Source organism: Streptomyces luteolifulvus (assembly GCF_008806595.1).
In the GTDB taxonomy this organism is placed as follows: Bacteria; Actinomycetota; Actinomycetes; order Streptomycetales; family Streptomycetaceae; genus Streptomyces; species Streptomyces luteolifulvus.
This window is the reverse complement of the sequence record NZ_VZRB01000001.1, coordinates 1-56,912: the sequence shown is the minus strand read 5'-3', so window position 1 is coordinate 56,912 and position 56,912 is coordinate 1. Positions and strand designations below refer to the sequence as shown.

At 71.8% G+C, this 56,912-nt stretch carries 51 protein-coding genes, 2 rRNA genes and 1 pseudogene (1 of these 54 running past the window's edge); 17 read left to right on the top strand and 37 right to left on the bottom strand.

What is annotated here, in order from left to right:
• Both F7R91_RS00270 and F7R91_RS00265 read left to right on the top strand, forming a co-directional pair.
• On the top strand, positions 1-511 hold the final stretch of the coding sequence (locus tag F7R91_RS00270) for a hypothetical protein (RefSeq protein ID WP_150943163.1). It extends 680 nt beyond the left edge of the window; 511 of the gene's 1,191 nt are visible here — the last part of the coding sequence; its start codon lies off the left edge, out of view; its stop codon occupies positions 509-511.
• 238 nt (positions 512-749) lie between these two features.
• Complete coding sequence (locus F7R91_RS00265) at positions 750-1,763, top strand: phosphatase PAP2 family protein (protein WP_150943161.1); 1,014 nt, start codon at positions 750-752, stop codon at positions 1,761-1,763.
• Between the two features lie 131 nt (positions 1,764-1,894).
• Here F7R91_RS00265 and F7R91_RS00260 read toward each other — a convergent pair whose 3' ends face one another.
• Positions 1,895-2,110 carry an I78 family peptidase inhibitor gene (locus F7R91_RS00260; protein ID WP_150943159.1) on the bottom strand — a complete coding sequence of 72 codons (216 nt, stop codon included), beginning with the start codon at positions 2,108-2,110 and terminating at the stop codon, positions 1,895-1,897.
• Positions 2,111-2,536: 426 nt separating this feature from the next.
• Between F7R91_RS00260 and ctaD the strand changes: the two are divergent.
• Positions 2,537-4,108: pseudogene (gene ctaD, locus F7R91_RS00255) on the top strand (aa3-type cytochrome oxidase subunit I); the annotation flags it as partial.
• Here ctaD and F7R91_RS00250 read toward each other — a convergent pair.
• Positions 4,107-5,147, bottom strand: a complete 1,041-nt coding sequence (locus F7R91_RS00250; protein ID WP_150943157.1) for a helix-turn-helix transcriptional regulator — start codon at positions 5,145-5,147, stop codon at positions 4,107-4,109. The pseudogene ctaD and the gene F7R91_RS00250 sit on opposite strands and share 2 nt — an antisense overlap.
• Before the next feature lie 63 nt (positions 5,148-5,210).
• On the opposite strand from F7R91_RS00250, the gene F7R91_RS00245 reads away from it, so the two are divergent.
• Positions 5,211-6,374 carry an epoxide hydrolase family protein gene (locus F7R91_RS00245; protein WP_150943155.1) on the top strand — a complete coding sequence of 388 codons (1,164 nt, stop codon included), beginning with the start codon at positions 5,211-5,213 and terminating at the stop codon, positions 6,372-6,374.
• A gap of 14 nt (positions 6,375-6,388) precedes the next feature.
• Here the strand turns inward: F7R91_RS00245 and F7R91_RS00240 are convergent, their stop codons facing one another.
• Complete coding sequence (locus F7R91_RS00240) at positions 6,389-7,681, bottom strand: ABC transporter substrate-binding protein (RefSeq protein ID WP_150943153.1); 1,293 nt, start codon at positions 7,679-7,681, stop codon at positions 6,389-6,391.
• Positions 7,656-8,225 (bottom strand): hypothetical protein, encoded by a 570-nt coding sequence (locus tag F7R91_RS00235; RefSeq protein WP_150943905.1) that lies wholly within the window; start codon positions 8,223-8,225, stop codon positions 7,656-7,658. The genes F7R91_RS00240 and F7R91_RS00235 overlap by 26 nt, the downstream gene beginning before the upstream one ends.
• 131 nt (positions 8,226-8,356) lie before the next feature.
• Between F7R91_RS00235 and F7R91_RS00230 the strand changes: the two genes are divergently transcribed.
• From F7R91_RS00230 to F7R91_RS00220, 3 genes are read left to right on the top strand one after another with little or no spacing between them, the layout of a single operon-like run.
• On the top strand, positions 8,357-8,836 hold the full coding sequence (locus F7R91_RS00230) for a hypothetical protein (protein ID WP_150943151.1): 480 nt from the start codon (positions 8,357-8,359) through the stop codon (positions 8,834-8,836).
• Positions 8,836-11,496 carry an ABC transporter permease subunit gene (locus tag F7R91_RS00225; protein WP_150943149.1) on the top strand — a complete coding sequence of 887 codons (2,661 nt, stop codon included), beginning with the start codon at positions 8,836-8,838 and terminating at the stop codon, positions 11,494-11,496. Before F7R91_RS00230 ends, F7R91_RS00225 begins: the two co-directional genes overlap by 1 nt.
• Entirely contained in the window at positions 11,493-12,140 is a 648-nt protein-coding gene (locus tag F7R91_RS00220; RefSeq protein ID WP_150943147.1) for an ATP-binding cassette domain-containing protein, read from the top strand. The genes F7R91_RS00225 and F7R91_RS00220 overlap by 4 nt, the downstream gene beginning before the upstream one ends.
• 84 nt (positions 12,141-12,224) lie before the next feature.
• Here F7R91_RS00220 and F7R91_RS00215 read toward each other — a convergent pair whose 3' ends face one another.
• The gene (locus F7R91_RS00215; protein WP_150943145.1) at positions 12,225-12,893 is read right to left on the bottom strand and encodes a LysM peptidoglycan-binding domain-containing protein; all 669 of its coding nucleotides are present in this window, start codon (positions 12,891-12,893) and stop codon (positions 12,225-12,227) included.
• 540 nt (positions 12,894-13,433) lie between these two features.
• Here F7R91_RS00215 and F7R91_RS00210 point away from each other — a divergent pair.
• Positions 13,434-14,216 carry a hypothetical protein gene (locus tag F7R91_RS00210; RefSeq protein ID WP_150943143.1) on the top strand — a complete coding sequence of 261 codons (783 nt, stop codon included), beginning with the start codon at positions 13,434-13,436 and terminating at the stop codon, positions 14,214-14,216.
• A gap of 75 nt (positions 14,217-14,291) precedes the next feature.
• Complete coding sequence (locus F7R91_RS00205; protein WP_150943141.1) at positions 14,292-14,675, top strand: hypothetical protein; 384 nt, start codon at positions 14,292-14,294, stop codon at positions 14,673-14,675.
• 60 nt (positions 14,676-14,735) lie between these two features.
• On the opposite strand, the gene der is transcribed toward F7R91_RS00205, so the two are convergent.
• The 5 genes from der to aroH all read right to left on the bottom strand — a co-directional run bounded on the left by der (position 14,736) and on the right by aroH (position 19,187).
• Positions 14,736-16,217 (bottom strand): ribosome biogenesis GTPase Der, encoded by a 1,482-nt coding sequence (gene der / locus F7R91_RS00200; RefSeq protein ID WP_150943139.1) that lies wholly within the window; start codon positions 16,215-16,217, stop codon positions 14,736-14,738.
• 78 nt (positions 16,218-16,295) lie between these two features.
• A complete protein-coding gene (locus tag F7R91_RS00195) occupies positions 16,296-16,943 on the bottom strand; it encodes a lysophospholipid acyltransferase family protein (protein WP_150943137.1) in 648 nt (215 codons plus the stop codon).
• Positions 16,940-17,620 (bottom strand): (d)CMP kinase, encoded by a 681-nt coding sequence (gene cmk, locus F7R91_RS00190; protein WP_225320480.1) that lies wholly within the window; start codon positions 17,618-17,620, stop codon positions 16,940-16,942. Before cmk ends, F7R91_RS00195 begins: the two co-directional genes overlap by 4 nt.
• Positions 17,621-17,736: 116 nt before the next feature.
• The gene (locus F7R91_RS00185; protein WP_150943135.1) at positions 17,737-18,822 is read right to left on the bottom strand and encodes a prephenate dehydrogenase; all 1,086 of its coding nucleotides are present in this window, start codon (positions 18,820-18,822) and stop codon (positions 17,737-17,739) included.
• Positions 18,819-19,187 (bottom strand): chorismate mutase, encoded by a 369-nt coding sequence (aroH, locus tag F7R91_RS00180; RefSeq protein ID WP_150943133.1) that lies wholly within the window; start codon positions 19,185-19,187, stop codon positions 18,819-18,821. The genes F7R91_RS00185 and aroH overlap by 4 nt, the downstream gene beginning before the upstream one ends.
• A 245-nt stretch (positions 19,188-19,432) precedes the next feature.
• Here aroH and F7R91_RS00175 point away from each other — a divergent pair, with 245 nt between their 5' ends.
• From F7R91_RS00175 to F7R91_RS00165, 3 genes are read left to right on the top strand one after another with little or no spacing between them, the layout of a single operon-like run.
• A complete protein-coding gene (locus tag F7R91_RS00175; protein WP_150943130.1) occupies positions 19,433-20,095 on the top strand; it encodes a hypothetical protein in 663 nt (220 codons plus the stop codon).
• A gap of 19 nt (positions 20,096-20,114) precedes the next feature.
• Positions 20,115-20,699, top strand: coding sequence for a DUF6529 family protein (locus F7R91_RS00170; protein ID WP_150943127.1), 585 nt, complete (start codon positions 20,115-20,117; stop codon positions 20,697-20,699).
• Positions 20,696-21,112, top strand: a complete 417-nt coding sequence (locus F7R91_RS00165) for a Rieske (2Fe-2S) protein (RefSeq protein WP_150943125.1) — start codon at positions 20,696-20,698, stop codon at positions 21,110-21,112. Before F7R91_RS00170 ends, F7R91_RS00165 begins: the two co-directional genes overlap by 4 nt.
• 21 nt (positions 21,113-21,133) lie before the next feature.
• On the opposite strand, the gene F7R91_RS00160 is transcribed toward F7R91_RS00165, so the two are convergent.
• From F7R91_RS00160 to F7R91_RS00095, 14 genes are all read right to left on the bottom strand, one after another.
• A complete protein-coding gene (locus tag F7R91_RS00160; RefSeq protein WP_150943123.1) occupies positions 21,134-22,156 on the bottom strand; it encodes an ADP-ribosylglycohydrolase family protein in 1,023 nt (340 codons plus the stop codon).
• Positions 22,153-22,872 carry an NUDIX hydrolase gene (locus F7R91_RS00155; RefSeq protein WP_150943121.1) on the bottom strand — a complete coding sequence of 240 codons (720 nt, stop codon included), beginning with the start codon at positions 22,870-22,872 and terminating at the stop codon, positions 22,153-22,155. The genes F7R91_RS00160 and F7R91_RS00155 overlap by 4 nt, the downstream gene beginning before the upstream one ends.
• 77 nt (positions 22,873-22,949) lie before the next feature.
• Positions 22,950-24,389, bottom strand: a complete 1,440-nt coding sequence (locus F7R91_RS00150) for an MFS transporter (RefSeq protein WP_225320479.1) — start codon at positions 24,387-24,389, stop codon at positions 22,950-22,952.
• Positions 24,390-24,461: 72 nt separating this feature from the next.
• Positions 24,462-25,016 (bottom strand): TIGR03086 family metal-binding protein, encoded by a 555-nt coding sequence (locus tag F7R91_RS00145; RefSeq protein WP_150943119.1) that lies wholly within the window; start codon positions 25,014-25,016, stop codon positions 24,462-24,464.
• A complete protein-coding gene (locus F7R91_RS00140; RefSeq protein ID WP_150943117.1) occupies positions 25,013-25,975 on the bottom strand; it encodes a sigma-70 family RNA polymerase sigma factor in 963 nt (320 codons plus the stop codon). The genes F7R91_RS00145 and F7R91_RS00140 overlap by 4 nt, the downstream gene beginning before the upstream one ends.
• Positions 25,976-26,101: 126 nt before the next feature.
• Positions 26,102-27,166 carry a pseudouridine synthase gene (locus tag F7R91_RS00135; protein WP_150943115.1) on the bottom strand — a complete coding sequence of 355 codons (1,065 nt, stop codon included), beginning with the start codon at positions 27,164-27,166 and terminating at the stop codon, positions 26,102-26,104.
• A complete protein-coding gene (gene scpB / locus F7R91_RS00130; RefSeq protein WP_150943113.1) occupies positions 27,166-27,828 on the bottom strand; it encodes an SMC-Scp complex subunit ScpB in 663 nt (220 codons plus the stop codon). The genes F7R91_RS00135 and scpB overlap by 1 nt, the downstream gene beginning before the upstream one ends.
• The gene (locus tag F7R91_RS00125; RefSeq protein WP_150943111.1) at positions 27,825-29,048 is read right to left on the bottom strand and encodes a segregation and condensation protein A; all 1,224 of its coding nucleotides are present in this window, start codon (positions 29,046-29,048) and stop codon (positions 27,825-27,827) included. Before F7R91_RS00125 ends, scpB begins: the two co-directional genes overlap by 4 nt.
• Before the next feature lie 18 nt (positions 29,049-29,066).
• Complete coding sequence (locus F7R91_RS00120; protein WP_150943109.1) at positions 29,067-29,645, bottom strand: hypothetical protein; 579 nt, start codon at positions 29,643-29,645, stop codon at positions 29,067-29,069.
• Complete coding sequence (locus F7R91_RS00115) at positions 29,630-30,757, bottom strand: ParA family protein (RefSeq protein WP_150943107.1); 1,128 nt, start codon at positions 30,755-30,757, stop codon at positions 29,630-29,632. The genes F7R91_RS00120 and F7R91_RS00115 overlap by 16 nt, the downstream gene beginning before the upstream one ends.
• A gap of 401 nt (positions 30,758-31,158) precedes the next feature.
• Positions 31,159-32,274, bottom strand: a complete 1,116-nt coding sequence (gene ald, locus F7R91_RS00110; RefSeq protein ID WP_150943899.1) for an alanine dehydrogenase — start codon at positions 32,272-32,274, stop codon at positions 31,159-31,161.
• Positions 32,275-32,418: 144 nt separating this feature from the next.
• The gene (locus F7R91_RS00105) at positions 32,419-34,497 is read right to left on the bottom strand and encodes a tetratricopeptide repeat protein (protein ID WP_150943105.1); all 2,079 of its coding nucleotides are present in this window, start codon (positions 34,495-34,497) and stop codon (positions 32,419-32,421) included.
• 182 nt (positions 34,498-34,679) lie between these two features.
• Positions 34,680-35,306, bottom strand: coding sequence for an NUDIX domain-containing protein (locus F7R91_RS00100; protein WP_150943103.1), 627 nt, complete (start codon positions 35,304-35,306; stop codon positions 34,680-34,682).
• A gap of 106 nt (positions 35,307-35,412) precedes the next feature.
• A complete protein-coding gene (locus F7R91_RS00095) occupies positions 35,413-37,077 on the bottom strand; it encodes a CTP synthase (protein WP_150943102.1) in 1,665 nt (554 codons plus the stop codon).
• A 504-nt stretch (positions 37,078-37,581) separates the two neighbouring features.
• On the opposite strand from F7R91_RS00095, the gene F7R91_RS00090 reads away from it, so the two are divergent.
• The 3 genes from F7R91_RS00090 (at position 37,582) to F7R91_RS00080 (ending at position 42,674) form a co-directional block, all read left to right on the top strand.
• On the top strand, positions 37,582-39,384 hold the full coding sequence (locus F7R91_RS00090; RefSeq protein WP_150943897.1) for a glycoside hydrolase family 15 protein: 1,803 nt from the start codon (positions 37,582-37,584) through the stop codon (positions 39,382-39,384).
• Positions 39,385-39,453: 69 nt separating this feature from the next.
• Positions 39,454-40,836 (top strand): FAD-binding oxidoreductase, encoded by a 1,383-nt coding sequence (locus F7R91_RS00085; RefSeq protein ID WP_150943100.1) that lies wholly within the window; start codon positions 39,454-39,456, stop codon positions 40,834-40,836.
• 110 nt (positions 40,837-40,946) lie between these two features.
• Positions 40,947-42,674: a PucR family transcriptional regulator gene (locus tag F7R91_RS00080; protein WP_150943098.1), complete on the top strand. Its 1,728-nt coding sequence runs from the start codon at positions 40,947-40,949 to the stop codon at positions 42,672-42,674.
• Positions 42,675-42,708: 34 nt separating this feature from the next.
• Here the strand turns inward: F7R91_RS00080 and F7R91_RS00075 are convergent, their stop codons facing one another.
• The 6 genes from F7R91_RS00075 to F7R91_RS00050 form a co-directional block, all read right to left on the bottom strand.
• Positions 42,709-43,845: a glycosyltransferase family 4 protein gene (locus F7R91_RS00075; RefSeq protein ID WP_150943096.1), complete on the bottom strand. Its 1,137-nt coding sequence runs from the start codon at positions 43,843-43,845 to the stop codon at positions 42,709-42,711.
• Between the two features lie 252 nt (positions 43,846-44,097).
• Positions 44,098-44,862 (bottom strand): hypothetical protein, encoded by a 765-nt coding sequence (locus F7R91_RS00070; protein ID WP_150943095.1) that lies wholly within the window; start codon positions 44,860-44,862, stop codon positions 44,098-44,100.
• 20 nt (positions 44,863-44,882) lie between these two features.
• Complete coding sequence (recN, locus tag F7R91_RS00065) at positions 44,883-46,625, bottom strand: DNA repair protein RecN (protein WP_191971290.1); 1,743 nt, start codon at positions 46,623-46,625, stop codon at positions 44,883-44,885.
• 137 nt (positions 46,626-46,762) lie between these two features.
• Complete coding sequence (locus F7R91_RS00060; protein ID WP_150943093.1) at positions 46,763-47,668, bottom strand: NAD kinase; 906 nt, start codon at positions 47,666-47,668, stop codon at positions 46,763-46,765.
• Entirely contained in the window at positions 47,665-48,480 is an 816-nt protein-coding gene (locus F7R91_RS00055; RefSeq protein WP_150943090.1) for a TlyA family RNA methyltransferase, read from the bottom strand. The genes F7R91_RS00060 and F7R91_RS00055 overlap by 4 nt, the downstream gene beginning before the upstream one ends.
• A 55-nt stretch (positions 48,481-48,535) precedes the next feature.
• The gene (locus tag F7R91_RS00050; RefSeq protein WP_150943088.1) at positions 48,536-48,838 is read right to left on the bottom strand and encodes a hypothetical protein; all 303 of its coding nucleotides are present in this window, start codon (positions 48,836-48,838) and stop codon (positions 48,536-48,538) included.
• Positions 48,839-48,880: 42 nt separating this feature from the next.
• On the opposite strand from F7R91_RS00050, the gene F7R91_RS00045 reads away from it, so the two are divergent.
• Positions 48,881-49,228 carry a sterol-binding protein gene (locus F7R91_RS00045; protein ID WP_150943086.1) on the top strand — a complete coding sequence of 116 codons (348 nt, stop codon included), beginning with the start codon at positions 48,881-48,883 and terminating at the stop codon, positions 49,226-49,228.
• On the opposite strand, the gene F7R91_RS00040 is transcribed toward F7R91_RS00045, so the two are convergent.
• Genes F7R91_RS00040 through F7R91_RS00025 form a run of 4 tightly spaced genes read right to left on the bottom strand, consistent with a single transcriptional unit; the run spans position 49,212 to position 53,267 of the window.
• Positions 49,212-50,084: an ABC transporter ATP-binding protein gene (locus F7R91_RS00040; protein WP_150943084.1), complete on the bottom strand. Its 873-nt coding sequence runs from the start codon at positions 50,082-50,084 to the stop codon at positions 49,212-49,214. The two genes, F7R91_RS00045 and F7R91_RS00040, sit on opposite strands and share 17 nt — an antisense overlap.
• Positions 50,081-51,145, bottom strand: a complete 1,065-nt coding sequence (locus tag F7R91_RS00035) for a FecCD family ABC transporter permease (RefSeq protein WP_150943082.1) — start codon at positions 51,143-51,145, stop codon at positions 50,081-50,083. Before F7R91_RS00035 ends, F7R91_RS00040 begins: the two co-directional genes overlap by 4 nt.
• Positions 51,142-52,185, bottom strand: a complete 1,044-nt coding sequence (locus F7R91_RS00030; RefSeq protein WP_150943080.1) for a FecCD family ABC transporter permease — start codon at positions 52,183-52,185, stop codon at positions 51,142-51,144. Before F7R91_RS00030 ends, F7R91_RS00035 begins: the two co-directional genes overlap by 4 nt.
• 44 nt (positions 52,186-52,229) lie before the next feature.
• Positions 52,230-53,267 carry an HAD hydrolase-like protein gene (locus F7R91_RS00025; protein ID WP_150943078.1) on the bottom strand — a complete coding sequence of 346 codons (1,038 nt, stop codon included), beginning with the start codon at positions 53,265-53,267 and terminating at the stop codon, positions 52,230-52,232.
• Between the two features lie 74 nt (positions 53,268-53,341).
• Here F7R91_RS00025 and F7R91_RS00020 point away from each other — a divergent pair, with 74 nt between their 5' ends.
• A complete protein-coding gene (locus tag F7R91_RS00020) occupies positions 53,342-54,634 on the top strand; it encodes a DUF1015 domain-containing protein (RefSeq protein WP_150943076.1) in 1,293 nt (430 codons plus the stop codon).
• 81 nt (positions 54,635-54,715) lie between these two features.
• Here F7R91_RS00020 and F7R91_RS42440 read toward each other — a convergent pair whose 3' ends face one another.
• The 3 genes from F7R91_RS42440 to F7R91_RS00005 form a co-directional block, all read right to left on the bottom strand.
• The gene (locus F7R91_RS42440) at positions 54,716-55,519 is read right to left on the bottom strand and encodes a tetratricopeptide repeat protein (RefSeq protein ID WP_225320495.1); all 804 of its coding nucleotides are present in this window, start codon (positions 55,517-55,519) and stop codon (positions 54,716-54,718) included.
• A gap of 1,088 nt (positions 55,520-56,607) precedes the next feature.
• Positions 56,608-56,724, bottom strand: a 5S ribosomal RNA gene (gene rrf, locus F7R91_RS00010).
• Positions 56,725-56,828: 104 nt separating this feature from the next.
• A 23S ribosomal RNA gene (locus tag F7R91_RS00005) occupies positions 56,829-56,912 on the bottom strand; the annotation flags it as partial.

Below are 56,912 nucleotides of genomic sequence, written 5' to 3'. Positions count from 1 at the left end.
CGCCCCTAGGGACGGCGCGCGGCGCGCGTTCGGCCTGCTCCTCGCACCCCTTGGCGCCGCCGGGTATGTGCTGTGGGTCGGCCACCGCACCGGCAAGGGCCCGCTCGGCTATCTCGACGTCCAGGCGGGCTGGCGCAACGGCTTCGACGGCGGTTACGCGTTCGCCCGCTTCGTCGCCGACAAGTTCACGTCGTTCCCGTCGGCCCTGGCGGGCGTGGGACTGATCGCCGGGGTCGCACTGGTGATCCGGCTGTACGTCGTCTGCGTCAGGCAGCGCCAGCCGCTTCCGCTCCTGGTGTACGCGGGTGTCGTGACCGCGCTCGCGCTGTGCGCGTCGAGCTACTTCGGCTCGAAACCCCGCCTGCTGATGCCCGCCTTCCCGCTGCTGCTGCCCCTCGCGCTGGGCCTCGCCCGGCTGCGTACGCCCAGGTCGGCGCTGGTGGTGGCCGTCGTCGCCGTCGTCTCGGCGGGGTACGGGGCGTTCTGGCTGAACGGCTCCGGTCCCCCATGATCGACTCGGGACCGTGCGTGAGCGTCCGGAGAATTCCACCCCATGATTTGGTGAACGAATTAATAAGCGCCATAAAACCCAGACCCAGGATGATCAAAGGAATTGCAGGGCTCGCGGACCGGGGATTGTGGAATCAGCGTAAATAGGCCTCTCACTGAGAGGAATCCCACATCACATCGTCATCACAAAGCCGCGCAATCGCCGGGAAACTGAGCTCACTCGCTGTAACGTCGATTGGGTGCGTACCGATTGCAACCTCACCCGTCTGGACCGGGTGTTCGCCAGGCTGGACCGTGAGCCGGAACGACCGGTCCACATCGATGTGCCGAAGATGAGCCGGCACAGGGTCGTGCTGTTGTCCGCGACCCTGGCCTTCTATCTGGCCGTCGTGTGGGCCGTGGTGATCACCTCATGGCTGGTCCGCCTCGACTGGCAGGTCATGTTCTTCCGGCCGTACCAGCAGTGGTCGGAGATCCACTGGTTCGTCGACTACTACGTCGTCCTCGGCCAGCGCGGCCCGACCGCGGTGATGATCGCGGCCTGGCTGGGCTGGCGTTCCTGGCGGCAGCACACCCTGCGCCCGCTGCTGGCCCTCGCCACCTCGCTGCTGCTGCTGAACATCACCGTCGGCGCCGCCAAGCTCGGCATGGGCCGTCTCGGACCGCACTACGCCACCACCATCGGCTCCAACGAGATGGGTCTGGGCGGCGATATATTTCCCAGCGGCCACACCGCCAACGCGGTGGTGACCTGGGGAATTCTGGCCTATCTGGCCTCCACGCCGAGAGCCCGCCGCTGGCTGTCCGCGGTGTCCGCGGTGACCTCGCTCGGCGTGGGGATGGCCACCGTCTACCTCGGCACGCACTGGTTGAGCGACGTGATCCTCGGCTGGGTCGCCGGGCTGCTGATCCTGCTGGCGCTCCCGTGGTTCGAGCCACTGATCACGCGCGCCGAGATCGGCATCTTCGACCTGCGCGACCGCTGGCGTGCCCGGCGCGGCAGCAAGGCACCGGCACCGGCCTTCCCCGTCGATGCGCCCGTGCTCGTCACGCCGCTCGCCTCGCCCCAGGACGACTCCGCGGCGCCCGAGCCGGTCGCCATGGCCCGCTCATCGCGGGCCCCCGTCTACCTGGCCCCGGGACCGCACACGGCCCGCTCGGAGCGCACACCGGTCACCCCGGCCGGCAGCCGCCGACCGCCGCACCCGGAACGCGTCACGCGCGGCGCGGCCCGCCCCCTGACGGGCGGCTGACCTCCCCCACCGCTGACCGCATGGGAGATTCCCCAGCCCGGACAGCGCGCGGCCGGTACGCACCGCCCGCCCCGCCAACACGACGGCCCCGGTTCCTCGTCGAGGAGCCGGGGCCGTCGTCCGTACCGCCGTCAGCCCTTCCAGGCCCGTGCCACGCGGCCGTCCTTCACCTCGAAGTTCAGCCGCCCCACCCGGTACTCCATGGTGATGATCGCGCCCGGCGGCAGTGAGCGCACCGTCGACCACCCGCGCTCGCGGGCGAGCCGCTCGGCATGCTCGGCGTCGAGCCCGAGATAGGCGTCCGGGCTGTCGTCGGGTTCGGCCTGCGGTTTCGGAATCGGTGCCATACGGCCACGCTAGGGCCTGCCCGGCGGACGGGGAACCCCGGCCCGACACCTCGTCACGCATCCCTCTCCTGTCACGCTTCTGTCACAGGATCACGACACGCGATCCGCTTGAACCGCGTCACACGTTCGGGCGGTTCCATAGCCCTTCCGCAGGTATTCGAACGCAATTCCCGCGTGTCGCGACGGCTTCCCGAATAACCCGGCGGAAAGTTCCGGGAGAAACCGGCCCGCCCCCTTTCCCGACCGATTCCCGCACCACCCGTTGAAACCGACACCACAGCGGAAACACACGGTTCCAGCACAAAAACCCCGTACGCCCCCTGTCGGAGCGCACGGCGGCGTGAGCATCATGGCCTGAGCCCGCGGGCAGGCGCGGCGCGGGCTCGAGCGGACCCGGGAGCGACCGAGCGAAGGGGCGAGCGAGCAATGGGGACCCAGACCGTGCGGGCAACGGCGCGACCCTTGCGCACCGAGGGGCGCGGCCGGCTGATCGTGGACTGGCTGACCACCACCGACCACAAGAAGATCGGTCACCTCTATCTGATCACATCGTTCGTGTTCTTCCTGGTCGGCGGCATGATGGCCCTGCTGATGCGCGCCGAGCTCGCCCGCCCCGGGCTGCAGATCATGGACAACCAGCAGTTCAACCAGTTGTTCACGATGCACGGCACGATCATGCTGCTGCTCTTCGCGACCCCGAGCTTCGCCGGCTTCGCCAACGAGCTGATGCCCCTCCAGATCGGTGCGCCCGACGTCGCCTTCCCGCGGCTGAACATGCTCTCGTACTGGCTGTTCCTCTTCGGCGGTCTGATCGTGCTCGGCTCGCTGCTGGTGCCCACCGGACCCGCCGCCTTCGGCTGGTTCGCCTATGCGCCGCTCAACAGCGCGGAACGGTCGCCCGGAATCGGCCCCGACCTGTGGATCATGGGGCTCGCGCTGGCCGGTTTCGGCACGATCCTCGGCGCGGTCAACTTCGTCACCACGATCATCGGGATGCGGGCGCCGGGCATGACGATGTTCCGGATGCCGATCTTCGTATGGAACACGCTGTTCACGTCGATCCTGATCCTGATGGCGTTCCCGGTGCTGGCGGCGGCCCTGCTGGTCCTGGAGGCCGACCGGCGGTTCGGCGCGCAGGTCTTCGACGCGTCCAACGGCGGGGCACTGCTGTGGCAGCACCTGTTCTGGTTCTTCGGGCATCCCGAGGTGTACATCATCGCCCTGCCGTTCTTCGGGATCATCACGGAGATCCTCCCGGTCTTCAGCCGCAAGCCGATCTTCGGCTATCTCACCTTGATCGGCGCGACGATGGCGATCACCGGGCTGTCGATGGTCGTGTGGGCGCACCACATGTTCGCCACCGGCGCGGTCCTGCTGCCGTTCTTCTCCTTCATGAGCTTCCTGATCGCGGTGCCGACCGGGGTGAAGTTCTTCAACTGGTCCGGGACCATGCTCAAGGGCTCGCTGTCCTTCGAGACACCGATGCTGTGGGCGGTGGGCTTCCTCGTGACGTTCCTGTTCGGCGGACTGACCGGGGTGATCCTGGCGTCGCCGCCGATGGACTTCCAGGTCACCGACTCGTACTTCGTGGTCGCCCACTTCCACTACGTGGTGTTCGGCACCGTCGTCTTCGCGATCTTCGCCGGCTTCTACTTCTGGTGGCCGAAGTTCACCGGGAAGATGCTCGACGAGCGGCTCGGCAAGATCCAGTTCTGGACGCTGTTCATCGGTTTCCACACCACGTTCCTGGTGCAGCACTGGCTGGGCGCGGAGGGCATGCCGCGTCGCTACGCCGACTATCTCGCCGCGGACGGGTTCACCGCGCTCAACACCGTCTCGACGATCGGTGCGTTCCTGCTGGGCCTGTCCACGCTGCCGTTCCTCTACAACGTCTGGAAGACCACGAAGTACGGCGAGAAGGTCCAGGTCGACGACCCCTGGGGCTTCGGCCGCTCCCTGGAGTGGGCGACCTCCTGCCCGCCGCCCCGGCACAACTTCACCACGCTGCCCCGGATCCGCTCGGAGTCCCCGGCGTTCGACCTGCACCATCCGGAGCACGCGGCGCTGATTCCCCAGCCCGAGCCACAGAGCGAGCAAGCCGGTCGCGAGCCGTCCTGATCGCGTCGGTGAGCTCGGCCGGCTCCAAGACCTCGAACTCGAAGCCCATCAGCATCACATGGATCACCATCACGTCGAGGCTCGCGGCCCCCGTGCGCAGGATGCAGGTCTCCGGCCCGTCGGCCTCCAGCGTCCCGGCGGACGGTGAGATCCGCTCGGCGGCCTCCTCCAGGGGCACCAGCATCCGGATCACGGCGTGCGCGGCGTACGCGCGCGTGGAGACCCCTTGGGACACGTATGCGGCGAGATCCTCGGCGGGCGGGGTGCGCGGGACGAACCGCGGGCCGTGCGGCGGCCTGGGCCGGATACGGTCCACACGGAACGTACGCCAGTCGTCGCGGTCGAGGTCCCAGGCGACCATGTACCAGCGGCGCTCGGTGCACACCAGGCGGTGCGGTTCGACGGTGCGGCGGGTGGGGGCGCCGTCGTGGTCGCTGTACTCGAAGCGCAGCCGTTCGGCATCCCGGCAGAGGTTGGCGAGCTCGGTCAGCACGGCCGGGTCGACCGCGGAGGGCTGGGGCCCGCGCAGCATCGGCACGGTGAAGGCGTTGAGGGCGCCCACCCGGCGGCGCAGCCGGTTCGGCAGCACCTGCTCCAGCTTGGCGAGGGCCCGTACCGAGGTCTCGCCGATGCCCTCGATGCCCTGCCCGGCGGCCGTGCGCAGCCCCACGGCCACGGCCACCGCTTCGTCGTCGTCCAGCAGCAGCGGGGGCAACTGCGCGCCCGCGCCCAGCTGGTAGCCGCCGCCGGTGCCGGGACTGGCGTTGACGGGATAGCCCAGTTCCCGCAGCCGGTCGACGTCCCGCCGCACGGTGCGCGGGGTGACGCCGAGGCGTTCGGCCAGATCGGCACCGGACCATTCACGGTGGGCCTGGAGCAACGAGAGCAGACGCAGAAGCCGTGCCGAGGTCTCCAACATGGGTCCGAGTCTGCCAGCGATTGCGGACACGGTCTGTCCGCAAGGGTCCCTAGCTTGGGCGTCATGACAGACAACACCGTGCACCCTCACCGGATCGACATCCCTCAGGCGCAGCTCGACGACCTGCACACCCGCCTGGACCTGACCCGCTGGCCGGACGAACTCCCGGACGCGGGCTGGGAGTACGGCGCCTCGCTGCCGTACGTCCGCGACCTCGCCGCGTACTGGCGCGGCGCCTACGACTGGCGCAAGCACGAGGCAGCGCTCAACGATCTCCCGCAGTACGTCACGGAGATCGACGGCGCCCGGGTGCACTTCCTGCACGTCCGTTCTCCCGAGCCGGACGCGCTGCCGCTGATCCTGACGCACGGCTGGCCGGGCTCGATCGTCGAGTTCCTCGGCCTGGTCGGCCCGCTGAGCGATCCGCGGGCCCACGGCGGCGACCCGGCCGACGCCTTCCACCTCGTCGTCCCGTCCCTTCCCGGCTTCGGCCTCTCCGGCCCCACCGGGGACAAGGGCTGGAACGTCAGCCGTATCGCACGCGCCTGGGCCGAGCTGATGCGCCGGCTCGGCTACGAGCGGTACGGCGCCCAGGGCGGCGACTTGGGCGCGCTGATCTCTCCCGCGCTCGGCCGTGTCGCCCCCGAATCGGTGCTCGGCATCCATGTGAACGCCGCCTCGGTCGGCTTCATCCCGCTCGGCCCGGTGGCCGAGGACGTCCGGGCCGAGCTCACCGACAGGGAGCGGCGGAGCCTCGCGATGATCGCCGAGTTCACCACGGACGGCTTCGGCTACAACGTCCTGCAGTCCACCCGCCCGCAGACCCTGTCCTACGCGCTCACCGATTCACCCGTCGGCCAGCTCGCCTGGATCATGGAGAAGTTCAAGGAGTGGACGCACGCCTCGGCCGACTTGCCCGAGGAGGCGATCGACCGCGACACGCTGCTCACCAACGTCATGCTGTACTGGCTGACCGGCACGGCCGGTTCGGCGGCTCGCATGTACTACGAGAACGGCCATGTGGGTGACTGGTTCCCCACCACGAACTCGGGTGTGCCGACGGCCGTGGCGAACTTCGCCGAGGACGTGGCGATCCGCCGCTTCGCCGAACAGGCCAACGCCGTCGCACGCTGGACGGAGTTCGACCGCGGCGGCCATTTCGCGGCCCTGGAGGCCCCGGACCTCCTGACCGGTGACGTCAGGGAGTTCTTCCGCTCACTGCGGTGACCCAGGGATGCCGGTCACGGCTGATACGGCAGCTGCGGCACGTCAAAACAGGTGCTGTTCATGTCCCCCTGGGAGACCCAGCCGCTGCCGTCCTTCCAGCGCGCCACCGACAGACAGGTCCTGCGGGTCTTCGGCGGCTCGGCCAGCCGCTCGAAGACGACGGGCAGCAGCAGCCCGCTCGCGGTGAAGTCCTCGCTGCGGTTCATATAGGCGTCGACGCACGCGCGCGTGATGCCCGTTGCCGCGCAGGACTTCGCCGCGTCCGTGAACCACTTCGCGGCCGCCCAGCCCTCCAGCTGCCACTGGGAGTGCGTCTTGAGGCCCTCGGTCGCGTCCCGGAACTCCCGTACGGCCTCCTGGTCCGTGTCCTCGTAGTTGCGGCTGGATCCGGTCGCCCAGAGCGCGTTGCGGCAGCGCGGGGAGTCCTTGTAGTCCTCGGCAACGGTGGACGTCCAGTTCTGTACGTTGGTCACCTTGGCGGTGACCTTGGCGCCGACCTCGTCCATCGCCTTGCACAGCTGGGCGTTGCCGTGGGCGTCGAGGGCGTCGAAGACGAGGTCGGCGCCCTGCTGCTTGAGGTCGGCCGCGACGGCACGGAAGTTGGGCAGCGCGAAGTCGACCTGCTCGGTGACGACCTGGTAGCCCTCGGCCTTCAGGCCCCGCTCGACGAGCCGGGCGTAGGCGGCGGAGGCGGACTGGTTGTACGAGATCACGGCGGCGGTACGGGCGCCGTGCTCGCGCTTGAAGTAGCGGTAGACCTCCGTGCCGCCGTACAGCGTGCCGCCCCAGCCCGGGGTGCCGTTGCGGGGCGCGAGGCTGCCGTAGATGCCGTACAGGTGCGGCCAGGTGTCGTAGGCGGCGCCGATGGGCTGTCCGCCGATGTCGGGCACGCGCGCGTGGGAGACGCGGGAGGCGCCCGCGTAGTCCAGGGCCGTGGTGGCGACCAGGGCGACGACCTGGTCCTCGTCGATCAGCCGGTGCACGCACGTGTTGTTGCCGATGCCGCTGCCGCCGTCGTCGCACAGGCGCACCTCGACCTTGTGGCCGTCGATGCCCCCGTGCGCGTTGAGGCGGTCGAACCAGGCCTGGGCGCCGTCGCGCGGACCGGTGAAGGTGTTGCCGCCGACGGGGCTGGTGGCGCTGGTGATGATGCCGACGCGCAGGGGCGCGGCGCTGCTCGGCGCGGGGGTGGCCGTGCGGCCCTCGTGCTCGAAGTCGCTTTCGGGCAGACGGCTGCCGCATGCCGTGCCCAGCAGGAGCAGCAGCGCCGCGGCCGCGGTCTCAGCAGCCCGGTGCCGGCGACCCATTGCCGCTCAGCTGGACCAGCGAACACAGTGTGTTGACGGAGACCTTCCAGGTCCCCTGTTGTTCGACGGCGGTGCCGGAGGCGTTCGGCAGGGCCGTGGCGCCCTTCAGGGTCAGTGTGTACGTCACGGTCGCCCGGGTCGGACCGGTGAACTCGACCTTGGTGACCTTCGCCTGGACCTGGCCGCCGCGTTGGTCACCGCTGAAGGCCTGAAGGACCGGGCCCATCTGCTCGCCGTTCTCCAGGACGGCCAGCTTCTCCTGCGTCGAGCTGGCCGGGTCGAAGAACTTCTGCCAGTTCTGCCTGATCTCCTGCTGGGCCGCCGCCGGGTCGGCCGGCGCGGTGGCCGGCGCGCTGGTCGTCGTCTCCGGGGTCGGAGCGGGGGGCGTGCTCTCGCTGCCGCCGCCGTTGTCGTCGCTGCACGCCGCAAGGGCCGGGGCCAGGAAGAGGGCCAGGGCGGCCAGCACGGCCGTACCCCGTCCCGCCGCCCCGGGGCCGCGCCCCCGTCGTGCCTTCCCCCGCCTGAGGTCGCTCCCGAGAACCATCTGGCTCACCACCGGGTGTCGGTCCGGGCCAAGTGCGCCCGGTGCTTTCAGGGTCAGCTTCCAGAAGGCATAGTGCAAGTCCATCGGCGGACTTGGAAGCCAGTCGGACACATGACGTGTGGGAGCCACAGATGCGGACAGCCCGACTGCGGACCGTGCACCCCGTCCTCTGGGCCGGCTGGGCCGCCCTCGCCGCGGGCGCCGTGCTGTGCGTGATCGGCTGGTACGGCATCTCCGGCGAGCGCTATGCCGAACGGCAGCTGCCCTACCTCGCGTCCTGCACGGTCCCCGGCGCCGCGCTGATCGTCGCGGGGGCGGTGCTGCTCGCCCACGGCCGGGGCGCGATCGCCGCCGCGCGCGTGGAGGAGCTGTATGGGCTCCTGGTGGCCGCGGAGCCCGCCGACGCCGAGGCGGGGCCCGGGCAGGCCGCGGCCGCGCCGCTGGCGGTCAGCGGTGACCTTCTGATGGTGCCGGGCGGCACTCTGTTCCACCGCGCGGACTGCCCGCTGGTCGCCGGCAAGGCGGAGGCGGTGCCGGTGGACACGAAGCTGGTGGCGAGCGGAGAGCTGGGCCCCTGCCCGATCTGCGAGCCCGCCGAAGAAACCGACTGATGTCCTCGCTGACGTACGACCTCACCCTGGCCGGCCTCTCGGTCGGCAGCGCCGCCGCGCTCACCGGGATCGGCCTGATCGTGACGTACCGCGCGACGGGCGTGCTCAACTTCGCGCACGGGGCGGTCGCGATGGTGTGCGCGTATGCGCTGCGGCAATGCGTGGTCGAGTGGGGCTGGCCGCTGTGGGCGGGGGCGGCGGTGACGCTGCTGGTCCTCGCACCGGGTCTCGGCATGCTGCTGGAACGGTTCGTCTTCCGACCGCTCGCGGTCCTGGGCGGCGATCCCGCGCGGACGCTGGTCGCCTCGATCGGCGTGTTCGTGCTGCTGGTCGGCGGGGCCGCGCTGGTGTGGGGGCAGGGCGCGCGGGACGACGCGCCGGACCTGGTGCCGGAGGACCCGTGGCGGCAGCTGGCGGTGGTGCTGGTGCTGGCCGCGGGCGTCGCGGCCGTCATCCGCTGGACGCGTTTCGGACGGGAGCTGCGGGCCGTGGTGGACGACCGTCGGCTCGCCGTGCTCGGCGGCATCGACGCGGACCGGGTGGCCGCGGCGGGCTGGGCGTTCGGCTCGTTCACGGCGGGGCTGACGGGCGTGCTGCTGGCGCCGTACGTGCGGCTGGACCCCCACGGCCTGCCGCTGCTCGTCATGGAGGTGGTGGCGGTCGCGGTGGCCGCGCGGATGCGCAGCCTGACCGTGGCCGTGGTGGTGGCGCTGGGCATCGGCGTCGCGCAGAGCCAGCTGACGCGGCTGCATCCGTCGGGCTGGGGCGAGCCGCTGCTGCAGGCGGTCGGCGCGAACCTCTTCGTGGTCGCCCTGCTGGTCGCGGCCCTCGTCCTGCCGGGCATCGGCACGCGTGACGCGCTGGCCCGCACGTCCACCGCGCGCGTGGCCACCCCGCCGGGCGCCTGGATCGTGGCCATGGTGCTGTTCCTGCTGCCGCTCGGCTTCGCCGGCTCGGACCTGCAGACCTCGGTCCAGGTGCCCGCGCTGGCCGTGGTGCTGCTGTCCCTGGTGGTGGTCACCGGCCGCGGCGGCCAGATCTCGCTCGGCCAGGCGGCGTACGCGGGCCTCGGCGCCCTCTTCACGGCACTGCTGGCGGCCGGGCGCTTCCCCGGTCTGCCCCGGCTGCCGGAGCTCGCGGCGCTCGCGGCGGCGGTGGTCCTGGTCGCTCCCCTGGGCCTGCTCACCGGCTGGCCGGCGATCGGCCGTCACGGACTGGCGCTGGCGCTGGCGACCTTCGCGGTGGGCGTCGGGGTGAGCCGGTTCGTCTTCGCGCAGCCCTACGCCACCTCGGGGCTGTCGCTGGGCCGCCCGGCGGGCTTCGACGGGGACCGCGCCTACTACGTCCTGGAGCTGATCGTGCTGGCGGGCGCGCTGCTGGCGACGCGGGCCCTGCGCCGGGGCCGTACCGGCCGGGCCCTGGCGGCCATGCGGGACCACGAGCCGGGGGCGTCGGCGGCCGGCGTCCAGGTGCCCTCGCTCAAACTGCTCGCGTTCGTCTCGGGCGCCGCGCTGGCCGCGCTCGGCGGCGGACTGCTCGGCATGGGGCTGCGGGCGTTCGACCCGGGCGCGTTCGACCCCGTCCGCGGTCTGCTGTGGTTCGCCGCGGTGGTGGTGCTGGGCGCCGACAGCACGCTGGGCGCGCTGGCCGCGGCCGCCCTGCTGGTGGGCCTGGACGCGGGGGCGCGGGGCGGGGTCGCGGCGGCGCTGATCGGCCTGCTGGCCGTGTTCGTCGGCCGCTTCCCCGGGGGCCCGTACGACACGCTGCGGGCGGCGGCGGAGAGGCTGCGGCTGCGTCGGCGGGCGGCTCTCACGCCGCTGGGGGCCCGGGTGCGCCGGCGGCTGCGGCCGGCACGGGAGGCGGGTGCCGCGCCCAGGCCCGCCGCGGGTGCGACGGCGGCGGGTCCCCGTCCCGGCGGCCCCCCGTCACCCCGCCCCCTGCCGGACACCGCCCGCCCGGCCACCTCCGTCCTCTCCGCCCGCGGCCTGCGCGCCCGTTACGGCGGCTTCACGGCCCTGGACGGCGTCGACCTCGATGTGCCGGCAGGCCGGGTCACCGCGATCGTCGGCCCCAACGGCGCCGGAAAGAGCACCCTGTTCCACTGTCTGGCCGGAACGCTGCGACCCGCGCGCGGGTCGGTCCGGTTCGGCAGCCGGGACATCACCCGCCTCGCCGCGCACGCCCGCACGCGTCTGGGCATCGCCCGCACCTTCCAGCAGTTGGCGGTCTTCCCGTCGTTGACCGTGACCGAGAACGTGCGCATCGGTGCCGAGCAGGGGCGCGTCATCGATCCGGGCGCGGTGGAGCGTGCGCTCAGGCTGCTCGGGCTCGACGGGCCGGTCCGGGCGTTGCCCGCCGCCGGCCTGCCCACCGGCACACTGCGCCGCGTCGAGCTGGCCCGGGCCCTGGCGGGCAGCCCGCGGGTCCTGCTGCTCGACGAGCCGGCCGCCGGTCTCGACTCCGCCGAAGTCGCCGCGCTGGCCCGGGTGCTGGGAACCCTCGCGGCCGACGGCACCGCCCTGCTCGTCGTCGAACACGATCTGGATCTGGTCGCCGGTCTCGCCGACGTCGTGCACGTGATGACCGCGGGCCGCATCGTCGCCTCCGGCCCGCCCGACCGGGTCCTCGACGCCCTGGGCGACCGGGAGGCCACCGCATGACCATCTCCCTGCGCCACGCGCGCGTGCGCTACGGCCCGCTGGAAGCCCTGCACGGCGTGACACTCGCCGCGCCCGGACCCGGCCTGACCGTGCTGCTGGGCCGCAACGGCAGCGGCCGTACGACCGCTCTGCGCGCCCTGGCCGGAACCGTGCCGCTGTCCGGCGGGGCGGTGGTGTGGGACGGCGCCGACGTGACCCGGATGCCCGCCTACGAGCGGGCCCGCCGCGGGCTGTGCCTGGTCCCCGAACGGCAGGCGGTGTTCGGGTCGCTCACCGTGCGGGAGAACCTGGAGCTGGCCGCCCCGGAACCGCGGCCGGCCCTCGACACCTACCCGCAGCTGAGCCCGCTGCTAGACCGCCGGGCCGGCACGCTCTCCGGCGGCGAGCAGCGCATGCTCGCCCTCTCCCGCGCCCTGCTGGCACGCGCGCGCGTGGTGCTCGTCGACGAACCCGCGCAGGGCATGTCGCCCACGGTCGCGGCCCGCACGTACGAGATGCTCCGCTCGCTCGACGCATGCGTGGTGATCGCCGAGCAGCGGCTGCCGGCGGCGCTGCACGGCCGGGGGGCACTCGTGTACGAACTGCGACGAGGCGCCGTCGTGTTCGGTGGAGAGGCGGCCGAACTGGAGCGCCGTGCGGGATGACCGGTCGGCTCGGCCGGTTCGCTCCGCGGAGGGGCCCCGCCCGGCCGGCCGGGCGGGGCCCCGTGCCCGGGACAGGGGGAGCACTCAGATTTCGAGACGCTGCCCGGGCACGATCAGGTCGGGATCACCACCGATGACGGCCTTGTTGGCGGCGAAGAGCCGCTGCCAGGTGGTCCCGTGCCGGGCGGCGATCAGGCTCAGCGTGTCGCCCCGCCGGACGGTGTAGTCGCCGCGCGACGCGCCGCGGTCCTGATGGCTCGTCGAACGGGCCGGTGCCTTCGACGAAGCCGACTTCGACCGGGTGGACTTCGACTGGGCCGGCTTCGACGAGGACTCCGTCGTGGTCGGGCCGGCCGAGGCGGCCGGCGCGCTGCCGTAGGCCCCGGCCCGCGCCGAGCAGGTCGGCCAGGCGCCCCACCCCTGGGCGCGCTGGACCTTGGTGGCCACCGCGATCTGCTGGGACTTGGAGGCCCGGTCGGCGGTCGGCGCGTAGGCCGTGCCGCCGTACGCGCGCCAGGTGCCCGCGGAGAACTGGAGTCCTCCGTAGTAGCCGTTGCCGGTGTTGATGTGCCAGTTGCCGCCGCTCTCGCACTGGGCGATGCGGTCCCACACTCCGCCGTCCGCCGCTGCGGCGTTGCCGGTCGCGGCCAGCAGTCCGAGGGGGGCGAGCAGTGCCGCCCCGGCGAGGACCGCCGTCGTACGAACCTGGTTCTTACGAGCGTTGTCGTGAGTGGTATCGGCACAATCGGACATGAAGTTCCCTCTCGAAGGACTCGGGGTCCCCCAAGGCGGTGCGCCACGTCCGGCGTGTCGTACGCGGTCGTCGCGCTCGCCCCGTCCGCCGGTGATGGTGCTGCGAGCCAGCTGGCGTGGTGCGGTCGGCGGACGTACCCGAGCGGTGCTCGTTGCACACGGCCGAGGAATCTAAGGAGCGCGGTCGGCTGATATCAACCAACTGCTTGTCATTCCAGGCCAGTTCGCCGTTACCTCGGGTATCGGCGATTTCCGGCCACCCACTTCATTCGTGGATATCCGGATTTGTCCACCAGCTGCTTCGGCGATCTGTGACCCACTTCACCGATCCAACTTCCTTTGAATTCCACGGAGTTGACGGAGAGTGCCCGATTTCGCACCCGGAGTGACCCTGCGCGGTGGATGGTTCGATTCCGTTCGCTCTGGAGCGTGACTCCCGCCACAGATCGGCCGTTGTCTTCTTCATGAGCCCGGGACCCACGGGTTCACGGCCGGGAGCCACCCGGCCCTGCCACGCACCGCATCCCGAGGGAGCCACCCGTGCCGCGCATGCTCGACGTCAGCGACGAGGTACGTGCCGAGATCGGCGACGAAGAGGCCGACCGGCTGCTCGCCGGACACAACGCCCCCGGCAGTTACGACTGCACCTCCTGCCGCACCCCGGGCGACTCCGAACAGGAGCGCACCAGCACCGTCCTGTTCATCGGCGACGAGACGGCCGTCCTCGCCTTCGCCCACGCCACCTGCCTGCCTTCGCAGGTAGTCCAGGTCACCGAGGAACAGCTCCAGGGAGCGGTGAAGTCCATCACCGGCGACACCGTCGACCTGGAGCCCCACAAGGTCATGCCCCAGCAGGCCGTGCTCGGCGTGACCAGTGGACTGGTCCTGATCGCCGGGGAGTTGCACCCGGCCCTGGTGGTCGAGCCGACCGCCCCCATCGTGCGCCCCGGATCGACCGGCCTCGGCGACGACTTCCTGCCGCTGCTCATCGAGCAGGGTTTCATGCCGCTGACCGCGATCGGGTCCGTGCCGCCCGTCCTGCACGGCTGGTCCGTACTGCTCGCGATGGGCCAGCTGCACGCGGTGCTCCAGCCGGGCGCGGCCGGCGGCGCCCCGGTCGCCTGGTGGCAGGCGCACCAGCCGCTCCAGGTCACCGACAGCTGGCGGGCGGCCGCGAACAAGCACCAGCAGGTGCTGATGTTTGCCGCGCCGGTGGGGTCCATCGGGCGTCAGCCGCGGGAGGATCTGCTGCGCAATGCGCTGGACAGGGCGGCGGCCAACGGAAAGCTCGTCGCTGCGGCGTTGCCGCTGGCGGGTGTCTGAGCGCCGTAACGCCGTGCGCTGAAAGGGGCGCCGCCCCGGCCGCATCTCTTCTCGTTCGGGGTCGTTTGGACATACGTGCACGCTTACGACGTTTCACGCCGCCAGTCCCTTCAGATCCCGTCCGCGCGGCCGGCTCAGGACCACCAGGGCGGCCCCTCGGCCACGCCGATCTACGACGCGCTCTACGCCGAGTACGTCGAGTCCTTCCGCGCGCTGCCGGGTGACCGCAGCGGTGAGGAGGAACTGGGCTTCACCGGCTTCGGGAACCTCCCGCACTCGCACGGCGGACACCGCCCGGGGTCGTTCAGCAGCTCGTACGGCGCCTACAGCACGGGCGCGGTCAGCACCCGCCACGGCAGCGGGCAGTGGCAGCGCGTCGGGCAGATCGCCCAGCAGCACGGCACCGGGATGCACCACGTCCCCGCGGCGCTGCCGCCGGGTCCACGCAGGGGTCTGTGAGGGTGCCAGGGGTCTGTGAGAGACCGGAGAAGGGCGGCTCCGACAGGGGCCGCCCTTCTGTCACTTCTTCTTCGCGCCGCGCTTCTCGCGCACCCGCACGGAGATATGGATCGGCGTTCCCTCGAAGCCGAACTCCTCCCGCAGCCGGCGCTCGATGAAGCGCCGGTAGCCCGCCTCGATGAAGCCGGAGGCGAAGAGCACGAACCGCGGGGGCTTGGTGCCGGCCTGCGTGCCGAACAGGATGCGCGGCTGCTTGCCGCCCCGGATCGGATGCGGGTGGGCGGCGACCAGTTCGCCGAGGAAGGCGTTGAGGCGGCCCGTCGGGACGCGGGTCTCCCAGCCGGCCAGGGCGGCTTCGATCGCCGGGACCAGCTTCTCCATGTGCCGCCCGGTGCGCGCCGAGACGTTCACCCGCGGGGCCCAGGCGACCTGGCCGAACTCGGTCTCGATCTCCCGCTCCAGGTAGTAGCGGCGCTCCTCGTCGAGGGTGTCCCACTTGTTGTAGGCGATGACCATGGCACGGCCCGCCTCGACGGCCATGGTGACGATGCGCTGGTCCTGGACCGAGATGGACTCGGCGGCATCGATCAGGATGACCGCCACCTCGGCCTTCTCGACGGCGGCCGCGGTGCGCAGCGAGGCGTAGTAGTCGGCGCCCTGCTGGAGGTGGACGCGCTTGCGGATGCCGGCCGTGTCGACGAACTTCCAGGTCACGCCGCCCAGTTCGATGAGCTCGTCGACCGGGTCACGGGTGGTCCCCGCGAGCTCGTTGACGACGACGCGCTCCTCGCCCGCCACCTTGTTGAGCAGCGAGGACTTGCCGACGTTCGGGCGGCCGATCAGGGCGATACGGCGCGGGCCGCCGATCGCGGTGCCGAAGCTCTGCTCGGGCGCGTCCGGCAGCACCTCCAGAACGGCGTCCAGCATGTCGCCGGTGCCGCGGCCGTGCAGCGCCGAGACCGGGTGCGGCTCGCCGAGGCCCAGCGACCACAGGTACGCCGCGTCGGCCTCGCCGCTCGGGCCGTCCACCTTGTTGGCGCACAGCACCACGGGCTTGCCGGCCTTGCGCAGCAGGCGTACGACCGCCTCGTCGGTGTCGGTGGCGCCGACCTTGGCGTCGACGACGAAGACGACGGCGTCGGCGGCCTCGATCGCATACTCGGCCTGCGCCGCCACCGAGGCGTCGATACCGAGGACGTCCTGCTCCCAGCCGCCGGTGTCGACGACCTTGAAGCGGCGGCCCGCCCACTCGGCCTCGTAGGTGACACGGTCGCGGGTGACGCCGGGCTTGTCCTCGACGACCGCCTCGCGGCGGCCGATGATGCGGTTGACCAGGGTCGACTTGCCGACATTCGGGCGGCCGACGACGGCGAGGACGGGCAGCGGTCCATGACCGGCCGCCTCGATGGCACCCTCGACGTCCTCGAGGTCGAAGCCCTCCTCGGTGGCGAGCTCCATGAACTCCGCGTACTCGGCGTCGCCGAGCGCCCCGTGATCGTGCTCGTGCGCGGCCGAGCCGTCGGGCTGGATGTGGTCGTTCATGAAGTCCGTACCTCGTCGTTCATCGTGGTGATCGGTGGACCGCCCGTGTTCGACGGAGGTCCACTACTGAAGTGTCGCCTAGCGCCCTGTGAGGCGCCTGGCGTTTTCCAGGTGTGCGGTGAGCTGCTTCTGGATGCGTTCGGTCGCCTCGTCCAGGGCCTTGCGGGTGCGCCGTCCGCTGCCGTCGCCCGCGTCGAACGGGTTACCGAAGACCACGTCGACGCGGCTGCGCAGCGGAGGCAGCCCCTTTATCAACCGGCCGGGCCGGTCGGAACTTCCCAGCACGGCGACCGGGACGACGGGGGCACCGCTGCGTACGGCGAAGTACGCGAGCCCGGCGCGCAGCGAGGCGAAGTCGCCCTCGCCCCGGGTGCCTTCCGGGAAGATGCCGAGCACACCGCCGGCGGCCAGCAGGTCGAGCGCCCGCGTGATCGCCGTGCGGTCGGTGGTCTCACGGTCCACCTTGAGCTGGCCGATCCGCGTCAGGAAGGGGTCGAGCGGGCCGACGAACGCCTCCTTCTTGATCAGGAAGTGCGTCGGCCGGGGCGCCACGCCCATGACCATCGGGCCGTCGATGTTGTGGGAGTGGTTGACGGCGAAGATCACCGGGCCGGTCGCGGGGACCCGCCAGGCGCCCAGCACGCGCGGCTTCCACAGGCCGTACATCAGGCCGACGCCGATGCGCCGCCCGACCTCGGCTCCCCGCACCGACGGCAGCTCGGTCACTTCGCGGCCGCCCGCTTCTCCTCGACGAGGGTGACCACGCACTCTATGACCTGCGCGAGCGTGAGGTCGGTGGTGTCCACCTCGACCGCGTCGTCCGCCTTGGCGAGCGGCGAGGCCTTGCGGCTGGAGTCGGCGGCGTCCCGCTTGATCAGGGCCGCGCGGGTGGCGTGGACGTCGGCACCCTTCAGCTCACCGCTGCGGCGGGCGGCGCGCGCCTCCGGGGAGGCGGTGAGGAAGATCTTCAGGTCGGCGTCGGGCAGCACGGTCGTACCGATGTCGCGGCCCTCGACCACGATGCCCTGCTCGGCGGAGGTGGCGAGCGAGCGCTGCAGCTCCGTGATCCGGGTGCGCACCTCGGGCACCGCGCTGACCGCGCTGACCTTGGAGGTGACCTCCTGGGTGCGGATCGGGCCGGCCACGTCGGTGCCGTCGACGGTGATCGTCGGGTGCCCCGGGTCGGTGCCCGAGACGATCTCCGGCTTGCCGGCCACGGCGGCGATCGCGGTCGGGTCGTCGATGTCGATTCCGTTGTTCACCATCCACCAGGTGATCGCCCGGTACTGGGCGCCGGTGTCCAGGTAGCTCAGGCCGAGCTGCGCGGCCACGGCCTTCGATGTGCTCGACTTGCCCGTGCCGGAGGGGCCGTCGATGGCGACAATCACAGCGGCGCGTTCCACGTGGGGGCACCTTCCTGGTCCGGTGTGGTGGTGGGTGGGGGCGGATGATGCCCTCGACAAGGTTACTGGGTGCGGGTCACTCGTCCGGCCGCCCGGGGCCCGCGGGCCTGCCCGGTCTACTGGCGGATCGCCCAGCCCCGTTCCCGCAGCGCAGCCGTGAGGACCGGCGCCGCCTTGGGCTCCACCATCAGCTGCACCAGACCCGCCTGCTGCCCGGTCGCGTGCTCGATCCGCACGTCCTCGATGTTGACGCCGGCCATCCCGGCGTCCGCGAAGATGCGGGCCAGCTGGCCCGGCTGGTCGTCGATGAGGACGGCCACGACGTCGTAGGCGCGTGGTGCGGATCCGTGCTTGCCCGGGACGCGGACCTGGCCCGCGTTGCCGCGGCGCAGAACGTCCTCGATGCCGGTGACGCCGTCCCGGCGCTTGGCCTCGTCGGAGGACTGCAGGGCCCGCAGCGCCTGGACCGTCTCGTCGAGGTCGGCGGACACGTCCGCGAGGAGGTCGGCGACCGGCCCGGGGTTGGCGGAGAGGATGTCGATCCACATGCGGGGGTCGGAGGCGGCGATCCGGGTGACGTCCCGGATGCCCTGTCCGCACAGCCGTACGGCGGCCTCCTCGGCGTGCTCCAGGCGCGCGGCGACCATGCTGGAGATTAGGTGGGGCATGTGCGAGACCAGGGCGACGGCGCGGTCGTGGGCGTCGGCGTCCATGACGACCGGCACGGCCCGGCAGTGCGAGACCAGTTCCAGGGCGAGGTTGAGCACCTCGGTGTCGGTGTCGCGGGTCGGCGTCAGTACCCAGGGGCGGCCCTCGAACAGGTCGCCGGTGGCCGCCAGGGGGCCGGACTTCTCGCGGCCGGACATGGGGTGGCTGCCGATGTAGGGCGACAGGTCGAGGCCCAGCGCCTCCAGCTCGCGGCGGGGCCCGCCCTTGACGCTGGCCACGTCGAGGTAGCCGCGCGCCAGACCGCGGCGCATGGCGTCGGCGAGGACCGCGGCCACATGGGCCGGCGGGGCGGCGATGACCGCGAGGTCGACGGGGCCCTCGGGCGCCTCGTCCGTGCCGGCGCCGAGCGCGGCCGCCGTACGGGCCTGTTCGGGGTCCTGGTCGGCAAGATGGACGACGACGCCCCGCTGGGCCAGCGCCAGGGCCGCGGACGTACCGATGAGTCCGGTTCCGATGACGAGTGCGGTCCTCACTGGGCGATGTCCTTGCGCAGGGCGGCCGCGGCACCGAGGTAGACATGGTCGATGTCGGCGCGCGGCCGGTCGGAGTCGACATGGGCGAGGAGCCGGACGACACGGGGCATGGCGCCCTCGATGTCCAGCTCCTGGGCGCAGATCAGCGGTACGTCGGCGAAGCCGCTGCCGAGCTTGCGGGCCGCGGCGGCCGGGAAGTCGCTGTGCAGATCGGGCGTGGCCGTGAACCAGATGCTGATCAGGTCGTCCGTGGTCAGGCCGTTCCGCTCCATGACCGCGGTGAGCAGGGCACCGACCTGTTCGCCCATGTGGGCGGCCTCGTCCCGTTCCAGTTGGACGGCCCCCCGGACCGCTCGTACCGCCACGGCGCTGCTCCTTGCTGATGTACGGCTCTTGGCACATCCAGCCTAGTCAGCCCGCGCCTGCCGGGTGGCCGCCGCCCGCCCGCTGAGACGAGGGGAGGAGCCCCGGGAGAGGGAAGACAATCCGTTGATGTCACCCGAATCGCCCTATTCCGCTACTTCGGGTGAGAACACCCCCGTGCGCCTCTGGACGCCGGGCCCGCCGGTCCGCTCTCATAACAGGACACTCGCCTCGGGGGAGGCCCGTCATGAAGCGTTCCGGACCGCTGCTCACTCTTCTCGCGGGACTGCTGCTCGGCCTGTTCATGCTCTCGCTCAACGCGACGACAGGGACGAAGACCGCCTCGTCCACGTACCAGGACGAGCCGTCACCGAGTCCCACGCCCAAGAGGACCGTCACCTCGCCCGCGCCCACTCCCACGCGCAGTCCGTCCCGGACGCCGATCCCGAACGCCGACTACGCCGGCCGTACCGACGACGACTCCGCCGCGGTCGCCGTCACCCTGCGGGACGGCAAGGCGATCGCGTACTTCTGCGACGGCCGTGACAAGGAGTCGTGGCTGAAGGGCGACGTGCGCGACGACGGCAGCATGCGGCTCACCGGCAAGGGCGATGCCGAGCTGAACGGCACGCTCAAGGCCGGCAAGAGGATCCGCGGCACCGTCGACATCGGCGGCGGGCACTACGCCTTCACCGCCGACAAGGCGAAGAAGCCCTCGGGGCTGTACCGGGCGACCGCCGCGGTGCGCGGTGCGAAGATCGACGGCGGCTGGATCGTCCTGAGGGACGGCACCCAGGTGGGCATCCTCACCCGGGACGGAGAGCCCTCCCCCGCACCGCGGATCGACCCGGAGACCGGTGTGGTGACGGTCGACGGACAGCAGCTCACGGCACGCCCCGTCACTCCTTGACCCCTTTCGGGAGCCGCTCATGACCGTCGACCCGAACGCCGCCACCCAGGGCTTCCCCTCCCCGAAGCCCGCCCGCGGCGGTCCGCATCCCGCCCGCTATCTGGTCCCGGCGCTCGTGGCCGCCGCGGTCGCCGTCGCCCTCGGTGTGTACGGCAAGGTCCACGACCCGGCGGGCACGGCCTTCAACCTCGCCGGTTTCAGCAGCACGGGAGCGGTGAAGTCATGGCTGGCGACGGTCTCGCTCTTCTTCGCGCTGGTACAGCTGATGTCCGCGCTGATGCTGTACGGAAAGCTGCCGGGCCCCCGCTGGTCGTCGACGCTGCACCGCTGGTCGGGCCGCGTGGCGTTTCTCGTGGCCGTCCCGGTGGCGGTGCACTGCTTGTACGCTTTGGGCTATCAGACGTATGAATCGCGTGTTTTCTGGCACTCCCTCCTGGGTTGCTTCTTCTTCGGTGCATTCAGTGCCAAGATGCTCTTGCTCCGCTGGGAGCGCCTTCCCGGCTGGATGCTGCCGCTCGTCGGCGGGCTGGTCTTCACCGCCCTCACTCTCATCTGGCTGACCTCCGCCTTCTGGTTCTTCAGCACGTTCGGAGTGACGACATGACCGACCCCCGCCCGACGCGACGCACGGTTCTCCTCACTGCGGGCGCGGCGGCCCTTGCCGTGGGCTGCAGCGAGTACGGCGACAACAACGACAGCGGCAGCGGCAGCTCACCGAAGGCCTCGGCCGGCCAGGAGCTGGCCAAGGCGTCGGACATTCCGGTGGGCGGCGGCAAGATCTTCGCGGCCGAGCAGGTCGTCGTCACCCAGCCGCAGGAAGGCGAGTTCAAGGCCTTCTCCAACATCTGCACGCACCAGGACTGCCCGGTGGCCAACGTGACGGACGGCACCATCAACTGCACCTGCCACGGCAGCAAGTTCAGCATCACGGACGGGGCGGTGGAACACCCTCCGGCGACGCGGGCGTTGCCCGAGAAGAAGATCACGGTGCAGGGCGGGTCGATCACCCTGGCCTGATCCGCGCAGGCCGCCCTCTCGTCAGGCGTCCCAGAGCGCGCCGAGCGTCACCAGCTCACCCTGGTACTCGATCCGGTCCGCCCACTCGGTGGGCCATGCGTCCGAGCCCAGGTGCGCGCCGGCGAAGGCGCCCGCGAGGCAGGCGATCGAGTCCGAGTCGCCGGAGGTGCAGGCGGCGCGGCGCAGGGCGGTCAGCGGCGCGTCCGCGAAGAGCAGGAAGCACAGCAGGCCCGTCGCCAGGGCCTCCTCGGCGATCCAGCCCGCCCCGGTGGCCAGGCACGGGTCCGTCTCCGGCGACACGGTGCGTACGGCGTCCTGGAGGCGGCCCAGGATTTCCAGGCACTCGTCCCAGCCGCGCGCGATGAAGTGCTCGGGGCCGGGGTCCTGGCTCCGGGTCCACAGGTCGCCGAGCCAGCGGTGGTGGTAACGGCTGCGGTTCTCTATGGCGTACGACCGCAGCAGCCCGACGAGCCCGGTCGGCTCGGCGCCCTGCGCGAGCAGACGTACGGCGTGGGCGGTGAGGTCGGACGCGGCGAGCGCCGTCGGATGCCCGTGTGTGAGCGCGGACTGCAACTGGGCGGCGCCGGCCCGCTGTTCGTCGCTCAGCCCGGGCACCAGCCCGAGGGGCGCGACGCGCATATTGGCGCCGCAGCCCTTGGAGTGGATCTGACTGGCGTCCTGCCAGGGGCGGTCCGGACGTTCGAGCAGATCGCAGGCCGTCAGGCAGGTGTTGCCCGGGGCGCGATTGTTCTCGGGGGAGCGATTCCAGGCGATGAACTCCTGCCGCACGGGCTCGGCCATTTCCGGTCCGAGCACCCCCCGGTCCATGGCCGTACGCAGCCCCCGCCCCAGCGCCAGCGTCATCTGTGTGTCGTCGGTGACGATCGCCGGGGTCGGCAGCTCCATCTCCCGCCACGGCCCGCACTTGGCGAGGATCGACGGCACGTCGCTGAACTCGGTCGGGAACCCGAGCGCGTCCCCGAGGGCGAGGCCCAGCAGGGAGCCGGTGGCGGCGCGCTTGTGGACGGTGGTCGTGGCGGTCATACGGGGCGTCCTTCCCGGGGCGGTCTCAGCAGGGGCGGGTGCAGGGTGGTGGCGGTGCCCGCGCGGTACAGCGCGGCCGGTTTGCCGCGGCCGCCGGTCAGCCGGGCGGCGCCCGGGACCGGTTCGACGAAGCCGGGTGTGGCGAGCACCTTGCGCCGGAAGTTGGGCCGGTCCAGTGCCGTGCCCCACACCGTCTCGTAGACCTGCTGGAGCTCGCCGAGCGTGAACTCGGGCGGGCAGAAGGCCGTGGCGAGGCAGGTGTACTCGAGCTTCGCGCCGACGCGGTCGTGGGCGTCGGCCAGGATCCGGTCGTGGTCGAAGGCGAGCGGCCCGGCCGAGTCGTACGGCAGCCAGCGGGCCTGCGCCGCGTCGCTGCCCGCGTGCGGCTCGGGCGGGTCCGGCAGCAGCGCGGCGAACGCGACCGAGACGACCCTCATGCGGGGGTCGCGGTCGGGTTCGCTGTAGGTGCGCAACTGCTCCAGATGCAGCCCGGAGACGTCCACCAGGCCGGTCTCCTCGGCGAGTTCGCGCCGGGCCGCGGTCTCCGCCGACTCGTCCGGCTCCACGAACCCGCCGGGCAGCGCCCAGTGGCCCGCGTACGGCTCCTGGCCGCGCTCGACGAGCAGCACGTGCAGCGCGGCGCCGCGCAGGGTGAGGACGGCGAGGTCGACGGTGACGGCGAAGGGTTCGTAGGCGTACTTGTTGTAGCCCTGCATGACGCCACCCCCTTCATGGCCGCTGAGGCTTATAGTCATTGCGACTATAAAGGGGGTGGGTCCGGCTGCACAAGTCCTCAGCCGCCCCCGCGCCCCGGCGAGAACGCCGCCACCACGGCCCCGGCCGCCGCCGTGCCCGCCGTCACCCACAGCGCCGGTCCGCATCCGTCGACAAACGTCTCCGGTGAGGCGTAGCCGCCGTACGTCGTGAACACGGCAGCGGCGACCGCGACTCCGAAGACCCCGCCGAGTTCGCGCAGCGCGTTGTTGACCCCGGCCGCGATGCCCGCGTCACCGAGCGGCACGGACGACGTCACGGCGTTGGCCACGCTCGGGAACACCATGGAGATGCCGATGCCCGCGACGATCAGCGGGACGACCACGCGCCCGTAACCGACGCCGGGTTCGACCTGCCAGGCCAGCAGCGCGAGTCCGGCGGCCTGGAGCAGCAGGCCGGTCAGCATGAAGGGCCGGGTGCCGAAGCGGTCCGCGAGGGCGCCCGCGACCGGCGCGACCAGCAGGGGCGTGGCGTTCCAGACGAGGATGCGCACGCCTGCCTCCAGCGGGGAGTAGCCGAGCCCGTACTGGAAGAGCTGCGTGATCATGAAGAGGGCGCCGAGCAGCGACCCGAACAGCAGGAAGGCCGCCGCGTTGGCGGTGGAGAAACGGCGCCGGCGGAAGTACGCGAGGGGCAGCATCGGATGGCGGGCGCCCCGGCGTTCCCACCCCAGGAAGGCCGTCACGAACACGATTCCGACGGCCAGTGCGGTCAGCACCTCTGTGCTTCCCCACCCCACCTCCGGGGCCCGCACCGGCGCCCAGGCCAGCCCCGTCAGACCCGCTGCCGCCAACACCAGGCCCACGAGATCGAGTTGGGGCCGCGCACCGAAGCTCTCGCGCAGCCTGGTGGCGGCGAAGGGCAGCATGGCGAGCCCGATGGGCACGTTCAGCCAGAAGATCCACTGCCAGGACAACCCCTCCGTGACGGCTCCCCCGAGCACCGGTCCGGCCGCCACGCCGAGCCCGGTCACCCCACCCCACACACCGATCGCCATGCCCCGCTTCTCGGCCGGAAACGCCTCGCTGATCAGCGTCAGGGTGAGCGGCAGCAGCACGGCGGCCCCGGCCCCCTGCACCACTCGGGCTCCGATGAGCTGGCCCGGGCCGCCCGCGAGCGCCGCGGCGGCGGAGGCCAGGGTGAACACGGTGAGCCCGACGACGTACATACGGCGCCGCCCGAACCGGTCGCCGAGCGCGGCACCGGTCAGGGTGAGGCAGGCGAAGACGAGGTTGTACGCGTTGATCGTCCACTCCAGATCGGACAGACTCGCCCCGAAGTCGGCCCGCAGCGCGGGCAGCGCGGTGGCGACAACCACGACGTCGAGGGAGCACAGCAGCGCCCCGAGCCCGGCGAGCGCCACAGTCCACACGCGCCGCGGGGGCGGCTGCGCTCCGGCCGGTTCGCGGAGAGGGGCACGCACCGCCGTATCGCTCATGACGGCTGTTTCGTCGGTCATGACGGTTCCCTTCGTGAGGCCTTCGAGATCACTCGGCGACCCTTGAGGTCACTCACGAAAGGCAGACCACCCTCACCCCGGAAAGGAATCGCGCCGCCCCAGGAACGCCAGAAGCCGGGCGTCCGGCCGGGCACCCGACGGCACGGCGACCGGCTCGGCGAACCGCACGCCCCGGTCCGCATCGGCGACCACGTACCGCGCGACGGGCAGCAGCTCGGCCGCGAGCCGTGCCGGGATGGGCCGGGGCCGCCCGCATGCCTGCGCCACGTCCCAGCCGTGCACGGCGATCTCCACGGCCCCCACGGCGGCCATCAGCCGCACGTCCAGCGGCCGTTCGCCCACCAGCACCCGCCCCTCGGGCCCGGCCGCCCAGGCGCCGAGCACCGCGCACGCCCGGCGCCGGAAACCGCACGCGGGATCCGCCGCCGGCTCACCGGGAAACATCCCGATCCGGCCTCCCGTCACTCCCTCGTGCAGCGCGTCCAGCGAGTCGTCGAGATGCGCGAGCAGTTCGCCCAGGTCCCACTCGGCGCAGGGCGTGCACCGCCCGAGGCTCCCCGTCGTCACGCCGGCCACGCTGCCCAGTGCGTAGGCGAGCGAACGCTCCAGCAGCTCACCGGCGTTCACGACAGCACCCTCGGCATCCCGAACCGGTCGACCAGCTCCGGTACGAGGAAAGCCGTGACGCGCGCAACGGCACCCTCGGCGACGGTGAGCACCTGCACGGAGTGCGCCCTGAGGACGCCGTCCACCCCGCGCACGTACATCGCGACGGCCGGCTGCCCGTTCGCGCGCGTGCGCAGCATCCGGATGCCGCCCTTCTCGTGCACGCGCGCCGCCAGGAAGCGCATCACGTCCTTCTTCCCGCTGAACCACTCCAGGTGGGGCGGCATCTCCAGCTCGACACCGTCCTGGAGGAGCCCGAGCAGCGCATCCAGGTCGGCGTTCTCGAAAGCGGCCACATACCGGTCGAGCACCTCACGGTCCGCCGCGCCCTCCGGCTCCTCGACGAGGTCCTCGTCCGGGGCGACCTCGTCGAGCCGGGCACGCGCGCGTTGAAGGGCGCTCTTGACCGCCGCGGTCGACGTGCCGAGGACCGCGGCGACCTCGGTGGCCCGCCAGGCCAGCACATCGCGCAGGATGAGCACGGCCCGTTGCCGGGCGGGCAGGTGCTGCAGCGCGGCGACCAGGGCGAGCCGCAGGGTGCCCCGGGCGGCCACGACGGTCGCGGGGTCGACCAGGGCGTCCGGCAGCGGCTGCAGCCACGGAACGTCCGTCGCGGGAGCCCTCAGCGGTTCCTCCGGCGCCTGTGACGGCCCGCCGAGCCCGGCGGGCAGCGGACGGCGCGACCGGCTCTCCAGCGCCGTGAGACACGTGTTGGTGGCGATCCGGTGGAGCCAGGTCCGCAGGGAGGCCCGGCCCTCGTAGCCGTCGTACGACCGCCAGGCACGCAGATAGGTCTCCTGCACCAGGTCCTCGGCCTCGTCGACCGAGCCCAGCATCCGGTAGCAGTGCGCGAGCAGCTCCCGCCGGTACGGATCCGTCAGCCGTACGAACTCGTCCCGGTCCGTCGTCGTCGTGGCCATTCCCGCTCCCTCCGTCACCGATACAGACCGGCGGGACGGCGAAAACGAATCGGCCGGTCCCGAATCGGTCGGAACCGGCCTTCGTGAAGGGTGTCGAACGGGAAGGGCGTCGACGTGAAGGGCGTCCTACAGGTCGACTTCCTTCATCAGCATCCCGACCTCCGTGTTGGACAGGCGGCGCAGCCAGCCCGACTTCTGGTCGCCCAGGGTGATCGGCCCGAAGGCTGTACGCACCAGTTTCTCGACCGGGAAGCCGGCCTCCGCCAGCATGCGGCGCACGATGTGCTTGCGGCCCTCGTGGAGGGTCACCTCGACCAGGTAGTTCTTGCCGGTCTGCTCGACGACCCGGAAGTGGTCCGCGCGGGCGTACCCGTCCTCCAGCTGGATGCCGTCCTTGAGCTTCTTGCCAAGGTCACGCGGGATGGGGCCGACGATGGCCGCGAGGTAGGTCTTCTTCACGCCGTACTTGGGGTGCGTCAGCCGGTGCGCCAGCTCGCCGTGGTTGGTGAGCAGGATGACGCCCTCGGTCTCGGTGTCGAGCCGGCCGACGTGGAAGAGACGCGTCTCGCGGTTGGTGACGTAGTCGCCGAGGCACTGACGGCCTTCCGGGTCTTCCATCGTCGAGACGACACCGGCCGGCTTGTTCAGCGAGAAGAACTGGTACGACTGCGTCGCCACCGTCAGGCCGTCGACCTTGACCTCGTCCTTCTCCGGGTCGACCCGCTTGCCCTGCTCCAGGACGATCTCGCCGTTGACCTCGACCCGCGCCTGCTCGATCAGCTCCTCGCAGGCACGCCGGGAACCGTAGCCCGCGCGCGCGAGGACCTTCTGCAGGCGCTCGCCCTCCTGTTCGGCGCCCGGGAAGGTCTTGGGCAGCTTGACGTCCTTCTTGCCGGCGTACCGCTCGCGGTTGCGCTCCTCGGCGCGCGCCTCGTACTCACGGGAACGGCCGGGGGCCGAGCGACCGCGCCCCTGCTGGGCCTGCTTGGGGCCGCCCTTCGCACCGCCGCGGGCGGCACCGCCGCGTCCGGACTTGGGGCCGTCCTGGGTGGCGCCGGGGCCGACGTCGTAGCGGCGCTCCTCGGGGCGGGGCTTGCGGGGGCGGCCCTGCCCCTGCTTCTGGTCCCTGTTGTTGCCGGCACCGCGGTAGTTACCGCGCCCGCCACTCTTTCCGCTGCCGCTGCTTCGCATCAAATTTCCGTCTGGTCGTCTGCGTCGTCTGCACCCGGGGCATCGGGTGCGTCCGGGTCGAACGACGGAACGCCTTCCTGTGTCTCCGCCTCGATCGCCTCCGCCTCCGGGAGGAAGGGCGCGAGCTCCGGGAGCTCGTCCAGACCGCGCAGGCCCATTCGCTCCAGGAAGTAGTTCGTCGTCGTGTACAGGATCGCACCTGTTTCGGGTTCCGTGCCCGCCTCCTGGACCAGACCGCGCTGCAGGAGGGTGCGCATCACACCGTCGCAGTTGACTCCGCGGACCGCGGAGACCCGGCTCCGGCTGACCGGCTGGCGGTACGCCACGACCGCGAGCGTCTCCAGCGCGGCCTGGGTGAGCCGGGCCTGCTGGCCGTCCAGGACGAAGCCCTCGACGGCCGCCGCGTACTCCGGACGGGAGTAGAAGCGCCAGCCGCCGGCGATCAGCCGCAGCTCGAACCCGCGCCCCTGGACGGTGTACTCGTCCGCCAGCTCCCGCAGCGCGTCCGCGATCTGCCGCCGGGGCCGCTGGAGGATCTTCGCGAGGTGCTCCTCGGTCGCGGGTTCGTCCACGACCATCAGGACGGCCTCCAGGGCGGGCTTGAGATCGAGGCCGGCGACGGTGCTCGGCCCGGCCGGTGCTTCGGTGGTCTCCTCGCTCACGCCTTCTTCTCCTTGGCTTCGTCCTTCGGCTCCTCGGGCGGCCGGTCGAACTCGTCGGTCACCAGGGGCTCGGCGTCCCCGTCCCCGCCCGTCCAGCGCACGATCAGATCCCCGAGCGCGGTCTCCTGGTCGAGGACGACGGCCTTCTCCCGGTAGAGCTCCAGCAGGGCCAGGAAGCGTGCCACGACGGTCAGCGTGTCGTCGGTGTCCTCGACCAGCGCCCGGAAGCTGGCTTCGCCGAGTTCCCTCAGCCGCGCGACGACGATCCCGGCCTGCTCCTGCACACTGACCAGCGGTGCGTGGATGTGGTCGACGTACACCTGCGGCTTGGGCCTGGGCTGCATCGCCTTGACGGCGAGCTTCGCGAAGCCCTCGGCGCCGATGCTGATGACGACTTCGGGCAGCAGCTCGGCGTGGTGCGGTTCCAGGCCGACGGTACGGGGACGGCGGCGGGCCTCCTCGTCGAGGCGGCGGTTGAAGATGTCGGCGATCTGTTTGTACGCGCGGTACTGCAGGAGCCGCGCGAACAGCAGGTCCCGGGCTTCGAGGAGCGCGAGGTCGGCCTCGTCCTCCACCTCGGCGGCGGGCAGCAGCCGGGCCGCCTTCAGGTCCAGCAGGGTGGCCGCCACGACCAGGAACTCGGTCGTCTGGTCCAGGTCCCAGTCCGGCCCCATCGCCCTGATGTGCGCCATGAACTCATCGGTCACCTTGGACAGCGCGACCTCGGTGACATCGAGCTTGTGCTTCGAGATCAGCTGGAGGAGAAGGTCGAAGGGGCCTTCGAAGTTGGCGAGCCGGACCTTGAAGACACCGTCGCCGGCTTCGGCGGACTCCGGCTCGCCGGGAGGGACCTCGGGTACCGGTTCGGGCGTGGGAGCTCCCGGTTCGGGCGTGGGAGCTCCCGGTTCGGGCGCGGGGGCCGACGCTCCGGGTGCGCGGGGCGACGGCGGTTCGGGCGCGGGGGCCGACGCTCCGGGTGCGCGGGGCGACGGCGGTTCGGGCGCGGGGGCCGACGCTCCGGGTGCGCGGGGCGACGGCGGTTCGGGCGCGGGTACGACCGGCTCGGGCTCCGGTACGACTGGCTCCGGTTCCGGCGCGACGGGCTCGGGGGCCTCCGGTACGACGACCGCGGGTCCCGGGCCCGCTCCCGGCCCCCGCCCCAGCGCACGCCGACGACCGCCGGAAGCGGCAGCGGGAGCGGGAACGTCGTTCGAGGTCATGGCCCCCGCAGGCTACCGCTACCGCCCGCGCAGCCGTCGTACGAGGATGCTTGCGTCTCCCCGGGACTCCAGATCGGCCAGCACCACGGCGACCGCCTCACGGACGATCCGCCCGCGGTCGACGGCCAGCCCGTGCTCACCCCGGAGCACCAGCCGCGCGTGCTCCAGATCCATGAGCTCCTCGGCGGACACGTACACCGTGATCTTCTCGTCGTGCCGCTCGCGCCCGCTGGGCCGGCGCGAGGACGACCGCCCCCGCTTGCGCGGCTGGGCGGCGGCGCCGGAAGCGGCGGCAGAACCTTCCTGCGTGCCCTCACGCCGCCCGGAGCGCTCCGCGGCCGCGCCCCGGCTGCGGGACTCCCCGGCCCCGGCCGGCTCGGCGTCGGCCGCGACATGCTCCGCGCCCTCGCCGTCGCCGCCCTGCGCGGGCACGGACTGCGGTGCGTCCTCTGCGGCCGCCGCGCCGTCGCTCTCCCCCGCGGGGGAGGGCACCCGGGCCTCGCCGTTGGCCCGCCGGGGAGTGGACGCCTGGAGCGCCATTCCCCCTGTCGTACGGAACAGTTCGTCGGCCCCCGGCAGACTCACTCGGCGTGACACCGGGCGAGCACCTCCCTGGCGAGCTGGCGGTAGGCGGCGGCGCCGACGGAGTTGGAGGCGTACGTGGTGATCGGCTCACCGGCGACCGTGGTCTCCGGGAAGCGGACCGTGCGCCCGATGACCGTGTGGTAGACGTGGTCGTCGAACGCCTCGACGACACGCGCGAGCACCTCACGGCTGTGCACGGTGCGCGAGTCGTACATCGTGGCGAGGATGCCGTCGAGCTCCAGCTCCGGGTTGAGCCGCTCCTGGACCTTCTCGATGGTCTCGGTCAGCAGTGCCACACCACGCAGGGCGAAGAACTCGCACTCGAGCGGCACGATCACCTTGTGGGCGGCCGTCAGGGCGTTGACGGTGAGCAGGCCGAGCGAGGGCTGGCAGTCGATCACGACGTAGTCGTAGTCGGCCATGAGGGGCTTGAGGGCGCGCTGGAGCGTCGACTCGCGCGCGACCTCGGAGACCAGCTGGACCTCGGCTGCGGAGAGGTCGATGTTGCTGGGCAGCAGGTCCATGTTCGGGACCGCCGTCTTCAGGAGGACCTCGTCGGCCGACATGCCCCGCTCCATGAGCAGGTTGTAGACGGTGAGGTCGAGCTCCATCGGATTGACGCCGAGACCGACCGACAGCGCGCCCTGCGGGTCGAAGTCCACGAGGAGCACACGACGGCCGTACTCCGCGAGCGCGGCGCCCAGGTTGATGGTCGACGTCGTCTTGCCGACGCCGCCCTTCTGGTTGCACATCGCGATGATCTTCGCGGGTCCGTGGTCGGTCAGCGGGCCCGGGATCGGGAAGTACGGCAGCGGCCGTCCGGTCGGGCCGATGCGCTCGCGGCGCTGGCGGGCAGCGTCGGGCGCGAGCGTGGCCGCGTACTCGGGGTCGGGCTCGTACTCGGCGTCGGGGTCGTAGAAGTGCCCGTCGGGCAGCTCGTCGTAGTCGGCGAATTGGTTGTGGGGCGCGCCACTTCCGTCGCCGGCCATGGCGTTCACGTGATGTCCATCCATGCTCTGGTGTGCTGTGGGAGTCGCCTGCGGACTCTGGCGGGCTGCGAAGGTGCGCACAGCAACGGAGCCGACAGCCTCGAACCCCGCGGGGGCCTGGCCCCGTGCAGGCATTCCTGGTTGACCACCCCCGGGAGAAAATGTCGACTCATTCACAAGTCGTCTTACCTCCTTGGTGACCAGGAAACTTCTAGACAGGTCAGCGTGGCACCATGCCGACGGTTGGCGACTCTATGGCGTGTCGGGCGTCCGCAGCAACACAATCCGCCGGACCCGGCAGGATGTGTCGGCAATGAAACATCCCTCTGTCAAGGGCGTACGGCCGTCGCACGGCAGGTTTCACCGGTGTGCGAATCGGTCCAAGGGTTACGTTCGAGGCGAGTTGGCCGAGAGCCGCAAAGTGACCATACACACATCCGGCCGGACCTTGTCGGGCAAGGTCCGGCCTGGTGCGCGGTGTTGACGACCTGTGTTGACGTATCGCCTTTTACCCAAGGAGGACTGAGCGCCTCGGCTCAACCGAGCAGGGACTCCAGCTCGACGTGCTCCAGGCCGTGCGCCTCTGCGACCTCCCGGTAAACGACCTTGCCGTCATGCGTGTTGAGGCCCTTGGCCAGCGCCGGGTCACGGCGCAGCGCCTCGACCCAGCCGCGATTGGCGACCTCGACGATGAACGGGAGCGTGGCGTTGGTCAGCGCATAGGTGGAGGTGTTCGGCACCGCGCCCGGCATGTTGGCGACGCAGTAGAAGACCGAGTCGTGGACCTGGAAGGTCGGCTCCGCGTGCGTGGTCGGGCGGGAGTCCTCGAAGCAGCCGCCCTGGTCGATCGCGATGTCGACAAGGACACTTCCCGGCTTCATGCGCGCCACGAGCTCGTTGGTGACCAGCTTCGGGGCCTTGGCGCCCGGGATGAGGACGGCGCCGATGACGAGGTCGGCCTCCAGGACGGCCTTCTCGAGCTCGAAGGCGTTGGACATGATCGCCCGGACCTTGGTGCCGAAGACCTTGTCCGCCTCGCGGAGCTTGTTGATGTCGCGGTCGAGCAGGGTCACGTGGAAGCCCATGCCGACGGCGATCTGCGTGGCGTTCCAGCCGGAGACACCGCCGCCGATGACGACGGCCTTCGCCGGCTGGGTGCCCGGGACACCACCGGGGAGCACCCCACGGCCGCCGGCCGAGCGCATCAGGTGGTAGGCGCCGACCTGCGGGGCGAGGCGGCCCGCGACCTCGGACATGGGGGCGAGCAGCGGCAGGGCACGGCTGGGGAGCTCGACGGTCTCGTAGGCGATCGCCGTGGTGCCGGACTCCAGGAGCGCGTCCGTGCACTCCTTGGAGGCGGCCAGGTGCAGGTAGGTGAAGAGCGTCTGGTCCTTGCGGAGGCGGTGGTACTCCTCGGCGATGGGCTCCTTGACCTTGAGCAGCAGGTCGGCGGTGGCCCACACCTCGTCGGCGGTCTCCAGGATCTGCGCGCCGGCGCCGATGTACTCGTCGTCCGTGATCGAGGATCCGAGACCGGCATTGCGCTCGATGACGACCTGGTGGCCATTGCGCACCAGCTCGTGCACACCGGCGGGGGTGATGGCCACCCGGAACTCGTTGTTCTTGACCTCGCGGGGGATACCGACCTTCACGTCGATCACGGTCCTTGGCTCAGAGGGTGTGGGGCAATACAACACATACCCAGGCATGCGGGAGCACACCAGGAGACACCGCAGGAGAAGGTGCGGCAGAGCCAGTCTAATGAAGGCGTTCTCGCTGTCTAGCCTTTCAATGCATCAATCTTCTGCGGATGCACTACGGATTTCGTAGGCATCAGTGCCGTGCTCCGCCTCCGCACCCCCGGGTTCCGGCCCCGGCCCGGCCTTCGGCAGCTCCTCTCCCAGCATCCGCTCCGCGGCGCCCCGGTGCAGCCGGGCCGCCGCGGGGTCGCCCAGGTGCTCCAGGGTGTCGGCGAGCCGCAGCTGCAGTGCGGCCTGCAGCCGGGCGTCCCCTGCCCGGCGCGCCCACTCCACCGCCTCCCCGCAGGTGCGCAGCGATTCCTCGGGCCGTCCCGCGTACTCCTGCACCCGGGCCAGCTCGCTCAACGCACGTGCGTGGGCCCCCACATCGCCGTCCTTCCGGTACCCGGCGGCCGCGGCGCGCCAGCTCCGCAGCGCCTCGCCGTAACGGCCCGCGTAGGTGTGCGCGGCGGCGATCCTGCCGTACAGCCGGGCGGCCTCCGCGCGCTCGTCCCGGGCCAGCCGCTGGGCGAGGGCCCGGCCGTACCAGTCGGCGGCCCGGTCGTAGTCGCCGAGCTCCAGATGGGTGCCCGCCACGGATTCCATCGCGCGGGCGGTCGCATACGGGTCCTGTGCTTCGCGTGCGGCGTCCAGGGCGGCCCGATAGCGCGCCAGTGCCACCTTGGTGCGGCCGGTCCGGGCATCCAGGTCGCCGAGGTTCAGCAGGGCCGCGGCCTTCTCGCGGGGCAGTCTGCGGCGCTCGGCCACGTCCAGGACGAGCTGGTGGATGCCGTACAGATCGGGGGCGGCCGCCTGGGTGCCGAAGTGGGCGGCCATCGCCCGTACGAGCTGGGACATCAGGCGTCTGGCCAGGGTGTCCAGCTCCCCGTCGGCGACGGCCAGACGCGCGGAGGCCAGCAGGGCCGGCCGGCGCAGGGTGAGCCACTCGGCGGCGGCCGCGGGGGTCGGGAAGCGCAGCGCGCGGGGCAGTCCCTGGAGCCTCTGGCGTGCCTCGGGGTTGTCCGTCTCGGTGATCGCCCGGCACGACTGCAGCAGCCGCACCGTCCGCTCCAGCATGCGGGCGCGGGCCAGCTGCACCTCCGCCGGGCGCTCCTGGGTCTCGGTGAGGGCCCGCAGAAGGGGCTGGAGGCAGCCCGGGACCTCGTACTGCGGCAGCGGAGCGTCCACGGCCCGCAGCAGGCCGAGGGCAACGAACTGGTCCAGTGTCGTGCGGGCGGCGTCGACCGAGCAGCCGGCGAGCGCGGAGGCGGTGTGCGGGTCGGCCAGGCCGGACGGGGCCAGTGAGAGCAGCCGCAGCATCCGGGCGGCCCGGTCGGACAGGGAGGCGTGGGCGAGCCGGAAGACCCGGCTCAGCGGTGTCCCGTCGTCGCCCTCGGCATGCAGCTGTTTGGCGAGGTCGGCGACGGCGGCCTTGGGGCGGGCGCCGAGCCAGCCGCCCGCCAGGGTCAGCGCGGCGGGCTGGGCCTGGCACGCCTCGACCAGGCCCTCGGCGGCGCGGGGGTCGACGGTGATACGGACCGAGCCGGTGTGCCGGGCCAGCAGTTCCAGGGCGGACTTGGTGTCGAGGCCGCCGAGGGTGCACGGGCGGACGTCCGCGATCCCGGTGAGGGGACCTTCGGAGACGGCGACGACCAGGCACTGCGGGGTGTCCGGGAGCAGGGCGTCGACCTGCTCGGCGTCGGCCGCGTCGTCGAGCAGCAGCAGGACCCGGCGGTCGGCGAGGGCCTCACGGAACGCCGCCGTGAGGTCGTCCTCGGCGGCTCCCGCAGGGGTGGGCAGCTCCAGGGCGGTGAGCAGCTCGCGAGCGGTGCGCTCGGTGGGCACGGGGGTGCCGTCGGGTTCGCGGAGCCGGGCACGCAGCACCCCGTCCGGGTAACGGCCGGCGACCTGCCGTACGAGTTCCTCGGCGAGCGCCGTACGGCCCGAGCCGGGCCTGCCCGCGATGAGCAGCACGCGCGCGCGGGGGGCTTTCCGGCCGGAGAGGGTGTCGAGGCCGGCGCGCTCGATGTCGGCGCCGAGTTCCTTCAACTCCCTTGTACGGCCCAGGAACCGGGTCTGAACGGCAGCGTGTCCCGTGAGCCGCCCACCGTCTGGGTCCACCGCCTGATCCGTCACGGGCCACACTCCCGTCCCACCGCACGCGCAAGCCCGCCGGGACTCCGGCCGAGGCACGTTCCAGAGCCTAGTTCACGCTCTGCTACGTTCCGGGCGGAGCGCGGCGGACACGTCCCTCGATCGGATCAGCCGATGGTCACACCGATGGGCGGAGGGTCACTTCGGTTGGTGGAGACGGTTGTTCAGGACTCGAAGGGGCGCGCCGGCCAGGAAGCCTCCGCCGGGCGCAGCGCGTCGAGTCCGTCGCCCTGCTGTGCGGCCACCAGCGAAAGCACTCCCACCACCAGGCAGTTGTTGTGCAGCTCGCCGGCGAGCACCCCGCGTACGAGCTCGTCGACCGGCACACGCGACAGTTCCATGTCGGTCTCCTCGTGCTCGGCCTCGAAGCGCTCGCCCTCGGCCTCGGACAGGCCCCGGGCGAGGAAGATCCGTACGGCCTCGTCGCAGCCGCCGGCGGTGGTGTAGACGTCGGTCAGCACACGCCAGTCCTCCGCCTTGACGTGCGCCTCCTCGTACAGCTCGCGCTGAGCGGCGTGCAGCGGGTTCTCGCCGGGGACGTCGAGCAGACCGGCCGGGATCTCCCACAGCTTGTGGCGCACGGGGTGCCGGTACTGGCGGATGACCAGGGCGCGGCCGGCGTCGTCGAGGGCGAGGACGGCCACGGAGCCCGGGTGGACCTGGTAGTCGCGGCGGACCACGGACCCGTCGGGCATGACCACGTCGTCGGTGCGGACGGAGGTCTTGTTGCCCACGAAGGGGGTCTGGGTCGCCCGGACCTCCCACTCCTCGGGGGTGTCCTTGATCGTCATGCCTGTCCTTCCAGACCTACGGCAGCCACACGGCCGCACAGGAAAAAAGCAGCCGGGGTGATCACCTTTTGAAGGGATCCGCCCCGGCCACCGTACAACTGGTGTGTTACTTCGAATTCTTCCGCTCGACCGAGGCCTTCACGAGCCCGGCGAACAACGGGTGCGGACGCGTCGGACGCGACCGCAGCTCGGGGTGCGCCTGGGTCGCGACCAGGTACGGGTGGACGTCGCGCGGGTACTCGACGTACTCGACGAGCTTGCCGTCCGGCGAGGTGCCCGAGAAGAGGATGCCGGCCTTCTTCTCCAGCTCCGCGCGGTAGGCGTTGTTCACCTCGTAGCGGTGGCGGTGCCGCTCCTCGACGTACTCCTTGCCGTCGTACACCTCGCGCACGATCGAGCCCTCGGCCAGCTTGGCCGGGTACATGCCCAGGCGCATCGTTCCGCCCATGTCGCCCTCGCCGGCGACGATGTCCAGCTGCTCGGCCATCGTGGAGATGACCGGGTGGGAGGTCGCCGAGTCGAACTCGGTGGAGTTGGCGTCGGTGATGTCGGCCAGGTTGCGTGCGGCCTCGATGACGATGCACTGCAGGCCCAGGCACAGGCCGAGCAGCGGGATCCTGTTCTCGCGGGCGTAGCGGATGGCGCCGACCTTGCCGAGGACACCGCGGTCGCCGAAGCCGCCCGGGATGCAGATGCCGTCGACGTCGCCGAGCTGCTGGGCCGCGCCCGCCGGGGTCTTGCAGTCGTCGGAGGTGACCCACTTGATCTTCACGCGGGCCTTGTTGGCGAAGCCGCCCGCGCGCAGGGCCTCGATGACCGAGAGGTAGGCGTCGGGCAGGTCGATGTACTTGCCGACCAGGGCGAGGGTGATCTCGTGGTCGGGGTTGTGGACGCGGTCGAGCAGGTCGTCCCAGGTCGTCCAGTCCACGTCGCGGAACGGCAGGTCCAGCTTGCGGACGACATAGGCGTCCAGGCCCTCGCCGTGCACGGTCTTCGGGATGTCGTAGATCGAGCGCGCGTCGGGGCAGGCGACCACGGCGGCCTCGTCGACGTCGCACATCAGCGAGATCTTGCGCTTGATCGCGGTGGGCACCTCGCGGTCGCAGCGCAGCACGATGGCGTCCGGCTGGATACCGATGTTCCTCAGGGCCGCAACCGAGTGCTGGGTCGGCTTCGTCTTCAGCTCTCCCGAGGGGCCGATGTACGGCAGGAGCGAGATGTGGACGACGAAGACGTTGTCACGGCCGACCTCGTGACGGACCTGGCGGACGGTCTCCAGGAACGGCAGCGACTCGATGTCGCCGACGGTTCCGCCGACCTCCGTGATCACGACATCCACCTCGTCCGTCGCCATACGGCGGATGCGGTGCTTGATCTCGTTGGTGATGTGCGGGATGACCTGGACCGTGTCGCCGAGGTACTCACCGCGCCGCTCCTTGGCGATCACGGTCGAGTAGACCTGACCGGTGGTGACGTTCGCGGAGCCGTCCAGGTCGCGGTCGAGGAAACGCTCGTAGTGGCCGATGTCCAGGTCGGTCTCGGCGCCGTCGTTGGTGACGAACACCTCACCGTGCTGGAACGGGTTCATCGTGCCCGGGTCGACGTTGAGGTACGGGTCGAGCTTCTGCATCACGACGCGCAGGCCCCGCGCCTTGAGCAGCATGCCGAGACTGGAGGCCGTGAGGCCCTTGCCGAGCGAGGAGGCGACACCCCCGGTGACGAAGATGTGCTTGGTCGTCGTGGTGCTGTTTCGGAAAGCAGCGGGCGGCATGGCCAAGAGGGGGCTCCCGTGGTCGCGGTATGGGGTGCGGTGCGGCTGCCGACCCGGAAATTCCGGAGGTGCCGTCGCTGCGGTTCGGGGGTTTCTTGCCCACCGGTCCACGGGCTACCAGGGTATCAGCGCCTGGACGGGATGGCTTCCGGCCACGCTCCGCGCACAGGTCGCCACGGACCCGTGAGGGGTCGGGGGTATCTCGCCCACTGCTCACCCGTTCGGCTGAGCCGGGTTGCCCGGAGCGGCACGCAGATCATCTACGTGCGTCGTATCCTGCTCGGACACTCGCTGCCGAGCCCGGCCGGCAACACGGCACCACCCCCGCCCGTACCACCGGAACAACGAGAGCTCGTCAGATCGTTGAGCAGAGATTGTCGTTTTGCCACATGGCACGAGCGGCTGCTTTGCTTCACCGCTCAACGACGCATTACAACGACCCCCTGACCGCACTAGCGAAAGCCCCCTGCTGGGGGTGACGTGGCCGTTCGACTGGAGTTGCACGTGGCCGGGCGCATCGAAGACTACGCACTCATCGGAGACATGCAGACCGCTGCCCTGGTCTGCCGGGACGGCACGGTGGACTGGCTGTGCCTGCCCCGCTTCGACTCGCATGCCATCTTCGCCGGTCTGCTGGGCACCGAGGAGCACGGCTTCTGGCGGCTCGGGCCGGCACACGCGTCCGACGCCGAGCCGCCCACCGCGGCCCGGCGCAGCTACCGCGGCGACTCGCTGATCCTGGAATCCGAGTGGGACACGCCGCGCGGCACGGTCCGGGTGATCGACTTCATGCCCCCGCGTGACGGCGCCCCGCAGCTCATCCGGATCGTGGAGGGCGTCTCGGGCCGTGTCCCGATGCGTTCGGCCCTGCGGATGCGTTTCTCGTACGGCCGGGTCGTCCCGTGGGTGCACCGCCACGAGGGGCGCACGGTGGCCGTCGCGGGCCCCGACTCCGTCTGGTTCGACACGTCCGCCGAGACCTACGGCAAGTCGCTGACGACGTACTCGGACTTCACGGTCGCGCCCGGGGACCGGATCGCCTTCACCATCTCGTGGGAGCCCTCGCACCGGCAGCCGCCGCCGCTGCCGGAGCCGGAGCAGTCGCTGGAGGCGACGGAGGACTTCTGGCGCGAGTGGGTGGAGCACTGCACGTACCACGGTCCCTACCGCGAGGCGGTGGTCCGCTCGCTGATCACGCTGAAGGCCCTGACGTACGCCCCGACCGGCGGCATCGTCGCCGCCCCCACGACCTCGCTGCCCGAGGAGATCGGCGGCGTGCGCAACTGGGACTACCGCTACACCTGGCTGCGTGACGCGGCCATCACCCTCTCCTCGCTGCTGCGCACCGGCTACCGCGAGGAGGCCCGCGCCTGGCGCGAGTGGCTGCTGCGCGCGGTCGCCGGCGACCCCGAGAACCTGCAGATCATGTACGGCATCGCGGGCGAGCGCGAGCTCGGCGAGGCGGAGCTGGACTGGCTGCCCGGCTACGAGAACTCCGCTCCCGTCCGGGTCGGCAACGGCGCCGCGCACCAGCTCCAGCTGGATGTGTACGGCGAGGTCACCGAGGCCCTGCACCTGGCCCATATGACGGGCCTGGCCCGCAACGACTACGCGGCCCTGCTCCAGCTCAAGCTCATCCGCTACCTCGAGGACCACTGGGACGAGCCGGACGAGGGCATCTGGGAGGTGCGCGGCCCGCGCCGCCACTTCGTGCACTCGAAGGTGATGGCCTGGGTGGCCGTGGACCGCACGATCAAGCTGATCGAGTCCGGCGACGCGGACGGCCCGCTGGACCGGTGGCGCGAACTGCGCGACGACATCCACCGGGACGTGTGCGAGAAGGGCTACGACAAGGAGCGCAACACGTTCACACAGTCGTACGGCTCCAAAGAGCTGGACGCCTCGCTGCTCCTCATCCCGCAGATGGGCTTCCTGCCCCCGGACGACAAGCGCGTGATCGGCACCATCGAGGCGATCCAGCGGGAGCTGTCCACGCCGGACGGGTTCATCCTGCGCTACCCGACCTCGGGCGCGGAGGAGGGCGTCGACGGCCTGCCCGGGGACGAGGGTGCCTTCCTCGCCTGCTCGTTCTGGATGGCGGACGACCTCGCGATGATCGGCCGCGTGGACGAGGCCCGCAAGCTGTTCGAGAAGCTGCTGTCGCTGCGCAACGACCTCGGTCTGCTGGCGGAGGAGTGGGACCCCCGTCTGCAGCGTCAGGTCGGCAACTTCCCGCAGGCGTTCAGCCACGTTCCGCTCATCGACACGGCACTGCGGCTGACGGCGTCCGGGGCGTACGGCGGCTGAACAGGACCGCCCGGCCCGGCCCGCCTAGGCTGGGAACGCCAACTGCCCCTGTACGGAAGGGGGCGCCTCATGGCTTCCCCGTCGAAGGCGGGCGCGGCCCTCGCCGCGCTGCGCGAGGATCTGGTCGGCGATCTGTTCGCCCCCGGGGATCCGGGCTACGACGACGCCCGGACCGTCTTCAACGCGATGATCGACCGGCGTCCCGCGGTGATCGCGCAGTGCGTGGACGAGGCCGATGTCGTGCGTGCCGTGCGCTTCGCCCGTGAGCTCGACCTGCAGATCGCGGTGCGCGGCGGCGGGCACAGCGTGGCGGGCATGGCGCTGAACGACGGCGGCTTGGTGGTCGACCTGCGTCATATGCGCGGCGTCACCGTCCATCCCGCGGCCGAGGCGGTACGGGTCGCGGGCGGCGCCATCATGAGCGACCTGGACCGCGCCACCCAGCCGCACGGGCTCGCCACGACCGGCGGACGGGTCTCCACCACCGGCGTCGGCGGCTTCGTCCTCGGCGGTGGCGGCGGCTGGCTGGACCGCTGGTGCGGACTCGCCGTGGACAATCTGCTCGGTGTCGAGCTGGTCACGGCGGACGGCGAGCGGACCCGCGCGAGCGCCGACGAGAACCCCGACCTGTTCTGGGCCCTGCACGGCGGGGGAGGCAACTTCGGCATCGCGACCGCGCTCACCCTGAAGCTGTACGAGCTGCCTGAGTTCTCCATCGCGCTGGTGATGTACGCCCCGGAGTTCGGCCCCGAGGCCGTGCGCACCTACCGCGACGTGATCAACGCCGGCCCGGACGAGGCGAGCGGCGCGATCATCTATGTCACCGGCCCGCCCGAGGAGTTCGTACCGCCGCACCTGGTCGGCACGCTGGTGTGCTGTGCGCTGCTGACGTACGTCGGCACCGAGGCCGACATGCGCAAGCTCGCGGAGCCGCTGCTGGCGCTGCCGCACGAGGCGGAGATCGTCGGGGCGATGCCGTACGCGGAGGTCCAGTGCATGCTCGACGATCCGCCCGGGATGCGGAACTACTGGTCGGCGGAGTACCTGACCGGGGCGCCCGACGACTTCGTGGACGCCTTCTGCGCCCGCGCTCGGTCGATGCCCGTGCCGACCGGCACCCAGCACGTGTTGCTCCCGCAGGGCGGCGCGATCGCAGCTGGCCCCCACGCGTATCCGGTGCCCTACCGGGACGCGCCGTGGGCCGTGCACCCGTTCGGCGTCTGGGAGGACCCGGCCGATGACGAGCGGGGCATCCGGTGGGTCCGGGACGTCCGCGCCGACGTGCGGCCGTGGAGCACCGGCGCGGTCTACCTCAACTTCATCGGCGACGAGGGGCCGGAACGCGTGGTGGCCGGCCTGGGCGCGGAGAACACCCGACGCCTCGCCGAACTGAAACGGCGCTACGACCCCGACAACGTGTTCCGCTTCAACCACAACATCCGCCCGGCCTGAGGGCCGGGCCCCGCGGCGAACGCCCGACCCGGTGAGACGCATCGCCCGATGATCGTCAAGGTGCGGCCCGGGGATGTCCCGGAAGCACCGGCACGGGTAGCGTCCGACTCATGGACAGCGGTACGGGCGGCGGTACGGACAACAGTACGGGCAGCGGTACGGGCAGCGGTGCGGGTGGCAGATTCGACAGCCAGGGCGCGGGGATCACCGTCCAGCGGGCGCTGGAGCTGCCCGGGCTGCGCAGCGGGCTGCCCGAGATCCTCGCGGGCGCCGACCGGCTGCAGCGCACCGTGCGCTGGGTGCACGCGGGCGAGGTCCCCAACATCGCCTCCCTGCTGAAGGGCGGCGAGCTGCTGCTGACCACGGGCTACGGCCTCGGCACCCGTCCGGCCGACCAGCGCGCGTTCGTGCGCACCCTGGCAGAGCGGGGCATCGCGGCCCTCGTCGTGGAGCTCGGCCCGCGCTTCGCGCGGCTGCCCGCCGCCCTCGTCGACACGGCGCGGACGGCAGGGCTGCCCCTGGTCCAACTGCACCGCGAGGTGCCGTTCGTGACGGTCACGGAGGAGATCCACACCGAGATCGTCAACCACCACTACGCACTTCTGCAGCGGGCCGAGGAGGTGCACCGCCGATGCACCGAGGCCCTGCTCGGCGGCGGCGGAGTCCCGCAGGTGCTCGGCATCCTGGCCGGCTTCAGCGACAACCCGGTCTTCCTGGAGACGACGGACGGCCGGCTCCTGTACGCCGCGGGCGCCGGACCCGAGGGCGCGGACCCGCTGCAGGTGTGGGAGGGGCTGCGCGGCCAGCACAGGGACGCCCCGCCACCGGCCGGTTCGGTCCTCGTGGACGTGCCGGGCGGCGGGCCCGGCCCGGGTGCGGTGCGGGCCCGGCTCGTGCTGCTGCCCGTACGGGCTCCCCTGGCGCCCGTGCACCGGATCTCCGCGGAGCGGGCCGCGGGGCTGCTGGCCGTGGTGCTGATGCAGGCCCGGCAGGAGGAGGAGCTGGCGGCCCGGGGGCGCGGTGACTTCCTCACGGACCTGGCCGAGGGCCGTATCGCGGCGGAGGACGCGCCCGCGCAGGCACGTGTCCTGGGCTTCAAGCCGGGCGACAGTCCTCTGCTGCCGGTGGTGATGCGGCTGGGCGGCTCCCTGTCCCCGGGCGGGGGCACCGCCCCGTCCGGCGGAGCCGAGAGCGGGGGCGGCTGGGCAGTCCTGGCGCGCGCGGTCGCGGAGGAGCTGGCCGCGCTGGGCGTTCCCGTGCTGTTCGGTGTACGGCCTGTCGAGGGCCGTGTCCCGCTGCTGCTGGGCCTGCGTGCGGAGTCGGAGCGGCCGACGGTGGCCGACCGGGTCGCGGCGGCGCTGCGGGCCGGTGTGGAGCGGGCCGGGATGCTGCGGCCGGGGGCCCTGCCGCCCGTCGTGGTCGTCGGGGTGGCCGGCGGCTGGGCGGCGGCCTCGGCGGGGCTGCGGCACGCGGCGGAGACGGCGACCGCGGCGCAGGGCCTGTCGGACCGGCCGTGGTACGACGCCCGCCGTCTGGACATCGACCTGCTGCTGTGGCGGCTGCGCGACCATCCCGACCTCGCGGCCTTCGTGGACCGTGCGATCGGGCCACTGCGGGACCACGACAACCGCTCCAAGCCGCCCCTTCTGCCCACATTGCAGACGTACTTGGCGCATGCGGGCCGCAAGGCGGAGACGGCACGCGAACTGCACCTCAACCGGCAGACGCTCTACAACCGCCTGGCGCGGATCGGGGAGTTGCTGGGCACCGACCTCGACGACCCGCAGACGGTCCTGGCGTTGAGCCTGGCGCTGCGGGCGCGCCGGCACGTGCCGTAGGCCAGGGGCGCGGCCCAGTGTCCGGCTGACCGTCTCAGGCCAGTGGCCTGGGCTGTGTCAACTCGTCATAGACGCTGAGGACTTGGGCGACGGTCTCGTCCTCGGTGGGCCAAGTGGCCGCTTGCCGGGCGCCCTTCTCCCTCAGCAGCTCGCGCCGCTCGGGATTGCCGAGGAGCCGGACCACCGCGTCGGCGAGGGCCTTCGCGTCTGCGCTCGGGACCAGTTCGGCGCCGTCGCCGACAAGTTCGGGGACACCGCCGACAGCCGTCGCCACGAGCGGCACACGCGCGTGCAGGGCCTCCTGGGCGAGCACGGACCGTGATTCCCACAGGCTCGGCAGGAGCGCGAGGTCGGCGGCGGCGAGCAGTTCGCTGACGTCGTCGCGCCGCCCGATGAGCCGGACCGGCAGCCCCTCGCTCTCGATCCGCCGCTGGAGCGCGCCCCGCAACGGCCCCTCCCCTGCGATCACGACCAGGGGAACCGGGTCGAGACGGCACCACGCGCGCGTGGCGTCCAGCAGCGTGTCATAGCCACGGTGCCGGTCGAGGGAGCCGACCGCCATCAGCAACGGGCGCCCGGTTGCACCGAGTTCGGCCCGCACCTTGGGCTTTCGCCGGTCGGGGTCGTCCTGCTCCGCGCAGGTGCGGGGCGCGGGGATCGCGACGGCGGCGAGCCGCGCGTCCCGCGCTCCCGTCCTGCGCGCCCGGTCCACCAGGTCCGAGGTGGTCCCGAGCACCACGGAGGCGGCCTTCACCACCCGGCGCTCCAGGAGGCGCAGCAGATGGGCCCGCGCGCCCTCGGCGTACGCCCGGTCGTGCCAGGTGACGACGAAGGGGGTGCGGCGCCCGCCGAGCGCGAGCACGGCGCGGAAGGAGGCGTGCAGCCCGTGGGCGTGGACCAGGTCGGCGTCCGCGCACGCCGCCCGCAGCGCGGCCACGGCGGCCGGGTCGCTGCTGCGCGGCACATGCACATGGTCGGCGCCGGCCCCGGTGAAGTCGTAGGAGTGATCCGCCTCGACGGGGGCGCACACCGTCACCCGCACGCCCCGTGCCACGAGCCCCGCGGTCAGCGAGCGCACATGCGCGCTGCTCCGGGCGTTTCCGCCGCCCAGCACCTGCACGGTGCGCAGCTGTGACTGGCCGTGCGGTGCGTGGCTGCTCACGGGGGTCACGTGGCCGGGGCTCCTGGTTCGGCGTCGGGCGGTCACGAGGAAACGTACAGAAGGTATCGAGCGGAGGGGTGTACCGCGCGCTTCCTACGCGTACTGCGTTCTCCGTCAAGGATGCCAGGCCGTACGGGTGTTCCGGGAACGCCGGGAGCCGGACACCCTGACCGCGCGGCACGCCGGGTCACTCACACGAGTGAGGGAAGGCCCCCTTCCGGATGCCTCCGTCGTCCCAACGGGCCGAACCCGCCCGGCACTTCACGTCCCGCCCAGCGACCGCGCGCCCGCACTGACCTTGTGACCGCACGCAGCCGCGGCGACGACTGCGGCGGCATGCGCCAGCAACCCGGCCCTGCCGTTGCCCAGGACGACGGCGGCCCCCAGAGCCGCGCCCAGCGCATGGGCACCCGTGTCACCGATCATCACGCGCTCACCGAGGTCGTCCGGCAGCACCGCCGCGGCGGCTCCCATGGCGGCGGCGGAGAGCTCGGCACCGGTCCCCTTGCGCAGCAGTCCGGGCGCTCCGAGGGCGAGCACGGCACCGGCGGCCCGCCCCGGCCGCACGTCCACGAGGTTCACGAAGTGCGCAGCCCCGGCGATGACCACCCCCGCCAGCAGCCTGTCGAGGGGCCGCTCCTTGAGAACCGCGCCCGCAAGGAGCCCCGCGCCGGCAACCCCGAACAGCTTGACCGCCCCGCTGGTGATCTCCCCGTCCCGGAGCGCCGAGAGGTGTGCTCCGAACCCGCGCCGGGGATCGCCCGCACCGGCGATGTCGTCATAGGCCCCGCAGGCACCGGCGACGAGCACCGCGAGCCCGGCGGCGGGGTGGACCCGTGCCGATCCGGCCGCGAGCGCGACGGCGGTCGCCGGCCCCGCGGACAACTCGACGGTCCGCCCCGCGTAGTTCTTCCGCTCCCAGCGTTCGCGGCCGCCGGGGGCCCTGGTCCGCAGGGCGGTGATGCCGGCCCGGGTGAGGGCCGCCGCGAGGCCGAACGAGGTGGTTCGTGGCGCGCGTTTGATCATCCCGTCACTCCAGGAGGCCGCTATGCGTCGGCCCGGGCCGTGGCCAGCAGTTCCTCCGCGTGGGCCCGCGCGGTCTCCGAGTCCTCCTGGCCGGCCAGCATCCGGGACAGCTCCCGGATCCGCTCCTCCCCTTCGAGCACCTTCACGCCGGACCGTGTGACCGAGCCGTCGTTGGTCTTCTCCACCAGCAGCTGCCGGTCGGCGAACGCCGCCACCTGCGGCAGATGCGTCACCACCACGACCTGCGCGGTCTTCGCGAGCCGGGCGAGCCGGCGTCCGATCTCCACCGCGGCCTTGCCGCCCACACCGGCGTCGACCTCGTCGAAGAGATACGTCGGCACCGGATCCGTCCCCGCGAACACGACCTCGACGGCCAGCATCACCCGGGAGAGCTCACCACCGGAGGCCCCCTTGGCGATCGGCCGCGGCGGCGCCCCCGGATGCGGGGCCAGCAGCAGCTCGACCTCGTCGACACCCGACGGTCCGTACGCCACCGTGCGCCCGCCGACCTCGACGCCCTCGGGGTCCTCGGTCTGCCGGATGGCGAACGACACGCGCGCGTGCGGCATGGCCAGCGAGGCCAGCTCGGCGGTCACCGCGGCCGCGAACCGCTCCGCCGCCTCCGTCCGTGCGTCGCTCAACGCCTGTGCCAGACCGCCCAGTTCGGCCCGCAGCGCATCCCGCTCGGCGGTCAGCTCGTCGATCCGCTCGTCGTCGCCGTCGAGCTCGATCAGACGCGCGGCGCCCTGCTCGGCCCAGGCCAGCACCGTGGCGACGTCCTCGCCGTACTTCCGGGTGAGGGCGCCCAGCGCGGCCCGCCGTTCCTCAACGGCCGCCAGCCGCAGCGGATCCGCGTCGAGGTCGTCGGCGTACCCCGCCAGCTCTCCCGCCACATCGCCCAGCAGAATCCCGATCTCCCCGATCCGGTCGGCGAGCGCGGCGAGCGCCGGATCGTGCGACCGCACGGCGTCCAGGGCCCGCTGTGCGCCGGCGACGAGCGTCGAGGCATCGACGCCCTCCGGGTCCTCGGGGTTGCCCGCCAGAGCGGCGTGCCCGGCCGTCGCGGCGGACGCCAACGCCTCCGCGTGCCCCAGCCGCTCCGCCTCCTCGGCCAGCTCCACGTCCTCACCGGCACGCGGTTCGACCCCGGCGATCTCGTCGAGCCCGTAACGGAGCATGTCGGCTTCCTGTGCCCGTTCACGCGCGCGCATGGTGATCTCGTCGAGCTCGACGGAGACGGCCCGCAGCCGCCGGTACGCCTCGGTGTACTTGGCCAGCGGCACGGCGACGGCGTCCCCGGCGTACCGGTCGAGCGCCTGCCGCTGCCGGGACAGCTTGAGCAGCCCCTGCTGGTCGGTCTGCCCGTGCACGGCCACCAGGTCGTCGGCCAGCTCGGAGAGCAGCCCCACGGGCACGGAACGCCCGCCCAGATGCGCCCGCGAGCGCCCTTCGGCGGAAACGGAACGGCTGATCAGCAGCGCACCGTCGTCGAGCTCGGCGCCCGCCTCCTCGGCCCGTACGACGGCCGAGGCACCGAAGGGCACGGCGATCCGCCCCTCCACGACCGCCTTCTCGGCACCGATCCGCACGAGCGCCGGGTCCGCGCGCCCGCCCAGCAGCAGCCCCAGGCTGGTGACCACCATGGTCTTGCCCGCACCCGTCTCACCCGTCACGGCGGTGAATCCGGGCGACAGCTCGACGACCGCGTCGTCGATGACTCCGAGCGACCGTATCCGCATCTCCTCCAACACGGACACGACCATACGAGGTAGGGGCGCGGATATGCGAGGCACCCTGTCACCCGGGCGAGTGGACCCACCTGAAGGGGCGCGGGGAATTGCGCGACAAGCCACAAACCACCCGCGCCCGCCGTCACTGACGAGCCACCCCTTGCAGATGGCTAGTGCGGCGCCCCGCGCCACCCGGAAACGGGCAACGCAAACTTCGCGACCAGCCGATCCGTGAACGACGCATGATGCAACCGAGCCAGCCGCACCGGCACGGCCCCCCGCCGCACCTCGACCCGCGCGCCCGGCGGCAACTCCACGGTCCGCCGCCCGTCGCACCACAACACCCCCGGCGGAATATGAGGCAGCACCTCCACCGCGAGCACAGAATCGGGCGAAGTGACCAGTGGCTTCGCGAACAGCGCATGCGCGGAGATCGGCACCATCAACAGCGCCTCCACCTCCGGCCACACCACAGGTCCGCCCGCGGAGAACGCATACGCCGTGGAACCGGTCGGAGTGGACAGCACGATCCCGTCGCACCCGAAGCCGGTCACCGGCCGGCCGTCGATCTCCAGCACGACTTCGAGCAGCTTCTCCGCGCCGGCCTTCTGCACGGCCGCCTCGTTCAGCGCCCAGTCCGTGTGCACGATGTCCCCGTTGCGGTGAACGACGACATCGACGGTCATCCGCTCCTCGACCTCGTACGACTTGGTCACCACCCGGTCGACGACCTTGTCGAGGTCGTCCCGCTCGGCCTCGGCGAGGAAGCCGACCCGCCCCAGGTTGACGCCGAGCATCGGCACCCCGGACGCCCGGGCGAACTCCGCGCCACGCAGCAACGTCCCGTCGCCGCCCAGCACGATGAGCAGCTCACACCCGTCGAGGCACTGCGGAGTGGCCTCCTTGACGAGCTCCACCTCGTCCGGCAGCGGCAGGTCGCGCGCCTCGTACTCCAGGACGCGCACGCCGATGCCCTCCCGCAGCAGCCCCTTCACCACGAGTTCGGCGCTGCGGATGGCGGCGGGCCGCCCCGTGTGGGCGAGCAGGAAAACAGTACGAGCTCGGTTCTCTGTCAACGCGGCCCCTCCGCCACTGCACGGTCAACATCGGCCGGGTCGAGTTCCGGTGCCCCGGCCCGCAGCCACAGAAAGTATTCGACATTGCCCGACGGCCCGGGCAGCGGACTTGCGGTGACCCCCTGCACCCCGAGCCCGAGTTCCCCGGCCCGCCCGGCCACGCCCCGCACGGCCTCGGCCCTCAGCTGCGGGCTGCGTACGACTCCCCCGCTGCCCAGCCGTTCCTTCCCCACCTCGAACTGCGGCTTGACCATCATCACCAGGTCGGCGTCCGGCTTCACGCACCGCACCAGGGCGGGCAGGACCAGCCCGAGCGGGATGAAGGACAGATCCCCCACGACAAGATCCACAGGCTCCCCATCGATCGCTTCAAGCGTCAACTCGCGTACGTTCGTACGGTCCTTGACGGTGACGCGTTCATCGCTCTGAAGAGACCAGGCGAGTTGCCCGTACCCGACGTCGACGGCGACCACGTGGGAGGCTCCCGCGCGCAGCAGCACATCGGTGAATCCCCCGGTGGACGCCCCCGCGTCCAGGGCGCGCCGGCCCTCGACCACGAGGCCCCGCGGCACGAACGCCGCCAGCGCGCCCGCGAGCTTGTGGCCGCCCCGCGACACGTAGTCGGGATCCGTCTCGTCGGCGGCGACCACGATCGCGGCCGCGGTCTCCACCTGCGTGGCGGGCTTGGTCGCGACGGTCTTGCCGACGGTGACCCGCCCGGCGGCGATCAGCTGGCCGGCATGCTCGCGCGAGCGCGCGAGCTTCCGGCGGACCAGCTCCGCGTCGAGACGGCGGCGTGCGACTCCTGCCACGTTCGGTTCAGCTCCTGCCTTCGTACGGCAATCAAAAGGTACGCCCCGAAGGGTCTCATTGAGGGGCGGCGGTCGGGTGACGGGTGGGAACCGGAGGTCCCGGGCGGGCGTCGAGCGCGGTGAGCGCGTCGCGCAGCCCCCTGTGTACATCCTCGTACACCTCAAGGTGTCCGTCCGTGGCGAGGTGGTCGGCGTCGGCCAGGCGCTCCAGCTGGGCGTCCACTTCGGCATGGCCGGTGGGGGTGCGGGGCACGTTCAGCGGGGCGGGGGCGGCGGGATCGGGGTCGGGGTCGACCGGACCACCCTCCGGAACCACCTCTTCCACCGGAATCGTGGCCTCGGGCACAGAGTCGCTCATGCCCAGACGCTACCCCGAACCGCTGGGGTACCGTCGATCTCGATGGCCACGATCGAGGAGTGCCGCGACGCACTCGAAAAGCTCTCGGACAACATGCAGCGTGCCGAAGGGGGCATCCGCACCGCCGCAGCCCTGGACCGCTCGGTGAGCTGCCACATCACCGACCTGGACGTCACCTTCGCCGGCCGCATGGCGGGCGGGCGGATCCAGGTGCACGAGACGCTCCAGGGGCCGCCCCGCGAGAAGGCCCAGATCAGACTGAGCATGGCCGGCGACGACCTGGTCGCCCTGGTCGACGGCGGGCTGAACTTCGCCAAGGCCTGGGGCTCGGGCCGGGTGAAGTTGCACGCGGGCGTGCGCGACCTGCTGCTCCTCAGGAAGCTTCTGTAGCGGCGACCTTCGCTTCCGTACGCGCCCTGCGCGCCGCCGGCACCACCAGCGGCGTCCCCGTCTCCGGGTCGTCGATGACCTGGCAGCGCAGCCCGAAGACCTCCTCGACCAGCTCGGCCGTGACGATGTCGTTCGGCGCACCCTCGGCGATGATCCGCCCGCCGCGCAGCGCGATGAGGTGCGTGGCGTACCGGGCGGCGTGGTTGAGGTCGTGGAGGACGGCGACCAGGGTGCGGCCCTGCTCCTCGTGCAGCTCGGCGCACAGGTCGAGGACGTCGATCTGGTGCTGGATGTCGAGGTAGGTGGTCGGCTCGTCGAGGAGCAGCAGCGGCGTCTGCTGGGCGAGCGCCATCGCGATCCACACGCGCTGCCGCTGACCGCCCGACAGTTCGTCGACGTAGCGCTCGGCGAGGTCGGCGACTCCGGTCTGGGCCATCGACTCCCGCACGACCCGCTCGTCCTCGGCCGACCACTGGCGCAGGATGCCCTGGTGCGGATAGCGGCCTCGGCCGACCAGGTCGGCGACGGTGATGCCGTCCGGCGCGATCGACGACTGCGGCAGCAGCCCCAGCGTCCGCGCGACCTTCTTCGCCGGCATCGACTGGATGACCTGACCGTCGAGCAGCACCCGGCCCCGGCTCGGCCTGAGCATCCGCGACAGCGCCCGCAGGAGCGTGGACTTGCCGCACGCGTTCGGACCGACGATCACGGTGAAGGAGCGGTCGGGTATCCCCACCGACAGCTGCTCGGCGATGACCCGCTGGTCGTAGGCGAGGGTGACGTTGTCGGCGGACAGACGGTTCACGGTGCTCCTTCGGTTGTTCAGCCCGCTGCGGGTGGTGCGGTCGGCGCTCATATCCGGCCCGCCCGTCGCTCGGTGACCAGCAGCCACAGCAGATAGACGCCGCCGAGCACGCCGGTGACCACGCCCACGGGCAGCTGGTCGGCGCCGAAGACCCACTGGGAGATCCAGTCGGCGGTGACCAGCAGGGCGGCACCCATGCACAGGGAGGGCAGCAGGTTCGGGCCGGGTGAGCGGGTCAGCCGCCGGGCGAGCTGCGGCGCGGTGAGCGCCACGAAACTGACGGGGCCGCAGGCGGCGGTGGCGGCCGCGGTGAGCAGCACGGCCGCGGTCATCAGCAGCAGCCGAACGCGCTCGACGCGTACCCCGAGCGCGTACGAGACGTCGTCGCCCATCTCCATCATCCGCAGCCCCCGCGCATTGACGAGGACGAGCGGTACGAGCACGGCGCACAGCACGAGCAGCGGCCACACCTGGGACCAGTCACGGCCGCTGAGGGAGCCGGTCATCCAGACGACGGCACGGGATGCCTCGATGATGTCGGAGACGGTGAGCAGATAGCCGTTGACGGCCGTGAGGACCGCGGACACACCGATCCCGACCAGCACCAGCCGATAGCCGTGCACACCCTGTTTCCAGGCGAGGAGATAGATCGCGAGCCCGGTCGCCAGGCCGCCCACCAGCGCCCCGAGCGTGACCTGTGCCGCGTCGCCGGACATCAGAACAATCACCACGAGCGCCCCGGCCGTCGCCCCCTGCCCGAGGCCGAGCACATCCGGACTGCCCAGCGGATTGCGGGAGATGGACTGGAACAGCGCCCCGCCCAGGCCGAGCGAGGCACCGACCAGAAGCCCGACGAGGACCCGCGGCAGCCGCAGCTCGTTCACGATGAACTCCTGCCCGGGATTGCCGTCGCCGAGGAGGGTCTTGAGCACGTCGGCGGCCGGTATGGGGAAGTCGCCGGTGCCGATCAGCACGACGCTCGCGGCCAGGGCGGCGAGCAGCAGCAGTACGACGACGGTGAACGCGCGGACGTCCAGGCGGACGGACAGCCCGCCCGGGGTCCTGATGGCACGGGTAGCACGGAGGGCACGGTCGGCCCGGGTGATCCTCACAGCTGCGCCGTCCTCCGCCGTCGTACGAGAAAGATGAAGACCGGCCCGCCGATGATCGCGGTGACGATGCCGACCTGCAGCTCCGAGGGCCGGGCGACGACCCGGCCGATGACGTCGGAGCCGAGCAGCAGCACGGGCGACAGGATCGTCGCGTACGGCAGGATCCAGCGCAGGTCGGGGCCGGTGAAGGACCGTACGACGTGCGGGACCATCAGGCCGACGAACACGATCGGCCCGCATGCCGCCGTCGCGGCGCCGCACAGCACGGTGGCCGCGAACATGGACAGCGCGCGGGTGCGGTTCAGATGGGCGCCGAGGGCCTTCGCGGTGTCGTCACCCATCGCCATGGCGTTCAGCGGCCGGGCGAGGCCGAGGGCGAGCAGCGTGCCGGCCGCGAGGAAGGGCAGCACCTGCAGGATGGTCGCGTCGGTCGCCGCGGACAGTGAACCGACCGTCCAGAAGCGCATCTTGCCGAGCGCGGCGTCGTCCGTGATCATCACGGCCTGGAGATAGCCGTAGAGCGCGGCGCTGATCGCGGTGCCGGCGAGCGCGAGCCGCACCGGTGTGGCACCCCGGCTGCCGCCGAGGAACCAGACCAGCGCCCCGACCGCGGCCGCGCCGAAGAAGGCGAACCACACATAGCCGGTCAGCGAGGTGACGCCGAAGTAGGTGATGGCGGTGACGACCGCGGCGGACGCGCCCGCGTTGATACCGAGTAGTCCGGGGTCGGCCAGCGGATTGCGGGTCAGGGCCTGCAGCACGGCTCCGGAGAGGCCGAGCGCCGCTCCGGCGAGCAGCCCGAGAACCGTCCGCGCCAGACGCTCGTCGACCACGACGTCGCCGTAGGTCCCCGAGTCCTGGAACAGTCCGTGCCACACCTGTTCCAGGGACAGCTCCTTCGCGCCGATCGCGATGCTCGCCAACGCGACGAGCATCAGGATCACGACGGAGACGAGCAGCCCAAAGGCACGTATCGCCCGGCGAGTTGGGGGCGCGGGGGCGGTCTCCGCGCGCTGTTCGGGAGGAGTGTCGACCAACACCCAGTAAGGTTAGCCTACCCTCGCAATTCGTTGAACAAGGGAACTCATAGCCCCAGCCGGGCGAGAGCCTTCCCCGAATCCAGCTCGCACACTCCCTCCCCGGCCGCCGTCCAGGCCGCCGCGCACAACGCCCGCAGGCCGTCCAGGGCCTCGCCGTCGCCCTCCAGCTCCAGCCGCTCGGCCCCCGCCGTCGCCGTCCAGCCGCCGCACCGGAAGCCCTCGCCGTCCTCGGTGACCTCGGTGACCTCGGGCTGGCTCGTGAGCAGTCCCCGCAGATCGGCGTCGACATACGTCGGCCGGTGGTGCGGCGGAGCGGCGAGCAGCTGCGCGCCGTCGGTCACGCCGGTCAGGACGAGCAGCGAGTCGACGTCCCCGTTGAACGCGCCCTCGATGTCCGTGTCCAGCCGGTCGCCGACCACCAGCGGCCGCTCGGCCCCGGTCCGCAGAACCGTCTCGCGGTGCATGGGCGGCAGCGGCTTGCCCGCCACCTGCGGCTCGGCACCGGTGGCGATCCGGACGACCTCCACCGCCGCGCCGTTGCCCGGCCCGATCCCGCGCGCGCCGGGAATCGTCAGATCAGTGTTGGAGGCGAACCACGGAACCCCGCGCGCGATGGCGTAGCACGCCTCCGCGAACCGGCCCCAGGTCAGCTCGGGCCCGCCGTACCCCTGCACCACCGCCGCCGGACCGTCGTCCGCCGAGTCGACCGGCTCCAGCCCGCGCTCGCGCAGCGCCACCCGCAGCCCCTCCCCGCCGATCACCAGCACCCGCGCCCCCTCCGGCACCTGCTCGGCGATCAGCCGGGCGACCGCCTGCGCCGAGGTGATGACGTCGGACGCGCCCGTCGGTATCCCCAGTTCGGTGAGATGACCGGCCACGGCGTCGGGCGTCCGCAGCGCATTGTTGGTGACGTACGCGAGATGCATCCCGCCCGCCCGCGCCGTGGCGAGGGAGTCCACCGCGTACGCGATCGCGTTGCCGCCCGCGTACACCACGCCGTCCAGGTCGAGCAGCGCCGTGTCGTACGCCTCGCTCAGGGCCTGGCCGCTGCCCTCGGGCCTCGTCCTGACGCTCCGGCTCATTCCACATCGCTCCTCGTTCGCTCGCTTTCCCCCGATCATCCCGCATGCCACTGACACACACGTACGATGCCGGGATGAACACAGCAGGTCACTCGGAAGCAACGGCGCGCCGAGGCCTGGAACTCACCCCGTTCCGAGGCCTTCGCTACGACCCCGACCGGGTCGGCAGCCTGGCCGCCGTGACGTCCCCTCCGTACGACGTCGTCGTCCGCCCCGACGGCCTGTACCACCTCCAGTCCGCCGACCCGTACAACATCGTCCGGCTGATCCTCCCCCAGGCCACCACCCCGAGCGCCCGCAGCGAACAGGCGGCGGCCACCCTGCGGCGCTGGCTGTCCGAGGGAATCCTGACCGCCGACCCCGAACCGGGCCTGTACGTCTACGAACAGCGCGACGGCGGGGGCATGCTCCAGCGCGGGATCATCGGCATCCTGCGCCTGTCGGACCCGTCCGAGGGCGTGGTCCTGCCGCACGAGGACGTCATGCCGCACGTGGTCGCCGACCGCGCGGCCCTCATGCGCGCCACCTCCGCCAACCTCGAACCCCTGCTCCTGACGTACCGGGGCGACAACCCCGCGGCCGCCGCTGCCGAGGCGGTCGAGGACGCCGTCGGTCGGCCGCCGCTCCTCGCGACGACCACGGAGGACGGTTTCAGCCACCGGCTCTGGTCCATCACCGACCCGGAGACCGTGGCCGGTATCCAGTCCGACCTGGCCCGGCATCAGGCCCTCATCGCCGACGGCCACCACCGCTGGGCAACGTACAGGCGTCTACGCGCGGAGCACACCGCTCCCGGCCCCTGGGACTACGGCCTGGTCCTCCTCGTCGACACGGCCCGCTACCCGCTCCGCGTCCGCGCCATCCACCGACTGCTGCACGGACTGCCGGTGAGCGAGGCCCTGGCCGCCCTCGACGGCCTGTTCCAGGTCCGCAGGCTCGACGTGCCCCTCCCGGCAGCACTGGAGGCCCTGGCTGACGCGGCCTGCGTCGGCAACGCCTTCCTTCTCGCCGGCGACGGCGCCTTCCACCTGGTGGACCGTCCGGACCCGGATCTCCTGGACCGTACGATCCCGGCGGACCGCCCCACGGCCTGGCGCACCCTCGACGCGACCGTCCTGCACGCCACGCTCCTCGAACACGTCTGGCACATCCCCGAGGACTCCCCCGCCCACATCGCCTACATCCACGACACGGCCGCCACGGTCGAGAAGGCGGAACGCGACGGCGGTACGGCCGTCCTGATGCACCCGGTCCGGGAGGAGGTCGTCCGCGACCTCGCCCGCCAGGGCGTCACGATGCCCCGCAAGTCGACCTCGTTCGGCCCGAAGCCGGCGTCGGGACTGGTGCTGCGGGCACTGGACGTGTGACGTACGAACTGGACCCATGAGATACGAAAGGGGCGGGACCCCGGCTCGGGATCCCGCCCCTTCACAGCTCACTGATCGGCGTCAGTTCTTGTCGCCGTCGGCGTCGCCGTCATTGTCGTTGTCGTCCTTGTCGCCGTCCCCGGCGTCCTCCGTGGACGCCTCCGGCGTGTCGCCGTCCTCGGTCTCGTCGCTGTCGGCCTCGCTCTCGTCGAAGGCGTCGACGAACTCCACACCGTCCAGCTCGGCGAGCCGGTCCGAGGCATCCGTGCTGCCGTCCTTGTCCGCCTCGACGGCCTTGGCGAACCACTCCCGCGCCTCGTCCCGCCGGCCGGCCGCGAGCAGCGCGTCCGCGTACGCGTACCGCAGCCGCGCGGTCCAGGGCTGTACGGAGCTGGAGGCGAGCTCGGGGCTCTGCAGTGTGACGATGGCCGCGTCGAGCTGCCCCATGTCGCGCCGGGCGCCGGCCGCGACGAGCCGCATCTCCACCTGCCCGGCCTTGTCGAGCTTGTGCACATCGGGCGCCCCGGCCATGTCCAGCGCCTTCTCCGGCCGCCCGAGCCCACGCTCGCAGTCGGCCATCACGGGCCACAGCTCCGCACTGCCGGTCATCCGCCGCGCGGCCCGGAACTCGGCGAGCGCCTCACCGTACTTCTGGTTCGCGTAAGCGGCGAAGCCGGCCGCCTCACGCACGGCCGCGACGCGCGACGCCAGCCGCAGGGCCACCCTGGAGTAGCCGTACGCGCCCTGGGGGTCCTCGTCGATGAGCCGCGCGACCATCACCAGGTTCTTGGCGACGTCCTCGGCGAGCGTCTTGGGCAGGCTCTGCAGCTCCTGCCGTACGTCCTTGTCGATCTCGTCGCCCGAGACGTCCTCGGGGATCGGCAGCCGCTTGATCGGCTCGCGGTCGCGGTCACGGTCCCGCTCGTCGCGGCCGCGGAATCCACCGCGTCGGTCGTCGCGACCGCCACGGTCGTCCCGGCCACGGAAGCCACCGGGGCGGCCGCCGCGGTCGTCCCGCCGTCCGTAGCCGCCACGGCCGCGGTCGTCACGACCACGGTCGTCGCGGCCACGGAACCCTCCGCGGTCTCCGCGGCTGTCGTCGCGACGGAAGCTGCTGCGGTCGCCGCGGTCCTCACCACGGCGGTCGTCACGGCGACCGTAACCGGCACGATCGTCGCGGCGGTCGTCACGGCGATCGTCACGGCGTCCGTAGCCGCGGTCGTCAGAACGGCGGAAACCGGAACGCTCGCCCTCGCGGCGGTCATCACGGCGGTCATCACGACGGTCGTCCTTGCGGTCGTCGCGCCGGCCGTAGCCGGCCGGCTCTCCGCGGTGGTCGTCCCGGCGGAATCCACCGCGCTCGGCGCGATCGCCACGGTCATCGCGACGGAAGCCACCAGTACGGTCGTCACGGCCACGGAAGCCGCCGCGGTCACCGCGGTCATCGCTACGACGGTCATCGCCGCGACGGTCATCACGGCGACCGTAACCAGCACGATCGTCGCGACGGTCGTCGTCACGGCGGAAACCACGCCGGTCGTCATCACGACGGAACGGGGGACGGTCGCCGTCCCTGCGGAACCCACGGTCGCGGTCGTCACGGCGAGGGCCGCTCGGGCGGTCGTCGCGCCGGCCGGCACCCCCGCGGTCGCCACGGTCGTCACGGCCACGGAAGCCGCCGCGGTCGCCGCGGTCATCGCTACGACGGTCATCGCCGCGACGGTCATCACGGCGACCGTAGCCACCGCGGTCGCCGCCACGGTCGCTGCCGCGGTCGTTGCCACGACGCGGGCCCCCACGGAACCCGCCACGATCACCGCGGTCACCACTGTCCCGTCGCCGCTGGTCGCGCTCCGGTCGGTCGTCGGGAGAGTTGGTGGACATCGGTGACTCCTGTCTTCGGTACCGCAAGTGTAAAAACAAAGGACCCCTGGTCCCAGCTGAACGCTGGGACCAGGGGTCCTCCAAAGATTGTTCGGCGGCGTCCTACTCTCCCACAGGGTCCCCCCTGCAGTACCATCGGCGCTGTAAGGCTTAGCTTCCGGGTTCGGAATGTGACCGGGCGTTTCCCTCACGCTATGACCACCGAAACCCTGTTGGTTTCGAGCGAACAAGCACACTCTTCAGTTGGATGTTCTGCTCAAAGCCGGCAACGGTCGTTGCCTCAGAACAAACACAGTGGACGCGAGCAACTGAGGACAAGCCCTCGGCCTATTAGTACCAGTCAGCTTCACCGGTTGCCCGGCTTCCACATCTGGCCTATCAACCCAGTCGTCTA

Bases quoted from the DNA above. Each gene is read 5' to 3' on its own strand.
- F7R91_RS00260 (WP_150943159.1), bottom strand. From the start codon at position 2,110: ATGGCACCGATTCCGAAACCGCAGGCCGAACCCGACGACAGCCCGGAC.
- F7R91_RS00250 (WP_150943157.1), bottom strand. From the start codon at position 5,147: ATGTTGGAGACCTCGGCACGGCTTCTGCGTCTGCTCTCGTTGCTCCAG.
- F7R91_RS00245 (WP_150943155.1), top strand. From the start codon at position 5,211: ATGACAGACAACACCGTGCACCCTCACCGGATCGACATCCCTCAGGCG.
- F7R91_RS00240 (WP_150943153.1), bottom strand. From the start codon at position 7,681: ATGGGTCGCCGGCACCGGGCTGCTGAGACCGCGGCCGCGGCGCTGCTG.
- F7R91_RS00235 (WP_150943905.1), bottom strand. From the start codon at position 8,225: ATGGTTCTCGGGAGCGACCTCAGGCGGGGGAAGGCACGACGGGGGCGC.
- F7R91_RS00230 (WP_150943151.1), top strand. From the start codon at position 8,357: ATGCGGACAGCCCGACTGCGGACCGTGCACCCCGTCCTCTGGGCCGGC.
- F7R91_RS00225 (WP_150943149.1), top strand. From the start codon at position 8,836: ATGTCCTCGCTGACGTACGACCTCACCCTGGCCGGCCTCTCGGTCGGC.
- F7R91_RS00220 (WP_150943147.1), top strand. From the start codon at position 11,493: ATGACCATCTCCCTGCGCCACGCGCGCGTGCGCTACGGCCCGCTGGAA.
- F7R91_RS00215 (WP_150943145.1), bottom strand. From the start codon at position 12,893: ATGTCCGATTGTGCCGATACCACTCACGACAACGCTCGTAAGAACCAG.
- der (WP_150943139.1), bottom strand. From the start codon at position 16,217: ATGAACGACCACATCCAGCCCGACGGCTCGGCCGCGCACGAGCACGAT.
- F7R91_RS00175 (WP_150943130.1), top strand. From the start codon at position 19,433: ATGAAGCGTTCCGGACCGCTGCTCACTCTTCTCGCGGGACTGCTGCTC.
- F7R91_RS00170 (WP_150943127.1), top strand. From the start codon at position 20,115: ATGACCGTCGACCCGAACGCCGCCACCCAGGGCTTCCCCTCCCCGAAG.
- F7R91_RS00165 (WP_150943125.1), top strand. From the start codon at position 20,696: ATGACCGACCCCCGCCCGACGCGACGCACGGTTCTCCTCACTGCGGGC.
- F7R91_RS00160 (WP_150943123.1), bottom strand. From the start codon at position 22,156: ATGACCGCCACGACCACCGTCCACAAGCGCGCCGCCACCGGCTCCCTG.
- F7R91_RS00155 (WP_150943121.1), bottom strand. From the start codon at position 22,872: ATGCAGGGCTACAACAAGTACGCCTACGAACCCTTCGCCGTCACCGTC.
- F7R91_RS00150 (WP_225320479.1), bottom strand. From the start codon at position 24,389: ATGACCGACGAAACAGCCGTCATGAGCGATACGGCGGTGCGTGCCCCT.
- F7R91_RS00140 (WP_150943117.1), bottom strand. From the start codon at position 25,975: ATGGCCACGACGACGACGGACCGGGACGAGTTCGTACGGCTGACGGAT.
- F7R91_RS00135 (WP_150943115.1), bottom strand. From the start codon at position 27,166: ATGCGAAGCAGCGGCAGCGGAAAGAGTGGCGGGCGCGGTAACTACCGC.
- F7R91_RS00125 (WP_150943111.1), bottom strand. From the start codon at position 29,048: ATGACCTCGAACGACGTTCCCGCTCCCGCTGCCGCTTCCGGCGGTCGT.
- F7R91_RS00115 (WP_150943107.1), bottom strand. From the start codon at position 30,757: ATGCCTGCACGGGGCCAGGCCCCCGCGGGGTTCGAGGCTGTCGGCTCC.
- F7R91_RS00100 (WP_150943103.1), bottom strand. From the start codon at position 35,306: ATGACGATCAAGGACACCCCCGAGGAGTGGGAGGTCCGGGCGACCCAG.
- F7R91_RS00095 (WP_150943102.1), bottom strand. From the start codon at position 37,077: ATGCCGCCCGCTGCTTTCCGAAACAGCACCACGACGACCAAGCACATC.
- F7R91_RS00085 (WP_150943100.1), top strand. From the start codon at position 39,454: ATGGCTTCCCCGTCGAAGGCGGGCGCGGCCCTCGCCGCGCTGCGCGAG.
- F7R91_RS00080 (WP_150943098.1), top strand. From the start codon at position 40,947: ATGGACAGCGGTACGGGCGGCGGTACGGACAACAGTACGGGCAGCGGT.
- F7R91_RS00070 (WP_150943095.1), bottom strand. From the start codon at position 44,862: ATGATCAAACGCGCGCCACGAACCACCTCGTTCGGCCTCGCGGCGGCC.
- recN (WP_191971290.1), bottom strand. From the start codon at position 46,625: ATGGTCGTGTCCGTGTTGGAGGAGATGCGGATACGGTCGCTCGGAGTC.
- F7R91_RS00050 (WP_150943088.1), bottom strand. From the start codon at position 48,838: ATGAGCGACTCTGTGCCCGAGGCCACGATTCCGGTGGAAGAGGTGGTT.
- F7R91_RS00045 (WP_150943086.1), top strand. From the start codon at position 48,881: ATGGCCACGATCGAGGAGTGCCGCGACGCACTCGAAAAGCTCTCGGAC.
- F7R91_RS00040 (WP_150943084.1), bottom strand. From the start codon at position 50,084: ATGAGCGCCGACCGCACCACCCGCAGCGGGCTGAACAACCGAAGGAGC.
- F7R91_RS00025 (WP_150943078.1), bottom strand. From the start codon at position 53,267: ATGAGCCGGAGCGTCAGGACGAGGCCCGAGGGCAGCGGCCAGGCCCTG.
- F7R91_RS00020 (WP_150943076.1), top strand. From the start codon at position 53,342: ATGAACACAGCAGGTCACTCGGAAGCAACGGCGCGCCGAGGCCTGGAA.